This is a genomic window from Agrobacterium sp. 22-223-1 (assembly GCF_053522385.1).
Window position 1 is genome coordinate 57672 of the sequence record NZ_JBNWCN010000002.1, and the last position, 57671, is coordinate 115342.

51 protein-coding genes and 1 tRNA gene (2 of these 52 cut by a window edge) are annotated in these 57671 nt (G+C 59.4%); 26 read left to right on the forward strand and 26 right to left on the reverse strand.

Annotated elements, in window-relative coordinates; genetic code table 11:
- A protein-coding gene (locus tag ACQZ60_RS12415) for an ABC transporter ATP-binding protein (protein WP_448735352.1) crosses the window boundary here: on the forward strand, window positions 1–508 show its 3' portion. 194 nt of this gene lie to the left of the window's left edge; only the last 508 of its 702 coding nucleotides appear in the window; the start codon falls outside the window, past its left edge; its stop codon occupies window positions 506–508.
- A gap of 51 nt (window positions 509–559) precedes the next feature.
- Here ACQZ60_RS12415 and ACQZ60_RS12420 read toward each other — a convergent pair whose 3' ends face one another.
- Window positions 560–1177: a TetR/AcrR family transcriptional regulator gene (locus ACQZ60_RS12420; protein ID WP_080854077.1), complete on the reverse strand. Its 618-nt coding sequence runs from the start codon at window positions 1175–1177 to the stop codon at window positions 560–562.
- Between the two features lie 198 nt (window positions 1178–1375).
- Here ACQZ60_RS12420 and ACQZ60_RS12425 point away from each other — a divergent pair, with 198 nt between their 5' ends.
- The 13 genes from ACQZ60_RS12425 to glpK all read left to right on the forward strand — a co-directional run bounded on the left by ACQZ60_RS12425 (window position 1376) and on the right by glpK (window position 16380).
- A complete protein-coding gene (locus tag ACQZ60_RS12425) occupies window positions 1376–2569 on the forward strand; it encodes an ABC transporter substrate-binding protein (RefSeq protein ID WP_448735353.1) in 1194 nt (397 codons plus the stop codon).
- A 152-nt stretch (window positions 2570–2721) separates the two neighbouring features.
- Window positions 2722–4119 carry an aminomethyl transferase family protein gene (locus ACQZ60_RS12430; protein WP_448735354.1) on the forward strand — a complete coding sequence of 466 codons (1398 nt, stop codon included), beginning with the start codon at window positions 2722–2724 and terminating at the stop codon, window positions 4117–4119.
- A gap of 177 nt (window positions 4120–4296) precedes the next feature.
- On the forward strand, window positions 4297–5223 hold the full coding sequence (locus ACQZ60_RS12435) for a methylenetetrahydrofolate reductase (protein WP_448735355.1): 927 nt from the start codon (window positions 4297–4299) through the stop codon (window positions 5221–5223).
- Between the two features lie 55 nt (window positions 5224–5278).
- The gene (gene purU / locus ACQZ60_RS12440) at window positions 5279–6163 is read left to right on the forward strand and encodes a formyltetrahydrofolate deformylase (RefSeq protein ID WP_142779693.1); all 885 of its coding nucleotides are present in this window, start codon (window positions 5279–5281) and stop codon (window positions 6161–6163) included.
- A 166-nt stretch (window positions 6164–6329) separates the two neighbouring features.
- The gene (locus ACQZ60_RS12445; RefSeq protein WP_020812079.1) at window positions 6330–7103 is read left to right on the forward strand and encodes a DeoR/GlpR family DNA-binding transcription regulator; all 774 of its coding nucleotides are present in this window, start codon (window positions 6330–6332) and stop codon (window positions 7101–7103) included.
- 108 nt (window positions 7104–7211) lie between these two features.
- Window positions 7212–8735, forward strand: a complete 1524-nt coding sequence (locus tag ACQZ60_RS12450; protein WP_035261101.1) for a glycerol-3-phosphate dehydrogenase — start codon at window positions 7212–7214, stop codon at window positions 8733–8735.
- A 36-nt stretch (window positions 8736–8771) separates the two neighbouring features.
- On the forward strand, window positions 8772–9842 hold the full coding sequence (locus tag ACQZ60_RS12455; RefSeq protein ID WP_035261099.1) for an ABC transporter ATP-binding protein: 1071 nt from the start codon (window positions 8772–8774) through the stop codon (window positions 9840–9842).
- 12 nt (window positions 9843–9854) lie between these two features.
- A complete protein-coding gene (locus ACQZ60_RS12460; RefSeq protein WP_035261097.1) occupies window positions 9855–10925 on the forward strand; it encodes an ABC transporter ATP-binding protein in 1071 nt (356 codons plus the stop codon).
- Window positions 10926–10927: 2 nt separating this feature from the next.
- Window positions 10928–11794, forward strand: coding sequence for a carbohydrate ABC transporter permease (locus ACQZ60_RS12465; RefSeq protein WP_035261095.1), 867 nt, complete (start codon window positions 10928–10930; stop codon window positions 11792–11794).
- Window positions 11795–11797: 3 nt separating this feature from the next.
- Complete coding sequence (locus ACQZ60_RS12470; protein ID WP_035261093.1) at window positions 11798–12718, forward strand: carbohydrate ABC transporter permease; 921 nt, start codon at window positions 11798–11800, stop codon at window positions 12716–12718.
- 2 nt (window positions 12719–12720) lie between these two features.
- Window positions 12721–13014: a DUF2160 domain-containing protein gene (locus ACQZ60_RS12475; protein ID WP_003519736.1), complete on the forward strand. Its 294-nt coding sequence runs from the start codon at window positions 12721–12723 to the stop codon at window positions 13012–13014.
- 75 nt (window positions 13015–13089) lie between these two features.
- Complete coding sequence (locus tag ACQZ60_RS12480) at window positions 13090–14811, forward strand: ABC transporter substrate-binding protein (protein ID WP_003519735.1); 1722 nt, start codon at window positions 13090–13092, stop codon at window positions 14809–14811.
- A gap of 69 nt (window positions 14812–14880) precedes the next feature.
- On the forward strand, window positions 14881–16380 hold the full coding sequence (gene glpK / locus ACQZ60_RS12485; protein ID WP_031233556.1) for a glycerol kinase GlpK: 1500 nt from the start codon (window positions 14881–14883) through the stop codon (window positions 16378–16380).
- Window positions 16381–16385: 5 nt separating this feature from the next.
- Here glpK and ACQZ60_RS12490 read toward each other — a convergent pair whose 3' ends face one another.
- Window positions 16386–17246: a LysR family transcriptional regulator gene (locus ACQZ60_RS12490; protein WP_003519733.1), complete on the reverse strand. Its 861-nt coding sequence runs from the start codon at window positions 17244–17246 to the stop codon at window positions 16386–16388.
- Window positions 17247–17344: 98 nt separating this feature from the next.
- On the opposite strand from ACQZ60_RS12490, the gene ACQZ60_RS12495 reads away from it, so the two are divergent.
- A complete protein-coding gene (locus tag ACQZ60_RS12495; protein WP_031233554.1) occupies window positions 17345–18364 on the forward strand; it encodes a bile acid:sodium symporter family protein in 1020 nt (339 codons plus the stop codon).
- Between the two features lie 73 nt (window positions 18365–18437).
- On the opposite strand, the gene ACQZ60_RS12500 is transcribed toward ACQZ60_RS12495, so the two are convergent.
- The 6 genes from ACQZ60_RS12500 to ACQZ60_RS12525 all read right to left on the reverse strand — a co-directional run bounded on the left by ACQZ60_RS12500 (window position 18438) and on the right by ACQZ60_RS12525 (window position 25250).
- Window positions 18438–19544 carry an autoinducer 2 ABC transporter substrate-binding protein gene (locus tag ACQZ60_RS12500; RefSeq protein WP_020809284.1) on the reverse strand — a complete coding sequence of 369 codons (1107 nt, stop codon included), beginning with the start codon at window positions 19542–19544 and terminating at the stop codon, window positions 18438–18440.
- A 61-nt stretch (window positions 19545–19605) separates the two neighbouring features.
- A complete protein-coding gene (locus ACQZ60_RS12505; protein ID WP_020809283.1) occupies window positions 19606–20550 on the reverse strand; it encodes an ABC transporter permease in 945 nt (314 codons plus the stop codon).
- Between the two features lie 5 nt (window positions 20551–20555).
- Window positions 20556–21560 (reverse strand): ABC transporter permease, encoded by a 1005-nt coding sequence (locus tag ACQZ60_RS12510; protein ID WP_448735356.1) that lies wholly within the window; start codon window positions 21558–21560, stop codon window positions 20556–20558.
- Window positions 21557–23068 (reverse strand): sugar ABC transporter ATP-binding protein, encoded by a 1512-nt coding sequence (locus ACQZ60_RS12515; protein ID WP_448735357.1) that lies wholly within the window; start codon window positions 23066–23068, stop codon window positions 21557–21559. Before ACQZ60_RS12515 ends, ACQZ60_RS12510 begins: the two co-directional genes overlap by 4 nt.
- Window positions 23065–24474 carry an FGGY-family carbohydrate kinase gene (locus ACQZ60_RS12520; RefSeq protein WP_448735358.1) on the reverse strand — a complete coding sequence of 470 codons (1410 nt, stop codon included), beginning with the start codon at window positions 24472–24474 and terminating at the stop codon, window positions 23065–23067. Before ACQZ60_RS12520 ends, ACQZ60_RS12515 begins: the two co-directional genes overlap by 4 nt.
- Window positions 24471–25250, reverse strand: a complete 780-nt coding sequence (locus ACQZ60_RS12525) for a DeoR/GlpR family DNA-binding transcription regulator (RefSeq protein ID WP_448735359.1) — start codon at window positions 25248–25250, stop codon at window positions 24471–24473. The genes ACQZ60_RS12520 and ACQZ60_RS12525 overlap by 4 nt, the downstream gene beginning before the upstream one ends.
- Before the next feature lie 187 nt (window positions 25251–25437).
- On the opposite strand from ACQZ60_RS12525, the gene ACQZ60_RS12530 reads away from it, so the two are divergent.
- Genes ACQZ60_RS12530 through ACQZ60_RS12540 form a run of 3 tightly spaced genes read left to right on the forward strand, consistent with a single transcriptional unit; the run spans window position 25438 to window position 28624 of the window.
- The gene (locus ACQZ60_RS12530; protein ID WP_448735360.1) at window positions 25438–26511 is read left to right on the forward strand and encodes a class II aldolase/adducin family protein; all 1074 of its coding nucleotides are present in this window, start codon (window positions 25438–25440) and stop codon (window positions 26509–26511) included.
- Window positions 26508–27785 carry an FGGY-family carbohydrate kinase gene (locus ACQZ60_RS12535; RefSeq protein WP_448735361.1) on the forward strand — a complete coding sequence of 426 codons (1278 nt, stop codon included), beginning with the start codon at window positions 26508–26510 and terminating at the stop codon, window positions 27783–27785. The genes ACQZ60_RS12530 and ACQZ60_RS12535 overlap by 4 nt, the downstream gene beginning before the upstream one ends.
- Window positions 27782–28624, forward strand: coding sequence for a TIGR01459 family HAD-type hydrolase (locus tag ACQZ60_RS12540; RefSeq protein ID WP_020809276.1), 843 nt, complete (start codon window positions 27782–27784; stop codon window positions 28622–28624). The genes ACQZ60_RS12535 and ACQZ60_RS12540 overlap by 4 nt, the downstream gene beginning before the upstream one ends.
- 72 nt (window positions 28625–28696) lie before the next feature.
- Here ACQZ60_RS12540 and hspL read toward each other — a convergent pair whose 3' ends face one another.
- Window positions 28697–29179, reverse strand: coding sequence for a heat shock protein HspL (hspL, locus tag ACQZ60_RS12545; protein WP_003519731.1), 483 nt, complete (start codon window positions 29177–29179; stop codon window positions 28697–28699).
- A 380-nt stretch (window positions 29180–29559) separates the two neighbouring features.
- Here hspL and ACQZ60_RS12550 point away from each other — a divergent pair, with 380 nt between their 5' ends.
- Window positions 29560–30513: an alpha/beta fold hydrolase gene (locus ACQZ60_RS12550; protein ID WP_448735362.1), complete on the forward strand. Its 954-nt coding sequence runs from the start codon at window positions 29560–29562 to the stop codon at window positions 30511–30513.
- Window positions 30514–30523: 10 nt separating this feature from the next.
- Here the strand turns inward: ACQZ60_RS12550 and hisN are convergent, their stop codons facing one another.
- Window positions 30524–31300 (reverse strand): histidinol-phosphatase, encoded by a 777-nt coding sequence (gene hisN / locus ACQZ60_RS12555; RefSeq protein WP_035265005.1) that lies wholly within the window; start codon window positions 31298–31300, stop codon window positions 30524–30526.
- A gap of 318 nt (window positions 31301–31618) precedes the next feature.
- Window positions 31619–32503: an N-formylglutamate amidohydrolase gene (locus ACQZ60_RS12560; protein WP_003519728.1), complete on the reverse strand. Its 885-nt coding sequence runs from the start codon at window positions 32501–32503 to the stop codon at window positions 31619–31621.
- 182 nt (window positions 32504–32685) lie between these two features.
- Here ACQZ60_RS12560 and cpdR point away from each other — a divergent pair, with 182 nt between their 5' ends.
- The 6 genes from cpdR (at window position 32686) to ACQZ60_RS12590 (ending at window position 38947) form a co-directional block, all read left to right on the forward strand.
- Window positions 32686–33048 carry a cell cycle two-component system response regulator CpdR gene (gene cpdR, locus ACQZ60_RS12565; protein ID WP_003497910.1) on the forward strand — a complete coding sequence of 121 codons (363 nt, stop codon included), beginning with the start codon at window positions 32686–32688 and terminating at the stop codon, window positions 33046–33048.
- Between the two features lie 81 nt (window positions 33049–33129).
- Window positions 33130–33204: transfer RNA gene (locus ACQZ60_RS12570), tRNA-Val, on the forward strand.
- A 434-nt stretch (window positions 33205–33638) separates the two neighbouring features.
- A complete protein-coding gene (locus ACQZ60_RS12575) occupies window positions 33639–35234 on the forward strand; it encodes a peptide ABC transporter substrate-binding protein (RefSeq protein ID WP_035265002.1) in 1596 nt (531 codons plus the stop codon).
- Between the two features lie 54 nt (window positions 35235–35288).
- Window positions 35289–36212, forward strand: a complete 924-nt coding sequence (gene oppB / locus ACQZ60_RS12580; RefSeq protein ID WP_035265000.1) for an oligopeptide ABC transporter permease OppB — start codon at window positions 35289–35291, stop codon at window positions 36210–36212.
- Window positions 36205–37335, forward strand: a complete 1131-nt coding sequence (locus ACQZ60_RS12585) for an ABC transporter permease (RefSeq protein ID WP_035264997.1) — start codon at window positions 36205–36207, stop codon at window positions 37333–37335. Before oppB ends, ACQZ60_RS12585 begins: the two co-directional genes overlap by 8 nt.
- Before the next feature lies 1 nt (window position 37336).
- Entirely contained in the window at window positions 37337–38947 is a 1611-nt protein-coding gene (locus tag ACQZ60_RS12590) for an ABC transporter ATP-binding protein (protein WP_035264994.1), read from the forward strand.
- Window positions 38948–39022: 75 nt separating this feature from the next.
- Here ACQZ60_RS12590 and ACQZ60_RS12595 read toward each other — a convergent pair whose 3' ends face one another.
- From ACQZ60_RS12595 to ACQZ60_RS12630, 8 genes are read right to left on the reverse strand one after another with little or no spacing between them, the layout of a single operon-like run.
- A complete protein-coding gene (locus tag ACQZ60_RS12595; RefSeq protein WP_035264992.1) occupies window positions 39023–39910 on the reverse strand; it encodes a ribokinase in 888 nt (295 codons plus the stop codon).
- Window positions 39911–39922: 12 nt separating this feature from the next.
- Window positions 39923–41728, reverse strand: a complete 1806-nt coding sequence (locus ACQZ60_RS12600; RefSeq protein WP_196378601.1) for an ABC transporter ATP-binding protein — start codon at window positions 41726–41728, stop codon at window positions 39923–39925.
- A 4-nt stretch (window positions 41729–41732) separates the two neighbouring features.
- On the reverse strand, window positions 41733–42671 hold the full coding sequence (locus ACQZ60_RS12605; RefSeq protein WP_035264986.1) for an ABC transporter permease: 939 nt from the start codon (window positions 42669–42671) through the stop codon (window positions 41733–41735).
- Window positions 42671–43645 (reverse strand): ABC transporter permease, encoded by a 975-nt coding sequence (locus ACQZ60_RS12610; protein WP_003519720.1) that lies wholly within the window; start codon window positions 43643–43645, stop codon window positions 42671–42673. The genes ACQZ60_RS12605 and ACQZ60_RS12610 overlap by 1 nt, the downstream gene beginning before the upstream one ends.
- A complete protein-coding gene (locus ACQZ60_RS12615) occupies window positions 43642–44622 on the reverse strand; it encodes a nucleoside hydrolase (RefSeq protein ID WP_035264982.1) in 981 nt (326 codons plus the stop codon). Before ACQZ60_RS12615 ends, ACQZ60_RS12610 begins: the two co-directional genes overlap by 4 nt.
- Window positions 44619–45578 (reverse strand): nucleoside hydrolase, encoded by a 960-nt coding sequence (locus tag ACQZ60_RS12620; protein WP_035264980.1) that lies wholly within the window; start codon window positions 45576–45578, stop codon window positions 44619–44621. Before ACQZ60_RS12620 ends, ACQZ60_RS12615 begins: the two co-directional genes overlap by 4 nt.
- A gap of 33 nt (window positions 45579–45611) precedes the next feature.
- Entirely contained in the window at window positions 45612–46493 is an 882-nt protein-coding gene (locus tag ACQZ60_RS12625; RefSeq protein WP_035264977.1) for a dihydrodipicolinate synthase family protein, read from the reverse strand.
- 23 nt (window positions 46494–46516) lie between these two features.
- On the reverse strand, window positions 46517–48067 hold the full coding sequence (locus ACQZ60_RS12630) for an ABC transporter substrate-binding protein (protein ID WP_035264974.1): 1551 nt from the start codon (window positions 48065–48067) through the stop codon (window positions 46517–46519).
- A gap of 129 nt (window positions 48068–48196) precedes the next feature.
- Here ACQZ60_RS12630 and ACQZ60_RS12635 point away from each other — a divergent pair, with 129 nt between their 5' ends.
- The gene (locus ACQZ60_RS12635; RefSeq protein WP_035265027.1) at window positions 48197–49117 is read left to right on the forward strand and encodes a LysR family transcriptional regulator; all 921 of its coding nucleotides are present in this window, start codon (window positions 48197–48199) and stop codon (window positions 49115–49117) included.
- 81 nt (window positions 49118–49198) lie between these two features.
- On the opposite strand, the gene ACQZ60_RS12640 is transcribed toward ACQZ60_RS12635, so the two are convergent.
- From ACQZ60_RS12640 to ACQZ60_RS12670, 7 genes are all read right to left on the reverse strand, one after another.
- Entirely contained in the window at window positions 49199–50803 is a 1605-nt protein-coding gene (locus ACQZ60_RS12640) for a SecDF P1 head subdomain-containing protein (RefSeq protein ID WP_448735363.1), read from the reverse strand.
- A gap of 66 nt (window positions 50804–50869) precedes the next feature.
- Window positions 50870–51913 carry an ABC transporter ATP-binding protein gene (locus tag ACQZ60_RS12645; protein ID WP_448735364.1) on the reverse strand — a complete coding sequence of 348 codons (1044 nt, stop codon included), beginning with the start codon at window positions 51911–51913 and terminating at the stop codon, window positions 50870–50872.
- Between the two features lie 15 nt (window positions 51914–51928).
- On the reverse strand, window positions 51929–52771 hold the full coding sequence (locus tag ACQZ60_RS12650; RefSeq protein ID WP_448735365.1) for a carbohydrate ABC transporter permease: 843 nt from the start codon (window positions 52769–52771) through the stop codon (window positions 51929–51931).
- Window positions 52761–53687 (reverse strand): carbohydrate ABC transporter permease, encoded by a 927-nt coding sequence (locus ACQZ60_RS12655; protein ID WP_448735366.1) that lies wholly within the window; start codon window positions 53685–53687, stop codon window positions 52761–52763. The genes ACQZ60_RS12650 and ACQZ60_RS12655 overlap by 11 nt, the downstream gene beginning before the upstream one ends.
- 48 nt (window positions 53688–53735) lie before the next feature.
- Window positions 53736–54995 (reverse strand): ABC transporter substrate-binding protein, encoded by a 1260-nt coding sequence (locus tag ACQZ60_RS12660; protein ID WP_448735367.1) that lies wholly within the window; start codon window positions 54993–54995, stop codon window positions 53736–53738.
- Between the two features lie 28 nt (window positions 54996–55023).
- A complete protein-coding gene (locus tag ACQZ60_RS12665; RefSeq protein ID WP_448735368.1) occupies window positions 55024–56634 on the reverse strand; it encodes an FAD-dependent oxidoreductase in 1611 nt (536 codons plus the stop codon).
- Between the two features lie 16 nt (window positions 56635–56650).
- Window positions 56651–57671, reverse strand: partial view of a LacI family DNA-binding transcriptional regulator gene (locus ACQZ60_RS12670; RefSeq protein ID WP_448735369.1) — the 3' portion only. It continues 23 nt past the right edge of the window; only the last 1021 of its 1044 coding nucleotides appear in the window; its start codon lies off the right edge, out of view; the stop codon is at window positions 56651–56653.

A 57671-nucleotide genomic window follows, 5' to 3' on the forward strand; every position in this document is an offset into this window, starting at 1 on the left:
CGATGGCCTTTCGACCGCCCGCGTCGCCCGGACGGGGTTGGGTCTGGTGCCGGAGGGGCGGCAGGTTTTTCCAAACCTCACCGTGCATGAAAATCTGAAGGTGGCGGCCGCCAACCGCCGGGCGGAGCCGCAATGCTGGACGGTGGAGCGCTTATACGAGCTTTTTCCGGGGCTTTCCGAGAGAAACGGCTCCTATGCCAATCTTCTTTCCGGAGGAGAGCAGCAGATGCTGGCAATCGGCCGGGCGCTGATGACCAATCCACGGCTGCTTATTCTCGATGAGGCGACGGAGGGACTGGCACCCGTCGTGCGCGACCAGATATGGCACTGCATCGCCCGCCTGCGGGAGTTGGGGCAATCCATCGTCGTCATCGACAAACACATCAAGCGGCTGCTTGGCGTCGCCGACAGGTTCTATGTGGTGGAAAAGGGTCGTGTCGTCTGGACGGGCGCACCGGAGAAGCTGCGTGCCGAGGAAGAAACGGTCAAGCAATATCTGAGCGTCTGATCCGTTTCGGCGTTCGCTTCCGGCCATCTCAATGCGAATGGTCCATAATTATCACTTGAGCGCCGCCGCCGTCTTGCGCCGCGCGGCGCGGTCCGCACACCAGGCATCCAGCAATGGCGCATAGGCCGCATCGCCGCTTTTCCAGATTTTATTGACGGCCATTCCCCGGATGAGATTGAGCGTCAAAGCGAGTTCCTCTTCCGCTTCGGACGGTGTGTAACCGGTCGCCACGAATGTCTCGATCCATGTCGCTTTCATGGCGCCGTGAAAATTTTCGAGAACCGGGCGCAGGCGCTCCATCAACACCTCGTCGGTCCGCGCGGTGATGACAACCTCAAGCGCGGCGACGAACGGCCAGTCGAAATAGATCGACAGGCAATCCTTCACATATTCCCGAAGAGGCTCCGGCGAGTTGCGCGCCGAAAGCGCCCGCTGGCGACCGAGCTGTGCGGCAAGCTCGTAAGTATGACCGGTCGCGGCCACGACCAGATCGATCTTGGCGGGATAATGATGCACCCGCGCGCCGCTCGAGACGCCAGCCCGCTCATCGACCAGCGCTGTCGTCAGCCGTGCATTGCCCTGTTCGAAGAGCAGGTCGATCGTCGCCTGCAGGATTTTCTCCTTCGTTTCGGCGCTTCTTTCAGCCTGGGTGCGTCGCTTTTTCTGCATTGCCTGATGCCACTATCCTGTTGTGCCCCTGCGGGGCTCTTGTATTCGCCATCTTCGCACTGTGCTCCGTCGCAAATTCCGGAGCTATTCCCGTATTCAATAGACGAAACTTTCCATAGCAGAGAATCTTTTTGTTGAAAACATACCGATTAAGCGGTATGTAAATTAGGCCGGAGAGGAGCCGGCACGGAGGGGAAAATGACAATCAAATATCTCGCGGCCGTTGCCGCCCTATTCAGCCTCACAGAGCCATTATCCGCGGAGCAGCCGATCAGGATCGGCCTCGTTACCACGCTGACGACGCCGGCTGCCGTCATCGGGCGGGATGTCGAAGATGTGATCCGGCTGTCGGTCGATCATGCGGGCGGCAAGATCGCCGGCAGGCCCATCGCGCTTGTGGTCGAGGACGATGCCCTGAAGCCCGATGTCGGCCGCCAGAAGACCGAGAAGCTCGTGCGCCAGGACAAGGTCGATTTCATCACCGGCTATATCTGGTCGAATGTTCTGCTTGCCTCGCGCAAAAGCGCGCTCGATTCCGGCACGATCGTCATCAGCACGAATGCGGCGCCGTCCGACATGGCTGGAAAGCTGTGCAATCCGAATTTTTACAGCATGCGCGGGCAGGGCGATGTGATGTCCATGGCGCTCGGCGAAGAGCTCAACAAGCGCGGTGTCAACACGATCTATACCATGGCGCCGAATTACGCCGCCGGGCAGGATGTCGTCAAAGGTCTGCTGAATACCTTCAAGGGCAAGGTCGTCGGCCAGGATTTCACCAAATGGGGTGACGATCCGCAGCTCGATTTCTCCGCCGAGTTCAGCAAGGTGGCCGCGAGCGGCGCGGAAGCGCTCTTTGCTTTCTATCCCGGTCGTTCCGCCGCCTTCATGACCCAGTTCGAGCAATCCGGCCTCAAGGGCAAGGTGAAGCTCTATACCGTCTATACGCTCGACCAGATCGCCCTGCCGGCGCTTCAGAAAGGCAATGCGACGGGTGCGCTCGGTTCCGTGTTGACGGATTATTGGTATCCCGATCTCGATACGCCCGAAAACCGGCGTTTCGTCGCCGACTTCCGGCAGAAATACGGACGGGATCCCTCGAATTATGCAGCCGCCGCCTATGACGCCATCCAGCTTATCAAATCCGCCGTGGAAACCGCCAAGGGAGACCTTGAGAACAAGGCCGCCCTTCGCACCGCGCTGGAAGCGGCGGATTTCAAGTCCGTTCGCGGCAAGCTGACTTTTGGCAAGAACCATATGCCGCTCGATAATTATTACGCCCTTGAGGTGGAAGCGGGGCCGGAAGGCAAATGGCGCATGGGTTCGCCGCGGATCGCAATGGAGCGGGGCGAGGACCCTTACGTTTCCGCCTGCGACATGCCCGCCGTGAAGTAATCGCCGGCATTCCAGCATGACTGAAACCGCCCCGGCCGTGGAACCGGTCCGGGTCGGAGCGGCGGAGCCTACGCAATTTTCCCGCCTGCGTCAGAACCGCCTGCACTTGCGCGGCAACCCTATCAAGCATCATGAACAGGAAGGCTGATACCATGAAAAATCTGCAAGAACTGATCGATTCGAAACAGAACCTGGTCGACTATTTCTACAATGATACGATTTCCCAGTATCACAAATCGCGGACCAGCCTTTTTGCGACGCTGATTGCGCCGGAATATAGCAACTGGCGCGAAGAACAGAGGGCCTGGCGTGAAAGCGCCGTTCTCTTCAACCAATCGCATCATATGCCGGTTCTTTATGTGAAAGGCCCGGATGCGCAAAAGCTTCTGAGCGACCTTTCCCCCTGCTCGTTCGCCAATCTTTCCACCGGTCGCGCCAAGCAATATATCGCCTGCACGCCGCGCGGCCACCATATCGGCGATTGCATCCTGAACTATTACGGCGAGGATGCGGGTTTCGAACTCATCAGCGGCATGCCGGTTCTGAACTGGGTTCGCTACAATGGCGAGACCGGCGGGTATAATGTCGAATTCCGTTTCGATCCGACCACACCCTACAGCCCGGACGGCAAACGCACGAAATATCGTTTCCAGATCGAAGGGCCGAACGCCCGCGATATTCTTGAAGAAATCTGCGAAGGCGGTTGGCCGGAAATCAAGTTCTTCCATACGGCCTATGTCACCATTGCCGGATGCAGGGTGCATGTGCTGCGCCATGGCATGGCGGGCCATGCCGGCGCGGAAATATCCGGCGCTTTTGCGGAGATGGATATCGTCCGCGACGCTATCCTCAAGGCGGGCGAAAAATACGGCCTGCTTCAAGCCGGCACCCGAACCTATTACAGCACGCCGCTCGAGGATGGCTGGATACCCTATCCGCTGCCCGGCATCTATTCTGGCGAGGAACTGCGTTCCTACCGCGAATGGCTTCCGGCCGACAGCTGGGAAGCGAATATGCAGCTCGGCGGCAGCCTCTACACCAGCAATATCGAGGATTATTACTGGACGCCCTGGGCGCTCGGTTATGAGCGGCTGGTGAAATTCGACCACGATTTTATCGGCCGGGAGGCGCTGGAAGCGCAGCTCAAGCAGCCGCGCCGGGTCAAGCGCGCGCTGCAATGGAACAAGGAAGATGTTCTCAAGATATTCGCCTCTCAGCTGGGGGATGGCCCGATCTACAAGGCGATCGATATGCCGACCGCCTATTTCGGCTGGCCGCAGGCCGATGAAGTCCGTGCGAAAGATGGCAGGCTGATCGGCATGTCGCAATATTGCGGTTACAACATCAATGAGCGCGACATGATCTCGCTTTGCGGCATAGACGAGGCCTATGCGGATGTCGGCACCGAGGTCGTGCTGACATGGGGCGAGGTGAACGGCGGTTCGCGCAAGCCGCATGTCGAACGCCACGCGCAAACGACGATCAGGGCGAGGGTTTCGTCCATTCCATACTCCAAGGCGGCGCAGGAAAAGCTGCGTGCGGTGATCTAGCCCCGGGCAGTTCCGCCCGCGCCTGTGTGGACCTTGAAATCGTGACCTCTTTCGTTGCGGCGTGCCCGATGAAAGAGGTCGCTGGGTATCAAAATATTTCAATAATTCATGGAGTTCGGTATGTGCTGGCAGGTCCGGCAAGCCTGCCGCATTCTCTTCAGACCTACCGGAGGACACATGGTGGCACTACTGGACCTGTTGAAAGGCAGACGCGGGGAGAAATCTTCCGATACGGTCCATCTGAAGGATATCGTTTCCGGATATTCCATTGAAGTGATGCCGAGAACGGCGGCAAAGATCGATGATTTCAAGGCTTTGCTGCCGGCCGGTACGCGGGTTTACATCGCCCATATAGAGGGAACGCCGATCGATGACATGGTGGCGACGGCAAGGCGTCTTCGCGAGGACGGCTTTCCGGTCATGCCGCATTTTCCATCCCGCCTGATTGCGGATGTGGCGACGCTGGAAGAATGGATCACGCGCTATAAAAATGAGGCCGGTGTGGAGGAGGCCCTGCTTCTCGGCGGCGGTGTTACCACGCCGGCGGGAGATTTCGACAGCTCCATCCAGCTTCTCGAGACCGGCCTGTTCGACCGTCACGGTTTCAGGCGGCTGCATGTCGCCGGGCATCCGGAGGGCAATGGAGCGATTGACAGGGACGGTTCCACCCGCATCGTCGATAAAGCCTTGGCCCTCAAACAGCGCTATTGCGAGCGCACGGATGCGGACATGGCCATCGTGACACAATTCGCCTTCGCCGCCCGCCCCGTGGTCGCCTGGGCGGAGCGCATAGCCGCAGCCGGTATTGGCTTGCCGATCCATGTCGGCATTGCCGGCCCGACCAAATTGCAGACGTTGATCAGATTTGCGATTGCCTGCGGCGTTGGCCCATCGCTTGCCGTGCTGCAAAGGCGCGCACTCGACCTCAGCCAGCTTCTGAAGCCTTACGAACCGGCGGAAGTCCTGACGGATATAGCAGATTATAAGGCGGCCCATCCACAAAGCCGCATTGCGCAGATACACGTCTTTCCGCTCGGCGGTATCGCTGCCGGTGCCGACTGGATGAACGGCCAGTTGAGCGAGGAGGCGCGTGTCGCGACCTGATCTGCAGAGATTCCTCACACAATCCAATGAACCTGCTTCAACAACGGAAAAACGAATGACATCCTATGTTCTGACCGTAGCCTGCAAATCGACCCGTGGCATTGTGGCTGCGATTTCCGGTTATCTGGCGGAAAAAGGCTGCAACATCGTCGACAGTTCGCAGTTCGACGATCTCGAGACCGGCAAGTTCTTCATGCGCGTCTCCTTCATCTCCGAGGAAGGCGCCACCCTTGAGGCCATCACCGACGGCTTCAGGCCGGTGGCGGAAAAATTCGGCATGGAGGCGGATATCTATCCGGACGGCCAGCGCATGAAGACGCTGTTGATGGTCTCCCGTTTCGGCCATTGCCTCAACGATCTGCTCTATCGCTGGAAGATCGGCGCATTGCCGATCGACATCGTCGGCGTCGTCTCCAACCATTTCGATTACCAGAAGGTTGTCGTCAACCACGACATTCCCTTCCACCACATCAGGGTGACGAAGGAGAATAAGCCCAAAGCCGAAGCCCAGCTGATGGACCTGATCGAGACCAGCGGCACGGAACTCGTGGTACTGGCGCGCTACATGCAGGTTCTGTCCGACGACATGTGCCGGAAGATGTCTGGCAAAATCATCAACATCCACCACTCCTTCCTGCCCTCCTTCAAGGGCGCCAACCCCTACAAGCAGGCCTATGAGCGCGGCGTGAAGCTGATCGGCGCGACGGCCCATTACGTTACCGCCGATCTCGACGAGGGCCCGATCATCGAGCAGGACACGGTGCGTATCACCCACGCCCAGAGCGCCGACGATTATGTCTCGCTCGGCCGCGATGTGGAAAGCCAGGTGCTGGCCCGCGCCATCCACGCCCATATCCACCACCGCACCTTCATCAACGGCAACCGCACCGTCGTCTTCCCGCCAAGCCCGGGAAGTTATGCTTCAGAGCGGATGGGATAAACGCTGAACGCAGTGCGCGTGGACAGGGTGCGACGACAAGCGCGCTATCTTTCGCCGGCCGGTTCGCACCGGCCGCTGCGGGCCATGGCTGAAAACCGTCCCTTGACATTGGTTTTTCGTTCGCTCTTCAATAAAACGAAAAAATTGAAAGAGGAGGGAGGGTGAAATGCTGCTCACACCGCGTCAGGATGAAATCGTTGCGCTGGCGAAAGCGAACGGGCGGGTGCTGGTCGACGAGCTGGCGGCGCGGTTCTCAGTCACTCCCCAGACGATCCGCAAGGATCTAAACGATCTCTGCGATACGCGGGTTCTGACCCGCATCCACGGCGGCGCGCTTTTTCCAAGCGGCAACGAAAACGTCAAATACGAGGCGCGTCGGGCGATAGCCTCTTCCGAAAAGCAGGCGATAGGCGCCGCCGCTGCCGCCCTCATCCCCAACAACTCGTCACTCTTCATCAATATCGGCACGACGACCGAAGCCGTGGGTGAAGCGCTGGCGGATCATCACGAGTTGATGGTCATCACCAACAACATCAATGTTGCCAACAGGTTGAGGGTTTTCCCCGGTATCGAGGTGGTGATTGCCGGCGGTGTCGTGCGCGGTTCCGATGGCGGTATCGTCGGCGAGGCGGCGGTGGATTTCATCCGCCAGTTCAAGGTTGATTTCGCGGTCATCGGCGTTTCGGCCATCGATGAGGATGGCGCTTTGCTGGATTTCGACTTTCGTGAGGTCAAGGTCGCGCAGGCAATCATCTCCAATGCGCGCCATGTCATTCTGGTGTCGGATTCGCTCAAATTCGAGCGCACGGCTCCGGTTCGTATCGGCCATCTTTCCCAGGTGCATACTTTCATCACCGATCATTGTCCGGTGGATTCGATCCGCTCCATCTGTGCCGATCATGACGTCCGGTTGATCGAAACCGAGATGGTCGAGTCCTGACCGGGACAGCCCATGAATTTCGTTTGACATTCGTTTTGTCTTCGAATTAGATGTCCGTGCTTTCAGTATGTCGATGAGGAGAGCGTCGATGAAAGCGCGGGAGGATCCATGTCTGACGAGGCAATCCACGATATTTTCGTGATCGGCGGCGGTATCAATGGCTGCGGCATCGCGCGTGACGCCGTCGGCAGGGGCTATTCCGTCGTGCTTGCGGAAATGAACGATTTCGCCTCCGGCACCTCATCCGCCGCCACCAAGCTTATCCATGGCGGTTTGCGTTATCTCGAACATTACGAGTTTCGTCTGGTGCGCGAAGCGCTGATGGAACGTGAGGTGCTGTGGGCCATGGCGCCGCACATCATCTGGCCCATGCGCTTCGTATTGCCGTTCCAGAAGGGTGGCGTGCGCCCGGCCTGGCTCGTGCGTCTCGGGCTATTTCTCTACGATCATCTCGGCGGCCGCAAGCTTCTGCCCGCGACCCGCTCGCTCGATCTGCGGCGCGATCCCGCCGGGAAACCTTTGAAACCGATTTTTGCCCGCGCCTTCGAATATTCGGATGGCTGGGTGGACGATGCCCGTCTGGTGGTGCTGAATGCCCGCGACGCCGCCAATCGCGGCGCGCTCATCCTCAACCGCACGCAGGTGGTTTCGGCCCGGCGCGAAGGCGCCTTCTGGCGGGTCGAAACGAAAAATGCGACCGGAGAGACCAAGACCTACCGGGCGCGCATGCTGGTGAATGCCGCTGGTCCCTGGGTGGACAAGGTGCTGTCCTCGGCATTCGGCAAAAACAATGTCCATAATGTCCGCCTGGTGCAGGGCAGCCACATTATCGTGCGCAAAAAATTTTCCGATCCGCGTGCGTATTTTTTCCAGAATCCGGACGGGCGGATCATCTTCGCCATTCCCTACGAACAAGACTTTACGCTGATCGGCACGACGGATCGCGACTATACCGCCGACCCCCGGGCTGTTAAGATCAGCGACGAGGAGATCAGCTATCTTTGCAATGCGGCGAGCGAATATTTCGCTGAACCGGTAGAGCCGGCGGATATCGTCTGGACCTATTCCGGCGTGCGCCCGCTGTTCGATGACGGGGCTTCGAAAGCGCAGGAAGCGACCCGCGATTATGTGCTGAAAACCGAAGGGGCGGAAGGCGAAGCGCCGCTTCTCAATATTTTCGGCGGCAAGCTCACCACTTATCGGCGGCTTGCCGAACATGCTCTTGAAAAAATCGGCGATGCGCTGGGTGAAAAGGGTGCGCCATGGACGGCGGGCTCGCATTTGCCGGGTGGAAATTTCGGCGCCGAGGCCTACACCGCGGAAGTTTCGGCGCTGCGGTCGCGTTACCCCTTTCTTGAAGAGCGTCATGCGGAGCGGCTTGTGCGCTGCTACGGAACGGATGCGGCGGTACTGATCGGCAATGCCACAGAGGCGGCGGCGCTCGGGCGGTATTTCGGCGGTACGCTCTACGAGGCTGAGGTTCGCTGGCTGATGGCGCGGGAATGGGCGCTGACGGCCGAGGATATTCTGTGGCGCCGCACCAAGCAGGGGCTCTTTTTTACCCCGGAAGAGGTGCGTGGGCTGGAGGATTATGTCGAAGACATTGCAGGTGGGCGCTTAAGGGCAATCTGACGATCCGGATAAAAGCGGAGGAGGCTTTGGATCACCATGCTTGAATTGCGAAACGTCTCGAAGATGGTTGGCGGTGAATATCATATTCACCCGACCGATCTGACGTTGCAGCGCGGAAGCCTGAACGTCCTGCTTGGACCGACACTTTCGGGCAAGACGACGCTGATGCGGCTGATGGCGGGGCTGGACAAGCCGAGCGCCGGCTCGATCTTTTTTAACGGCGAAGATGTGACGGGATGGCCGGTGCAGAAGCGCAACGTCGCCATGGTCTATCAGCAGTTCATCAACTATCCGGCGCTCAGCGTTTACGAAAACATCGCCTCGCCCATGCGCGTTGCCGGCAAGGATCAGGCGACCATCGACAGGGAAGTGAGGAAAGCCGCCGAACTTCTGAAGCTGACGCCCTATCTCGACCGCACGCCGCTCAATCTTTCCGGCGGTCAGCAGCAGCGAACGGCACTTGCCCGCGCCATCGTCAAGAACGCCAATCTGGTGCTGCTCGATGAGCCTCTGGCCAATCTCGATTACAAGCTGCGCGAAGAGTTGCGCGAGGAACTGCCGCGCATTTTCTCCGAATCCGGCGCCATCTTCGTTTATGCCACCACCGAACCTTCCGAGGCGCTGCTTTTGGGCGGCAATACCGCAACGCTCAACGAGGGCAGGGTAACGCAGTTCAGCCGCACCATCGAGGTTTACCGGCGTCCGGTGGATATCGTCACCGCGGAAATTTTTGCAGACCCGCCGCTCAACACCATCGAGGTCGTCAAGGCGGGCGCTGCATTCACCCGTGCCGACCGGGCGGTGATTGCAGTGCCGGCGCATCTTGCCGCCGTGCCGGATGGACCTTTGACCATCGCTTTCCAGCCGCATCATCTTTTCCCGCAGGCAAAGGGCGAGGCCCGCCAGTCGATCCGGGCGCGGACGCTGATTTCGGAAATCGCCGGATCGGAAAGCTTCGTGCATGTGGAATTTTCGGGCCGGCGCTGGGTCATGCTCGCGCATGGCATTCACGACATCGAGCCGGACAGGGACATAGAGCTGTTTCTCGATACAAAACACCTGATGGCCTTTGACGCGAATGGCCGCGCCATCGGCGAAGCGGCTTGAGGGAGATCGGTCATGGCACGCATCACGCTCGATCACATCCGACACGCCTATAACGCAAAGGCGCAGGCTGCCGGCGACTATGCACTGAAGGAAGTCCATCATGAATGGGAGGACGGCGGCGCCTATGCGCTGCTCGGCCCTTCCGGCTGCGGCAAGACCACGCTGCTCAACATCATTTCCGGGCTGCTGCGCCCCTCCGAAGGCCGCATCGCCTTTGATGGAACCGACGTGACGGATTTCGCCACGGAAGACCGCAATATTGCGCAGGTATTCCAGTTCCCGGTCGTCTACGACACGATGACGGTCTACGACAATCTGGCCTTTCCGCTGCGCAACCGGCATGTGCCGGAGGCCGAGGTCGACCGTCGGGTGCGGGAAATCCTCGAAATGACCGATCTTTCCGGCATGGCCAAACGCCATGCGCGTGGTCTGACGGCGGATCAGAAACAGAAGATTTCGCTGGCGCGCGGGCTGGTGCGGTCCGATGTCAACGCCATCCTCTTCGACGAGCCGCTGACGGTGATCGACCCGCATATGAAATGGGTGCTGCGCTCGCAGCTAAAGCGGCTGCACCGGCAGTCCGGTTTCACCATGGTTTATGTCACCCATGACCAGACCGAAGCGCTGACCTTCGCCGACAAGGTTGTGGTCATGTATGACGGGCAGATCGTCCAGATCGGCACGCCGGCTGAGCTTTTCGAACGGCCGGGACATACCTTCGTCGGTTATTTCATCGGCTCGCCGGGCATGAATGTGCTTCCCGCCAAGATAGACGGCGCGACCGCCGTGGTCGGCGGCCTTGGTGTGCCGCTGGCCGGTGTACCAAAGGTCGATGGAGCGCAACGCATCGAGATCGGCATCCGCCCGGAATTCGTCCGGCTGGAGCGGGGCGGCATGCCCATCACTGTCGACAAGGTCGAGGATATCGGCCGGCAGAAGATTGTGCGCGCCCGGTTCGCCGGCCAGAAACTCGCGATCGTCGTTGCCGAAGACGAGGAAATCCCGGCGGAAGCGGGTGTTCGCTTCGATCCGGCCGCCATCGGCGTCTTCGCCGACTCGTGGCGTGTAAAGATGGGGGCCTGACCATGGAAAAGAGCTGGAACAACAAGGCGTGGTTCATGGTGCTGCCGGTTTTGGTGCTGGTCGCCTTTTCCGCCGTCATTCCGCTGATGACCGTCGTGAATTATTCGGTGCAGGATACGTTCGGCAATAACCAGTTCTTCTGGGCGGGAACGCAATGGTTCGAGGAGATTCTGGCCTCGGACCGTTTCTGGGATGCGCTGGGGCGCAACCTGCTGTTTTCCGGCATCATCCTGGCGATAGAAATTCCGCTCGGCATCTTCATCGCGCTCAAAATGCCGAAATCCGGTATCGGCGTGCCGGTCTGCCTCGTCACCATGGCGCTGCCGCTGCTGGTGCCGTGGAATGTCGTCGGCACCATCTGGCAGGTTTTCGGCCGCAGCGATATCGGCCTGCTCGGTTATTACGCCAATCAGCTTGGGCTCGATTACAACTATGTCAACGATCCGGTCGATGCGTGGATCACGGTCGTCATCATGGATGTCTGGCACTGGACGAGCCTTGTCGTGCTTCTGTGCTATGCCAGCCTCGTTTCCATTCCGGATGCCTATTATCAGGCAGCCAGGATCGATGGCGCGTCGCGTTTTGCGGTGTTCCGTTACATCCAGCTGCCGAAGATGAAGCGGGTGCTGCTGATCGCTTTCCTGCTGCGCTTCATGGACAGTTTCATGATCTATACCGAGCCTTTCGTCGTCACCGGCGGCGGTCCGGGCAATTCCACCACCTTCCTGTCCATCGATCTCGTGAAGATGGCGCTCGGCCAGTTCGACCTCGGGCCGGCGGCGGCCATGTCGCTGATCTACTTCCTCATCATCCTGCTGCTGTCCTGGGTGTTCTACACCGTCATGACCAGCCACGACGCGGAGACTTGAGACATGAGCGCCTCGAATGTCACCACAAGCGTGGAGCGCAACGGCATCGGCAGTTCGCCGGTGAGAGCCACTGCGACGGGACGATCCGGCCTTGCCGTCAATGCGCGGCGTCGCCACCATGGGCCGTCGCGTTTTTCCTGGCTGGTGCCGACGATCTATATCCTGCTGCTGCTTGTTCCGATCTACTGGCTCGTCAATATGAGCTTCAAGACGAACACGGAAATCGTGTCGTCCATGACGCTTTATCCGCATCAGCCGACATTACAGAACTACCGGACGATCTTCACCGATTCATCCTGGTATTCGGGCTATATCAATTCGATCATCTATGTCGTCATGAACATGGTGATCTCGGTCGCAGTGGCGCTGCCGGCGGCCTACGCCTTCTCGCGCTATCGTTTTCTGGGCGACAAGCACCTGTTCTTCTGGCTTTTGACCAACCGCATGGCGCCGCCGGCCGTTTTCGCGCTGCCCTTCTTCCAGCTTTATTCGGCTTTCGGGCTGATTGACACGCATATCGCTGTGGCGCTGGCGCATTGCCTGTTCAACGTGCCGCTGGCGGTGTGGATTCTCGAAGGTTTCATGTCCGGCGTGCCGAAGGAAATCGACGAGACCGCCTATATTGACGGCTATTCCTTCCCGAAATTCTTCGTGAAGATTTTCATGCCGCTCATCGCTTCCGGCATCGGTGTCGCCTGCTTCTTCAGCTTCATGTTCTCGTGGGTCGAGCTTCTGATCGCCCGCACGCTGACGACGACGGACGCCAAGCCGATTGCCGCGACCATGACGCGCACCGTCTCTGCCGCCGGCATGGACTGGGGCCTGCTTGCCGCCGCCGGCGTGCTGACACTGATCCCCGGCGCGCTGGTGATCTGGTTCGTGCGCAATTACATCGCCAAGGGCTTTGCGCTCGGGAGGGTTTGACCATGACGAAGATGCCCGATTTTACCTGGATGGCGTGGACTTGGCAGACGGCGGCCTTTTTCGGCGCGATTGCGCTGCTGCTCGTCGGCATGTGGTTCTGGGAATATCTCTCGCCCGGCGGCAATCCCCGCTTCGGCCTCTTGCGCTTCGAGACCACGCGCGGAGACAGGCTGTTCATCTCGCTGCTCGGCAGCGCCTTCATTCATCTCGCATGGCTCGGGCTGGTCGGCCCGAACCTGTGGTGGGCTCTCGCTCTATCCTTGGTTTACGCCATCGGCGTTTTCCGTTTTGTCTAGAGCAGGAAAACGGTGCGGCGGAGGAAAACCGCACCCGCAGACTTCATGCAATCGCAAACCCCTGGGAGGACTGATATGCGACGGCATCTGATGACGACGACGGCGGCCATGCTGCTGGCAATGACGGGTTCCGCTTTCGCCGGAATGGAGGAAGCAAAGCAGTTTCTGGACAAGGAAATCGGCGATCTCTCGTCGCTTTCGCGTGGCGATCAGGAAAAGGAGCTGCAATGGTTTGTCGATGCCGCGAAACCTTTCGCGGGCATGGAAATCAAGGTCGTTTCCGAATCTCTGACGACCCATGAATATGAATCCAAGGTTCTGGCTCCGGCCTTCACCGCCATTACCGGCATCAAGGTCACGCACGACCTGATCCAGGAAGGTGACGTCGTCGAAAAAATCCAGACCCAGATGCAGACAGGCCAGAACCTTTATGACGGCTGGGTCAACGACAGCGACCTTATCGGCACGCATTGGCGCTACCAGCAGGTGCGCAACCTGACCGACTTCATGGCCAATGAGGGCAAGGACGTCACCAATCCCGGCCTCGACCTCAAGGACTTCATCGGCAGCGCCTTTACGACGGCGCCGGACAAGAAGCTCTACCAGCTTCCCGACCAGCAATTCGCGAACCTCTACTGGTTCCGTTACGACTGGTTCAACAACGAAAAGAACAAGGCCGATTTCAAGGCCAAATATGGTTATGACCTCGGCGTGCCGGTCAACTGGTCGGCCTATGAGGATATTGCCGAATTCTTCACCGGCCGCGATGTCGACGGCAAGAAGGTCTTCGGCCATATGGATTACGGCAAGAAGGATCCGTCGCTCGGCTGGCGCTTCACCGATGCCTGGCTCTCCATGGCCGGCAACGGTGACAAGGGCCTGCCGAACGGTCTGCCGGTCGATGAATGGGGCATCAAGGTCAACGACAAGTCGCAGCCGGTCGGCTCCTGCGTGGCGCGCGGCGGCGATACCAACGGTCCGGCTTCGGTCTATTCCATCGAGAAATATCTCGAATGGCTGAAGAAATATGCGCCGCCGGAAGCGCAGGGCATGACCTTCTCCGAATCCGGTCCAGTGCCGGCGCAGGGCAATATCGCCCAGCAGATCTTCTGGTACACGGCGTTTACCGCCGATATGGCCAAGCCCGGCCTGCCTGTCGTGAACGAGGACGGTTCGCCGAAATGGCGCGTCGCACCTTCGCCGCACGGCGTCTACTGGAAGGACGGCATGAAGCTCGGTTATCAGGATGTGGGTTCGTGGACGCTGATGAAATCCACCCCCGACGACCGCGCCAAAGCCGCCTGGCTCTACGCGCAGTTCGTGACCTCCAAGACCGTGGATGTGAAGAAGAGCCATGTGGGCCTGACCTTCATTCGCGACACCACCATCCACCATAAGAGCTTCACGGACCGGGCGTCCAAACTCGGCGGTCTCATCGAGTTCTATCGTTCGCCGGCCCGCGTGCAGTGGTCGCCGACCGGCACCAACGTTCCGGATTATCCGAAGCTGGCGCAGCTGTGGTGGCAGGCGATCGGCGATGCTTCGTCGGGTGCGAAAACCGCGCAAGCCGCGATGGACTCTCTCTGCGCCGAGCAGGAAAAGGTCATGAGCCGTCTGGAACGCGCCGGCGTGCAGGGCGATATCGGCCCGAAACTGGCGGAAGAGCACGATATCGAATACTGGAACAAGGATGCCGTTTCGAAGGGTAATCTGGCGCCGCAGCTGAAGATTGCCAACGAAAAGGAAAAGCCGGTCACCGTCAATTACGACGAACTGGTCAAAAGCTGGCAGAAGTAATGTCTGCGTAAAATCTGAAACCGGGGCGGCTTGCCGCCCCGGTCATTGCGTCTGAAAGGGAGTGGCATGATGGGCGGTTATATTCTGGCGATCGATCAGGGAACGACATCGACACGGTCGATGGTCTTTGATCGCGACATGCGGGTCATCGGTGTCGGACAGCGAGAATTTCCGCAACATTTCCCGGCCTCCGGCTGGGTCGAACACGATGCCGAGGATATCTGGAAAAGCGTGCTCGAAACCATCCGGCTGGCGCTTGCCGATGCCGGCATCGCCGCCTCCGATATCGAGGCGATCGGCATTACCAACCAGCGCGAAACGACGGTGCTGTGGGACCGGAACACGGGCGAGGCCGTGCATCGGGCCGTGGTCTGGCAGGATCGCCGCGCTGCGCCCGTCTGCGAGGATCTGAAAAGAAGGGGGCTGGAGCCGCTTTTTTCGAAAAAGACCGGTCTGCTGCTCGATCCCTATTTTTCCGGCACGAAGCTGAAATGGCTGCTCGATAGTGTCAGCGGCCTTCGCGAAAAAGCCGTGAAGGGCGAAATCTGCTTCGGTACCGTCGATAGTTTCCTGATCTATCGACTCACCGGCGGCCGCCGTCATGTAACCGACGCCACCAATGCCTCGCGAACGCTGATCTACAATATCGAGGAAAATACATGGGACGATGAACTCCTGTCGATCCTCGACATTCCCCGCGCCATGCTGCCGGAGGTGCTGGATTGCGCCGCCGATTTCGGCGTGACCGATAAATCGCTGCTGGGCGCGGAAATTCCGATCCTCGGTGTAGCCGGCGATCAGCAGGCAGCCGTGATCGGCAATGCCTGCTTCGAGCCGGGCATGATGAAATCCACCTACGGCACGGGCTGCTTTGCGCTGCTCAATACCGGCACGGATCGCGTCGCCTCCACCAACCGGCTGCTGACGACCATCGCTTACCGTCTCGACGGCGTCACCACCTATGCGTTGGAAGGCTCGATCTTCATTGCCGGTGCCGCCGTGCAATGGCTGCGCGATGAGCTTGGTTTCATCTCGGTCGCTTCCGAGGTCAGCGCGCTTGCGGAAAAGGCTGACGCCAATCAGCGTGTCTATCTGGTTCCGGCCTTCACCGGCCTTGGCGCACCCTATTGGGACGCGGAAGCGCGTGGCGCGATTTTCGGGCTGACGCGTGGTACCGGTCCGGCGGAATTCGCCCGCGCGGCGCTGGAAAGCGTCGCCTATCAGACCTTCGACCTGCTGGACGCCATGCGCAAGGACTGGGCGGGTGACAATGGCAAGACGGTGTTGAGGGTCGATGGCGGCATGGTCGCTTCCGATTGGACCATGCAACGGCTGGCGGATATTCTTGCGGCACCGGTCGACCGGCCGGTCTTCCTGGAAACGACCATTCTCGGGGCGGCCTGGCTTGCCGCCTCCCGCGCCGGCATCTGGCCGGACCGCAAGGCCTTTGCTGAACATTGGCGGCGTGACCGCCGTTTCAGCCCCGCAATGGAAGAGGCCGAACGGAAAGACGCCATTGCCGGCTGGCGTGACAGTGTCGGCCGCTGCCTGTCGCGACGGGAGAATTGAACAGGCTATACGAAACTGCCGGGTGCGATGCTCTTGCTGGAAACAAGATCGGAAAGGGCGCGCACCAGCTTCGCATCCGCACCCTTGCTCGGTTGAAGCACGAATTCCACGTCCTCCAGCGGCGGTAGCACGCCTGCGGCAATCTCCTTCAGGCCTGCCGGCGCCATGCTGCGCGGCTGCACCAAAATTCCCATGCCGGCTCTTGCTGCGGCGGTCAGCCCACTGAGACTGCCGCAGGTGCAGACGATCCGCCAGGCGAGGCCGGCCCGGTCGAGCGCCTCCTGCGCCGCCTTCCGGGTGATGCTCGGCGGCGGAAAGGCAATCAGCGGCAGGGCATCCGGCTGGTTCAGCATCCGCTCCGGGTCGCGCGCCAGCCACACGAGCGGTTCGCGGTAGAGAAAGTGCCCGAGCTTGTCGCCGAGACGGCGTTTGGCGAGCACCACATCCAGTTCGCCATTGTCCTGCATCTGGTAAAGCACGCCGCTCAGCGAAACCGTCAGTTCCAGATCTACGAGGGGATAAAGGCGAATGAACTCTTCCAGAATGGCGGTCAGCCGGCTGGCGACGAAATCCTCCGAAACGCCAAGCCTCAACCGCCCGCGCAGACGGTTCTCGCTGAACAGCGACGACACCTTGCTGTCGATTTCCAGCATGTTGCGGGCATAACCCAGCAGCGCCTCACCTTCACCCGTCAGTTTTACCTGATGGGTGCTGCGCGCGATCAGCCGGCGCCCAAGTGCGGCCTCAAGCCTTTGAATATGCTGGCTGACAGTGGACTGGCCAATCCCCAGCCGTTCGGCCGCCAGCGTGAAGCTGCCGGTCTGCTGAAGCATCACGAAGCTCGCAAGATGTTGAAGGTTCAGCATTATCCCGAATCGCGATAACTGTTAATCTTTGCATCGGAATTCATGATGAGCGATAGTAGCGCGCGTTTCAAGCAAAACCGATGCCGGAAAGATCTCCCATGACCCGCTTCCTACCTGATCGCTTCACCATGATGCTGGTAGCCACCGTGATTTTGGCCTCCATTTTGCCGATCAGCGGTGAGCCGGCGGAGTATTTCGGGCTGGCGACAAAACTCGCGATCGCGTTGTTGTTTTTCCTCCACGGCGCGCGGCTTTCCCGGGATGTGGTGATTGCCGGTATCCTGCACTGGCGCCTGCATCTGGCGATCCTTCTCGTCACCTTCGGCCTGTTCCCGCTGCTCGGCGTGGCAATCGGCTTCATTCCCGAGAATATTCTGCCTGCGCCGCTTTATATGGGCGTGTTGTTCCTCTGCGTCCTGCCATCCACCGTGCAGTCGTCCATTGCCTTCACCTCCATGGCGGGCGGAAACGTGCCGGCTGCGATCTGTTCGGCCTCGGCTTCGAACATTTTCGGCATGTTCCTGACCCCGCTGCTGGTCGGCCTGCTGTTTACGGTGGGCGGCCATGGCGGTGGATTTTCGCTGGATGCGTTCCTGCAAATCTTCCTGCAGCTGCTTCTGCCATTCATCGTCGGTCAGGTGCTGCAGCCGTGGATCGGCGACTGGATCAGGGCGCGCAAGAAATTGCTGGCTCCGGTCGATCGCGGCTCCATCCTGATGGTCGTTTATCTGGCTTTTTCCGATGCGGTTATCGAAGGCATCTGGCACACATTTTCGCTCAGGGATATCGGCGTGGTCATCGTCATCAATATCCTGCTGCTGGCGCTTGTCCTGTGCGTGACGATGTTCGGCAGCCGTTTGCTGGGTTTCGACAAGGCCGATGAAATCACCATCACTTTTTGCGGCTCGAAAAAGAGCCTCGCCAGCGGCGTGCCCATGGCGGGCGCCATCTTCGCCGGCCAGAGTATCGGCGCAATCGTCCTGCCAATCATGCTTTTCCACCAGATTCAGCTGATGGTCTGCGCGGTTCTGGCCCAGCGTTACGCGCGCAAGGCCCATGAAAAAGCGGCGATGCCGGAACCGGTTGCCACGGAAGGCGCGGCTGCTTCCAGCCGCTGAAACGCGGGCAAGGATAGGTCTGTTACGCAAAAAGGGGGTAGGGCGCCGGAATTGCCCTCCCCCCTTTTCATGATCAGAAATCGAAGTTGTTGATGGTGTCCTTCGTGAAGACGGTAGGAGCACCGAGCAGGATTTCCGAGCCGTTGATCACCTTGAGGTCACCAAGCTTGCCAGCCTTGACCGAGGTGGCGCCAGGCTGAAGTGTGCCGTCGGCCACTGCCCGCAACACATGCATGGCGGCGTAGCCGAGATCGACCGGGTTCCACAGAACCACCGATTTGACGCAACCGGCAGCAACATAGGGCTTCATGGCGTTGGGCGTCGCGAGGCCCACGACCGCGATCTTGCCGCATTTGCCGGCCTGGGTGACGGCGTCGGCTGCGGCAGGGGTGGCGACGGAGGTCATGCCGACGATGCCTTTCAGGTCATCGCCATATTTGTTGATCAGCGTGTTGGCCTGGTTGAAGGAAAGGATGTTGTCTTCCTGTGCTTCGACCGTCTCCAGCCATTCCATCTTCGGATGGCATTTCGCCTGATAGGCCGCCATCTCGGCGATCCAGCGCGCCTGGTTCGGCGTGGTGAAGGTGGATGTGACGATTGCGAACTTGCCGTCCTCCCCGGCTTCGGCGGCAAGCGCGTCGATTGTCGCCTTCGCGATGCCGTTGAACTCCGCCTGGTTGACGAACCATTGGCGCGAATCCGGCTGGGAATTCGCGTCGTAGCCGACGACGTTGATACCGGCGGCAAGCGCCTTCTTCAGAACCGGGGCGATTGCGACCGGGTCGTTGGCGGCGTAAAGAATGCCGTCCACGCCGGAGGTGATATAGTTGTCGATCAGCGTGATCTGGTCATCGATATTGGCCTTGCTCGGCCCGTCGGTCTTGGCTTTGACATTGCCGAGTTCAGCGGCGGCATCCGCAATGCCTTTGGTGGTCGCGGCGAAATAGCCGATGCCGACCAGCTTCGGTACATCAACAACCGTTATCGGCTTGCCCTTGCGGTCCGGGGCATTGGTTGGCGAACCGCCGTCATATGCCTTCGCCTCGATTTTTGCAGGCGTGGCATCGCAGGCCAGCGGGTTGGTCGGCAGGTCGTCGCCGCCGGTCCAGGTCGGGGCTGCATAAGCCGCGCTCGTCGAAAACGAGAGCGTCAGCAGGGCGGGTAACAGATATTTGCGCATGTCTTTCCTCCTCCAAATCGTCCAAACAGCTTCGAGCGGCAATGCGGGACGAGACATCGAACTATCGAGAGCCGCTTTTCTCGAAGAGATTGCTCGCAAGAATTGCCAGGATGAGCACGATGCCGATCAGCATGATCGTGCCGTCACCGGTAACGCCAGCGAGTGAAAGCCCGTTTTTCAGCGCCTGAATGACGCAAAGGCCGAGGATTGTTCCGACGATCGTGCCGCGGCCTCCGAATATGGATGTGCCGCCGAGAACCACCGCCGTAATGGCGTCGAGTTCGATGCCCGTCCCCATGTCGGAGCGCGTTGTGGAAACGCGGGAGACGAAGATCACGGCGGCAAGTGCGGCCGCAAGACCCGAGGCGGTATAAACGGCGAGTTTGGTCTTCTCGACGGGGAGGCCGGAGAACCGTGCTCCGGTCTCGTTTGCGCCGATCGCATAGGTGCTGCGTCCCCAGGTCGTATAGGCAAGAATGACGGCGGCGATGACAGCTGCGGCAAAAAAGAGCCAGAGCTGGGTAGGAATGCCGAGCACCGCGCCCTGGCCGAACATGAAGAACCATTCCGGATAACCGCGAACGGAGCGCGCCTGGCTGATGCCTTCGGCGAGGCCGCGATAGAGCGCCAGCGTTCCGAGCGTGGCGATTAGCGGCGGAACATTGAAACGGGTGATGATAAGCCCGTTGACGAAGCCCGCGAAGGTGCCTGCGGCCACAGCCGCCGCCATTGCCAGCGGCAAAGGCATACCGAGTTTCTGCCAGAACACGCCGAGCAGAATGGCTGTGAGACCGAGGATCGAGCCGACGGACAGATCTATACCGCCGGTGGCGATCACGAAGGTCATCGCGAGCGCGATCAGGCCGATTTCCGTCATCAGGCGGCCCTGATTGAGAAGGTTGGAAACAGTGAGAAACTTGTCCGACTGGAACGACAACACGGCAAGGATGATGACTAGCAGGATGGCCAGGAAAGTTTCGTGCCGGATGAGCGACTTGGGAATCATGGTTTTCAAATGCTCCTGCGACGGCGGCGCAGCATATCGGCAAGCACCGTGATGAGGATCAGCAGACCGATGACCGCCCGCAGCCAGTAGGCGGAGACATTAACGAAGATCAGGGCCGAGCCGATGGTGGCGAAGAGGATTGTCGCGAGAGTCGAGCCGATGACCGTGCCGGTGCCGCCAAGAATTGACACCCCGCCGATGACCGCGGCCGTGATGATCGTAAGCTCCAGATTGGGCGGAACCGTCGATTGGATGACCTGCAGCTGGGTTGCGAACAGGATGGCGGCAAGGCCTGCAAAAAAGCCGTGGATCGCAAAGACCTGAACGATGCGCCGCTCAGCCGGAATGCCGCTGGCGACGGCGGCTTCCGGATTGCCGCCAAGCGCGTAAAGTGAACGTCCGAAGGCCGAGTTGCGCATCCAGAGGGCCGCGAGCACGGTGAGGACGACCATGGCGATCAAAGGTATCGGAACGCCGAGCAGCTTCTGTTGCGCAAGCAGAAAGGCCGGCGGCAGATTGGATATCCAGGCCCCGCCGGTGACGCTGATGAGGCCGCCGCGCAGGATCGAAAGCGCGCCCAGCGTCACCACGATCGACGGGATGCGTGCATAAGCGACGAGCAGGCCGATGACGGTGTTGATGGCGATGCCGACGAGAAGGGGGACGGTCCAGGCGACCCACACCGGATAGCCGGAGGTCGCCAATGTTCCGGCAACCGTTGCGAGCACGCCGATCAAGGCCCCGACGGAGACGTCGATATTGCCGGTTATGATCACCATCGCCATGCCGATTGCCGCTACGGCGATATAGGCATTTCCGGAAAGGATGGTGTTGAGATTGTTTACGGCGATGAAACGCGGGTTCACGACGGTCACGCAAACAAACAGCGTGACGATTGCCGCGAGGACAAAGAGCTCCTGTCCGTAATCCGAAAGAAACCGCCGATAGGCGCTTTGGCCGATTCGTGCGCCCGTTATGCTTTTGGCCGGTGCATTGCCGAGGGGACTCATAACGTTTTTTCCTCTCTGCGATGTGCCGTCATCGCGGCGCCCACACGCTCGGGCGTGGCCTCGCTGCGCTCAAGAATTTCGGTGACCCGGCCTTCGGCCATGACCATTACCCGGTCGCTCATGCCGAGAACCTCGGGCAGCTCGCTGGAAATCATGATGATGGCGACGCCCTCGCGGGCAAGCTCGCCCATGATCGCGTGGATTTCCGATTTGGCGCCGACATCGACGCCGCGTGTCGGCTCATCGAGGATCAGCACCCGGGGTTTGATTTCCAGCCATTTGGCTATGACCACCTTTTGCTGGTTGCCGCCGGAAAGCTGGCCAATGGGCTGGTCGGCGTCGCGGCAGCGCACGCCGAAACGTTTGATCGCTTCGGTCGCCCGGCTCATTTCAGCGGCGGCGCGAATGAAAATGCCGTTCGATATCCTGTCGAGCGTGGCCATGGTAACGTTCTTGCGGATCGCCATCGATTTGATGAGACCCTGCGACCCGCGATCTTCAGGCACATAGGCGATGCCGAGATTGCGCGCCTGCGACGGAGAGGTCATCGTAACCGTCTTTCCATCAAGGCGGATTTCACCGGATATGGCTGGCGTCATGCCGAAAAGCGTGAGCGCAAGTTCGGTGCGTCCGCTGCCGACAAGTCCTGCAATGCCGAGAATCTCGCCCTGCCGCACGGCAAAGGAGATTTCCCTGACGCGCTTGCCGTGGTTGAGGCTCGTGACCTCGAGGACAGGCTGGCCTATCGGCACATCCACCTTTGGGAAAAGCTTCTCGATAGGGCGGCCCACCATCAGGGATACCAGAGTGGCCTCATCGACGTCGTTAATGGTTTTGGTTGCGACATAGGCGCCATCCCGCAAGACGGTGACGCGGTCGCAGACGGCGAAAATTTCCGGCATGCGATGGCTGACATAGAGGATGCCGACTCCACGGGCGCGCAATTGCCGGACGATATCGAGCAGGCGCTGCACATCCGATTCAACCAGCGAGGCGGTTGGCTCGTCCATGATCAGCACCTTGGCGTCCTTGGACAACGCCTTGGCAATCTCCACGCACTGGCGCTGGGCGACCGATAGATTGGCAACCTTTTCATCGACATCGAGATCATGCGCATCGAGCGTTTCGAGAAGGCTGCGGCTGCCTGAGCGGACTGCCGCCCAGTCGATGACGCCGCCGGCCCTGCGCGGATAATTGCCCAGAAAGATGTTTTCCGCGACGGTCAGCTCCGGAAACAGCAGAAGCTCCTGATACACCGTTGCGATACCGGCGGCATTGGCGTCGCGGGTGGAAGAAAAGTTCACCGCTTCGCCATTCACGGTGATCGTGCCTTCGTCCTGCGTATAGAGGCCGGAAAGAATCTTGATCAGCGTCGACTTGCCCGCGCCATTTTCACCCATCAGGGCATGCACTTCACCGGGATGGATATCCAGGTTCACACCTTTCAATGCCTTGACGCCGCCGAACGATTTGCGGAGGCCAGTGAGCTGAACAATCGGCTGCATCATGCCGGCCTCCTGTAGTCGCTGTTTCTCGCCGCTGTTTCTTCCGTCATCGCATCCACTTGCCGTCGCCATGCATGTCTGTAGGCATCGAGGTCGGGAATGGCCGCCGGTTGCGCCACCGCGCAGTCGTTTATGAAAGGGTTGATGCCGAGCGCGTCGAAAACGAGCATCGCCGCGCCGAAGGCGCTTCCTTCTGGATTGGCGCTGGTATGGATCGTCTGGCCAGGGCGCAGCGCTGCGAGAATGGAGGCGTAAAGCCCAGTCTTCACCAGGCCGCCATCGATGATGATGGCGTTTTGCGAGCCAATGAGTTCGAGCGAGAGATCCGTCATCAATGCGACGTAAAGCAGGGCGGCCGCGGCACGTTCCTCTCCGGCGATGGCCGGGCCCGTGAAATGTCCGATGTGGCGCTGCAACGGGCCGCCTGCGGCAAAGGAGGGCAGGGCGAAACAACGTCTGGCGATGACCGAGGCAATGGCCTCGGCGGTAACGGGCCTGGTCCAGCCACCGCTCGCCATGTCGTATTCCCGGCCGCCCATGAAGCGGATGGTCGCGACCGGCTGGTGGTCGATGGTGACGTTGGCGAGCATGTCACGCCCGGAATCGAGACGTTCGAGCGGACTTGCCGGATTGAGGACAATCACCCAGGTGCCGGTCGAAATGAGTGTGAAATCGGAAAAGCCGAGCGAGCGGTAGAAATAAAGTGCGGCATTGCTGTCATGGACGCCATTATGGACGTCGATATCGACGGTCCACCCGTCCTCGAGAGTTACGCTATGTTTGCCGATCACACTGCCTGCCGGTGCGAATGCCGGCATCTTTTCGCGCCAACCCATGCGGTCGACAAGGCTGCTGTAGTCGTCTTCGAGCGGTGCCCAGAGATGGGAATGGCAACCGAGATAGGAGACTTCGGAAACCTTGCGGCCGGAAAACTTCCAGCTCCAGAATTGCGGATAAGCAAGAATGGCGTCGGCCTGCTCGAGAAGCGCCGGGTCGCGTTCGTTCAGCCAGAGAAGATGACGGCCGTAATTGAAGCCGAGCGGCAGCGGCGGCGAGAAGGTTTCATGAAAATCCGGCACCAGGGCATCGATGCGGGCGGCGACATCGGCGGGCGGTTCCTGTTCATAGTCCAGAATGGGATGAACGAGTGCATCGCCGGCGGTCAGTGCAAAGGTACAGCCATGCCCCGAGAAGATGACCCGGTCGACGCCGTGGGCTGAAACCACGCGCGCCAGTTCATTCTTCATCCATGTAAAAAGGGCCTCGTCATCGAGAATGTTGATGTCACCATTTCGCCGCCAGACGGGCCTTGTGCGCGCCTCGTCGACAAGCTTGCCTTCAGGCGAGAGGACAAAGAGTTTCGAATTGGTCTTGCCGAGATCGAAGACGGCGATGGGGGACGGGTTCAATTCTCCCCTCCCATGGTCGCGATGTTGATGGTGACGCCTGCCTCTTCCAGCATCTTCGCGTTGGCATCGGTGAGGCCATCATCCGTGATGATCGTGCCGACACGGGAGAGCGGCAGGGCGACGTTGCGGGGCTGGATGGAAAATTTCCGGCTATCGGCCAAAAGCACGATTTCATCGGCGCAGGCCGCGAGTTCGCCGATGACCTTCACGAGCAGCGGATGGGATTCGAGCAGCCCCTTGCTGCTGATACCCTGCGTGCCGACGAAGAACCGCGATGCGAAGAACCCCGGCGAACCGGCGGCCGTATCGTGGATAATGCCGGGTTCGCGATAAAGCGCGCCGCCGGAGAGCGAAAGCTGGCAGGTGCCGTGTTCGCCAAGATGCGCGGCAAGCGGCATCGAGTTGGTCCACAGGCGCACATTGCGCCGTGCAAGCAATGTGCCGAGCTGATAGCAGGTGGAGCCGGCATGCACGATGATGGCGTCTCCATCGCGCACCATATCCGCTGCCTTTGCGGCAATCGCCCGCTTGGCTTCGACGGCGATGTCACGGTTCTCGTCATAGGGGCGCGCGGAAAGACGCGCGCTGTCTCCGGCATCGCTGGCGGAAATACCGCCATAGACTTTTCTGGCGAGACCAAGCTCATGCAGCTTGTCGATGTCGCGGCGAATGGTGGCGGGCGAAGCTTTCAGGCGCTGCTGAAGGTCGCGGACGGATGCAAATGGCGTCTCGCGCAAAAGCTCGATGATGGCCTTGTGGCGCTCTGTATCATTCATGGCTGCTCCTCCGGCATCTCCCTTGCCGATGAAGAAGAATGATCATAATGGCTGATATTAGTCAACATAGTTGATGAAAATTCTCATTGTTGACGTAATTGCGTCATTTATTTATGGTTATTGGAGAAAGTTCACTCAATCATTTCTCAAATGCGCAGGCTGGTTGAGGTAGTTGGAGGATGGCGGCATGGTTTCAGATATTCCGGCGGAAGATTTTGCCGCGTTTCTCGCTCTTTCGAAGGCGATCGGCAGCGACATCCTGAAAACGCAGGGAGCCGGCGGCAATATCTCCTTCAAGCGTGATGGCGTGATGTGGGTGAAAGCTTCCGGCACCTGGCTTGCCCATGCCGGAGAGCGCGACATCATGGTGCCGGTGAAGGTCGCGCCGCTGGTGCAGGCGCTTCGCTCGGGTGATCCCGGTGCCGAAAAGGCGACGGATTTTGTCGTTGCGGAACGGAATAGCTCGGGCCTTCGCCCGTCCATCGAGACGAGTTTTCACGCGGTGCTGCCGCAGGCGGTTGTCGCCCATTATCACTGCGTCGACACGATCGCACTTTCCGTGCTTGCGGATCGCGAACGGCTTATCGCAGCGCGGATGGCTGCAGTGCCGGATCTTGCCTGCGTGACCATCCCCTATCGCCGTCCGGGCACACCGCTGGCGCATGAGATCGACCGTGTCGCCGGCAGCAGGCCGGATGTGCTGATCCTGTTTAACCATGGCATCATCATCACCGGAGAGACGGTGGAGGAGGTGCGGGAGCGCATCGAAAGGGTCAGCGCCGCGCTGCGCATGGAAGAGCGCCGGGTAACGCCAGCCGATCCGGTGGGGCTTAAAACATTGGCGGTGGGGTCGGATTTCCACGCGGCGCGGGATGCCGGGAGCCACAAGACGGCGCTCGGTGCAGCGAGCGTGGCTGTTGCAACCCACGGTTCGCTCTATCCAGACCACGTCATCTTCCTGGGCACGGAAATCGGCGTTCTTGCCGATAGCGAGACTGCCGTAACCTATGCCGATGAACGTCGTTCACGGGGTCTCGGCGTTCCCAAGATGCTGCTCGTGCCGGGCCGGGGAGTGCTGCTGGCCAACGAACTGACGGATGGCGGTCGCGTGATGGCGCGGTGTCTGGCCGAGGTGGTTTCCCGAATCCCGGCGGATGCGCCGGTTGTCTATCTCGATGAGGCGCAGGAGTATGAACTTACCCACTGGGAGGCCGAGCAGTACCGTCAGGCGCTCGACCGCAAGGCGAGCCGGCAGGCATGACAGGCGCGCCGTTACCAGCCGCGGCTCTGGGGATCGATCTTGGCACGTCGGGGGTGCGGGTGGCGGCGCTCGCCGCCGATGGAACGCCTTTGGACATGGCGGCCTTCCCTTTTCCTGATGCGGTGGCGGCCCGCTCGCCGGTCGTCTGGTGGCACGGTGTGAAGGTCTGTCTCACCGAACTCGCTTCGCGCCTTTCCCTCGCCGCCGTGGAGGGGATCGCGGTCGATGGTACCTCGGGTACGGTGCTTGCCATCGACGCTGAGGGTGCGGTTGTCGGTAATGTCCTGATGTATAACGACGCCTGCCTCGATGCCGCGATTATCGACAACATCGCGCGGCATGCGCCGGCCAACAGTCCGGCGCGCGGCGCGACGTCGGCGCTCGCTTGCGCCATTCACCTGTCACGCCAGCCCGGCGTGAGGGCGATTGTGCATCAGGCCGACTGGATTCTCATGCAGCTTGGCCTCGATGTGCCCTTGAGCGACGAGAACAATGCGCTCAAGACCGGTTACGATCTTGCTTCCGAGACCTGGCCTCAATGGCTGGAAAACTGCGGCATGGACATCGAGCTTCTGCCGAAGGTCCGGCGTGCGGGCGCTGTCCTGTCGGAGGTCGGTACGGCCGGACGGTTCCTCGGTTTGCCTTCCGGGTGCCGTTACCATGCAGGTACGACGGATGGCTGCGCCTCTTTCCTCGCCACCGGCGCCGCTGCCATCGGCGACGGTGTTACGGCACTCGGCTCCACTCTGGTCGTCAAACTTGCCTCCGCCCGGCCCCTCGATGCGGCGGACTACGGCATCTATTCGCATCGCGTTCTCGATTTCTGGCTTGCCGGCGGGGCCTCCAATTCCGGCGGAGCCGTCATAAGCAGCTTTTTCGATAGCGGGCAGCTGAAGGCCATGACGCCTTATCTCCGGCCGGATGAGCCGACGGGTCTCGATTATTATCCGCTCATCAAGCCTGGCGAGCGCTTCCCCATCAATGATGCGGCCCATCCGCCCAAAATGGAGCCGCGCCCGGCCGACGATCTCGTTTTCTTTCAGGCAATTCTGGAAGGCATCACAGCCATCGAGAAATCGGGTTACGACCGGCTGGCCGCGCTCGGCGGCCCTCTTGTACGATCCGTGCGTTCGGTCGGAGGCGGCGTGGCAAACCCGGCCTGGACCTGCATGCGGGAAAAGGCGCTGGGCGTACCGTTTCTCCCTACCCGTTCGGCGGAGGCGGCCGTCGGCACCGCCTCGCTCGTTCTTGCCGGAAAGGCCCGCTGGTCATGAATATCGCGCCCCATACGAACCTTGCCGCTCTTGCGGCCCGTTACGATGTTTTCCTCATCGACCAGTTCGGCGTATTGCGGGATGACGAGCATGCCTATCCGGGTGCCAATGATGCGCTGCTTTATTTGAAGAAGCTGGGAAAGACCGTCGTCATTCTTTCGAACTCCGGCCGCAGCGGCGATTATAATGCGGAGCGGCTGGTCAAACTCGGCTTTGATCGCGCGGGTTTCGATCATTTCCTGACATCCGGGGATGTCGCCCATGATATCCTTGCCCGGAAAACGGCTGGCGGAACCGAACGCACACGCTGCCTGACCATCTCCAGCGGCGGCGACCGCAATCTTGCCGACCGTCTTGGCTTTGAAAGTGTCAATGATGCAAGGATTGCGGATATCGTGATCGTTTCGGGAAGCGAAGCGGAGAAGGTTCCGCTCTCCATCTACCGCTTGATGCTGGAACCGGCCGCACAGCGCGGTGTGCCATGCTATTGCACCAATCCCGACCGCCACAAGCTGACGACCGGCGGGCGCGTCGCGCCGGGTGCGGGTAGCATCGCGCTTGCCTATCAGGAGCTCGGCGGCCCCGTTCGCTGGTTCGGCAAGCCTTACTCTGCCATATATGAGCACGCGCAGTCGCTTTTGAGCAACCCGGCTTCAGACCGCATCATCTGTATCGGTGACAGTCTCGAACATGACATAGCGGGAGCCTTCCGCGCCAGCCTTGCTTCCTGTCTCGTCAGAACCGGCATTCTTGCGAAAAATTCCGATGCCGAACTGGCTGAAATTGCTGATGGATATGGCGTCCGCCCCGATTTCCTGATGGACCGGTTCAAGATCTGAGCAAAAAAGCAAAGCCCGCAGCAGGGAAAATCCATGCTGCGGGCCGTGATCCGGTATTTTTCCGGGTGGCCTTTAGTTGACCTGAGCCGGCGAAATCTGGGCTTCGATGGTCTTCGGCGCATCGGCGCTGTCGGACGAGATCGCAATGCGGCGCGGCTTCATGGCTTCCGGAATATTGCGGACGAGATCGATGTGGAGCAGGCCGTTCTTCAGGGAAGCGGTCTGGACCTCGACATGGTCGGCAAGCTGGAAGCGGCGTTCGAAAGCGCGCGTGGCGATACCGCGATAGAGAAACTCGCCTTCCGTGGATTTCTCATCCGCGGATTTCTCGGCTTTCACGGTCAGCGCATTGGCGCGGGATTCGATGCTGAGTTCGTTCTCATCGAAACCGGCAACGGCCATGGTGATGCGATAGGTGTTTTCGCCGGTCCGCTCGATATTGTAGGGCGGATAGGACTGGGCCTGCTCGGGCTGGCCGAGGCCGTCAAGCATCGAGAAAAGACGGTCGAAGCCGACGGTGGAACGATAGAGAGGGGAAAAATCAACGTGACGCATGGTGTCCTCCTTAAGAAGCGACTGTTTGCGGTTAAGCCCGGCGTCCCGTTCTGGCGACGGCCGGACATGTGGCACGATCCCGTTCTGGCGACCGCATGAATGAGATGGGAATGGCCTGCGGCTGCGTCAAGGGGGGCGTGAAAAGGCGAAAGCAACATGAACCATGGCTGAACGTCAGGTTCCGGCATCGTTCAGTTTGAGAGCCATAAAACATCGGTCATCGGAGACATTCTCCGTGGACAGAAGCAATAACGTCCCTTCTTCTTCTGTCTTATTCGCCGGAACCGCGACTGCTTTAACCGACGGTTCCGGCAATTTTTTCTTTGACCTTCCCGCGCCGCCGACCTATCCCGAAAAGGCAGAAAAGCCGGAAAAGACCGATGATCGAAGCCACATTGCGCGAGAGCGAAGACAACCCGGTTCCCGGCAACCATACCGTCGGATATTTTACCGGCGATCGCGGCAAACAGCTTCGCTATGCGATCTTTCGCGCCAGCCGCCAGGTGGCTCGCGGAACCGTGGTTCTGCTGCATGGCAGGAACGAATGTATCGAGAAATATTTCGAAACGGTTCGCGATCTTACCGCCATGGGTTTCTGGGTTGCGACCTTCGATACGCGCGGGCAGGGCGGTTCCGAAAGATTGCTGAAAAAACCGGGTGCCGGGCATGTGCGGCGGTTCTCAGACTACCAGCGTGATATCAGCCTTTTTCTCGAACAGGTGGTGTTGCCGGATACGCGGCTGCCATTCTTCATGATCGCGCACTCCACCGGCGCGCTTGCAGCGCTTGCCGCCGCACCCGGCCTGTCGAACCGGATCGACCGTCTGGCGCTTTGTTCGCCCTTCATCGAGCTGGACAGCCAGCAATCCGTCCCATCATCCGTCATTCGGGCGGTGGCGACGGCTCTAAGTCTCGTTGGCCTTGGACGGGTTCAGCTCGGCAAGGATCAGCGGGAGCGGGATTTCGACGGCAATCCGCTCACCTCGGACGCCAGACGTTTTACAAGAAATCTCTCGCTGCACAGGCAGTTTCCGGAACTTTTCATCGGTGCGCCGACGGCGCGCTGGGTCTATGAGGCGCTGAAGACCATGGGGCGGGTGGTCCGTCAGGACCATCTGACGAATATCACCATTCCGACCCTTATTCTGGCGCCGATGCTGGATACCATCACGCCCTATAAGGCGCAGGAAGAACTCTCACGCAATTTCCGGGCAGCGCAGCTTCTTCCGATCACCGGTGCGCGCCACGAATTGCTGCATGAGCGCGATGTTTTCCGCAAACAGGCGCTGGCGGCCATCGACGCCTTTTTTCGCGCCGGAGTGATGGCCGCTTAAGCGGGCTGCCTCAGAGTTTTGAGAGAATGGCGAGCGCCTGTTCGTGCACCGCCTTTGAGCCGGCTGCGAGAATGCGGCCGCCATTTTCCGGACGCCCGCCATCCCAGGTCGTCATGATGCCGCCGGCCTGTTCGATGACCGGGATCAACGCGCCGACATCATAGGGCTTCAGGCCGGATTCGATCACCAGATCGACGTGGCCGGCCGCAAGCAGGCAATAGGCGTAACAATCCACGCCGTAGCGGAAAAGGCGGACCTGATCCTGCACTTTTTCGTACAGGGTCTTTTCCTCCGCGGTGAAGATGTGGGGGCTCGTGGTGAACAGCACGGCGTCTGACAGCGAAGCACAGTCGCGCGTGCGGATTTTCCGCTCGCCATCCGGCCCGAAATACCACGCCGCCTCGCCATCGGCGAAATAACGCTCTTTGGTGAAGGGCTGTTCCATGATGCCCATGGTGGCGCGGCCGGCCGACTGGAAGCCGATCAGCGTGCCCCAGACCGGCACGCCGGAAATGAAGGCGCGGGTGCCATCGATCGGGTCGATGACCCAGATATGCTCGCGGTCGAGACCGATATTGCCGTGTTCTTCGCCCAGAATGCCATGCTGCGGAAAACGGGCCTCGATCAGGGCGCGAATGGCTGTTTCCGCTGCCTGATCGCCTTCCGTCACCGGATCGTAGCCGCCATCCTGTTTGTTGGCGACGGCAATGCCCGTGCGGAAGCGGGGAAGCGTTTCGGCGCTGGCGGCATCGGCAAGTTTGAAGAAGAAATCCCGGTCGGGCAGCATGCGAACCTCATTGCCTGAATATTGGGTCTGAATTCTATGGGGCAATGCATAGACCGGAATCGCATCCGCCGTCCACTCATACGAATGACGGCGCCGGTGTTTCCATATTTTCAGCATAAGCCTAAAAAATATGCATAAAATAAAATGATTGACAATTGTGCAATTACTGCGTAGCGTGATCCTACAGTCTTTGACTGTAAATACCCTCCTTGGGTGTTTCCTCCCTAGACTTGACCGCGCCAAGGCGCGGTTTTTTTTGTCCGGCGGGCCGCCAGACGATCCGGGATAAAAGATCGAAATAGCGGATAATTCGAGCTGCTATTCGGCAGCGAGCGACGTTTCTATCGCGTATTCGGAAACGAAGGCGCCGAGCTGTCGCATGAAGATTTCAAGCGACGCCTGAATGGCGGGAAAATCGGCTTTTTTCAAAAGCGTCTTTTCGTCCACGTAAAGCGCCCGGTTGACCTCGATCTGCAGCGCATGGAGAGAGCGGATGGGTCGGCCATAATGTTCGGTGATGAAGCCGCCGGCATAGGGTTTGTTGCAGACCGCGACGAAACCCAGTTCCTCAAGGAAATGCAGCGCGGCGCGGGAGACTTCCTGGGATGCGCTGGTGCCGTAGCGATCGCCGATGATCACATCCGGTCTGAGATTCGAGCCGGCAACGCGGATATTGCCCGGCATGGAATGGCAGTCGATCAGCACCGCCATTCCGAAATTGGCGTGGGTGCGAGACAGCAGGCGGCGCAGGCAGGCATGATAGGGCTTGTAGATCGTCTCGATCCGCGAAAGCGCCTCGTCGACCGGCAGGCGGTGGGCATAGATATCCATATTCTCGGCGACGATGCGCGGCACCGTTCCCAGACCGCCGGCGACCCGCATGGAGCCGATATTGGCATAAGGCGGAAGCGTGCCTTCGAACATGCGGGGATCGAGCTCGTAGGGCTCGCGATTGACGTCCAGATAGGCGCGCGGGAAATTCGCTTTGAGAAGCGGCGCGCCGATCTCCGGTGCTGCCGCGAACAACTCGTCGACGAAGTGATCTTCGGAGCGGCGGATCTCGTGCGAATCGAGCCTTGCCGATTCCAGGAAGGAAATCGGGTAGCAGCGGCCGCTATGGGGCGAATTATAGACGAATGGCAGGGTTTGAACGGCAGGTTCCGTTACTTCGAACAGCTCATATTCACCCGTTATCCAGTCCATTCAGGGTCATTTACCATGTCGCAAAACTATCAGGATGTTCATGTTGCCAGTTACGGCGCGGCAAGTCCATACTATCGCCCAATCAGCGCTATACCGATTCACGCGTTCACAGGATATTTACCGTGAAAATCCTATAATCGGGCTAGGGTATTCCAAACATTGAGTAGTTACGGTCACTTATGATGAATCAGAAAATTCTTCTCGCTGAAGACGACAACGATATGCGCCGCTTCCTCGTCAAGGCGCTGGAAAAAGCCGGTTACAAGGTTTCTTCCTTCGACAATGGCGCCAGCGCCTATGACCGGCTTCGCGAAGAGCCCTTTTCGCTTCTGCTGACCGATATCGTCATGCCGGAAATGGACGGCATCGAGCTTGCGCGGCGCGCGACCGAACTCGACCCGGACCTGAAAGTCATGTTCATTACCGGCTTTGCAGCCGTTGCGCTGAATGCCGATTCGAAGGCTCCGAAGGACGCCAAGGTGCTTTCCAAGCCGTTCCATCTGCGCGATCTGGTGGATGAGGTCAACAAACTCCTTGTGGCGTAAGGCCTCTCAAAAAACCTTCACAAAACCGAAAAAAAGCAGTTGACGCATGAACCGGTTTTGTGGTCTATCCGCCGCCACGGAGGGCGTGTAGCTCAGCGGGAGAGCACTACGTTGACATCGTAGGGGTCACAGGTTCAATCCCTGTCACGCCCACCATCCGAATTCTTAAGTATCAAGGCCTTGCGAGAGATCGCAGGGCCTTTTTACATAGTGGCGCCCAGCGAGTGACGCTTGCGTCTGCATTACCGTCTTCGACGCCACGCGGTTCGGAGATAAGGTTCGTATCGCGCAGGTATTACCCCCGGGTTCCGATTTCTGCTCTGGGGTATTCAGGTCAGTCGTCGACAGTCCGGACATTGAAAGAGCATCGATGAGGTTACGGCGCTTTCCAATAAGGCGTTCGAACCGGCTGTAGGTCATCAACACATGGGGTGGCTTATCGCGATCTGTAGCGATCACAGGTCCCACTTGGGCGGTTTTCTTTGTCTGCCGAGGTCACGGCTTCCCATCAACTCACAATTTATTGTTGTTGCGCTTCGGAGCAATATCGCCTTGTTTGTAGACTCAAAATCTTCACGGGGAGAGAAACGATGTCCATAAAAACAACAACTCGCGCCACTCTGCTGGTAGGATCGCTTCTGATTGGGGCGAGTTCTGCACTTGCAGAAACAGTTCTACACCGCGGCAATGCCGGGGAACCGCAGACGCTCGATCAGGCACAGACCTCCATCAACATCGAAGCCTTTATCCTGAAAGACCTTTATGAAGGTCTCACCATTTACGATGCCGCCGGCAAGATCGTTCCCGGTACGGCGGAAAGCTGGACACTGTCTGAGGATGGTACCGTCTACACGTTCAAACTGCGTGCGGATGCGAAGTGGTCGGATGGCACGCCGGTAACGGCCGGAGATTTTGTGTTCTCCTACCAGCGCGTCGAAGATCCGAAGACCGCCGCAAAATATGCAAATATTCTTTACCCGATCAAGAACGCCGAAAAGATCAACAAGGGCGATGTTCCGGTTGACCAGCTTGGCGTCAAGGCGGTGGATGACAAGACCCTTGAGATCACACTCGAGCGCCCGACACCTTTCTTCCTTGAACTCCTTTCTCACCAGGCGGCTCTGCCAATCTCCAAGGCAAGCTACGAAAAGAATGGCACCGACTTCGTAAAGCCCGGCGTCATGGTCTCGAACGGTGCCTATAAACTCCAAGCGCATGTTCCCAATGACAGCCTGACGGTCGTCAAGAACACCAGTTTCTGGGATGCATCCAACACCAAGATCGACAAGGTCATCTTCTACCCGATCGACGATCAGGCCGCATCCGTTCGTCGTTTCGAAGCAAAGGAAATGGACCTCGCCTACAACTTTTCCGCAGATCAGATCGACCGTCTGCGCAAGGCCTATGGCGAACAGGTTCACGTTTCGCCGACGCTTGCGACCTATTACTACACCTTCGATACCCGCGAAGCGCCTTATAACGACGTCCGTGTCCGTCAGGCGCTCTCCATGGCGGTGGACCGCGATTTCCTCGCCAAGGAAATCTATAGCGGTTCTCAGATTCCGGCCTATTCCATGGTTCCTCCGGGCATGGATTCCTACAAAGAGCCGGCAAAGGCCGACTTTGCCACGCTGTCTCAGCTTGATCGTGAAGACGAAGCCCTCAAGCTCATGAAGGACGCTGGTTACGGTGAGGGCGGCAAGCCGCTTTCCATCGAAATCCGTTACAACACCAACCCGAACCATGAACGCGTCGCGACGGCTATCGCTGATATGTGGAAGAACACCTTCGGCGCGAAGGTGTCGCTGGTGAACCTCGACGTCGCCTCGCACTATGGCTACCTTCAGGAAGGCGGCAAATTCAACGTGGCGCGTGCCGGTTGGGTTGCCGACTATGCGGATGCCGAAAACTTCCTGGCGCTTTCGGTATCTTCCAACAAGACCTTCAACTATTCCAAGTTCAACAACGCCGAATACGACGCGCTGATGCAGAAGTCCTACGACGAGAAGGATCCTGCCGCTCGCTCCAAGCTGCTGCATGAGGCAGAAACCATCCTCATGAAGGAACAGCCGGTTGTTCCGCTTCTGACGCAGGCCGATCTCTGGCTGGTTTCCAACCGCGTCAAGGGTTGGGTCGACAATGCTGCCAACGCACACCTCAGCCGCTTCCTGAGCGTTTCCGAATAAGCAGCGTCGGCACGGTGGCTCACACCACCGTGCCATGCCGGAGCCCGAAAAAGCATGATCTCGTTTATCCTGCGCCGTTTGGCGAGTGCGGTGCCGACTTTGTTTATCGTCGTCACGATTTCGTTTTTCCTGATGCGTTTCGCACCGGGTGGTCCGTTCAATCTTGAACGTCCCCTGCCGCCGCAGACGATGGAAAACCTGATGAGAACCTATCATCTGGATGAACCATTGTGGCGCCAGTATCTCATCTATCTCGGCAATGCCGTCACCGGCGATTTTGGTCCGAGCTACGTCTACAAGGACAATACCGTCGCGCAATTGATCGGCAAAGGTCTGCCTTATTCGCTGGAACTTGGCAGCTATGCTCTTTTGCTGGCGCTGGTCGGCGGCGTTCTTGCCGGGACGCTGGCTGCGCTGAGGCAGAATAGTGCCTTCGATTTCTCGATCATGTCGATTTCGACGGTTGGCGTTACCGTACCGAACTTCGTTGTCGCACCGGTTCTCACGCTTGTCTTTGCCGTCATACTCGGGCTTCTGCCCGCCGGCAGCTGGGGCGACGGATCGCTGCGATATCTCATCCTTCCGATGATCGCGCTCGCTTTACCACAGCTTGCGGTCATCGCGCGCCTGACACGCGGTGCGATGATCGAGGCTTTGCGGATGGACCACATTCGCACCGCCAAGGCTTATGGCCTTCCGGCGCGCAACGTGGTGGTATTCCACGCCATGCGTGCGGCGATGCTTCCGGTCGTTTCCTATCTGGCTCCCTGCGCCGCAGCACTGTTGACGGGTTCGGCAGTCATCGAGACGATCTTCACTATTCCGGGTGTCGGCCGCTACTTCGTTCTTGGTGCGATCAATCGTGACTATACATTGGTGATGGGAACCGTCGTTCTCGTCGCCATTTTTGTCATCCTGTTCAATCTCGTGGTCGATATTCTCTACGGCCTGCTCGATCCGAGGGTCAGACATGACTGATATCCCCGGCAATATTGCCCCTCAAACATTGGTAAAAAGCCGAAGCCTGTTCCAGCTGGCAGCCCTGCGTTTCAGACGAAACAAGGCCGCCATGGCAGGTTCCGTCATGCTGCTGCTGATCACGCTTTTCTCGTTCATCGGTCCGCATTTCCTCACACATACCTACGATCAGGTGTTTTCGTCCTATGTCTCCGTCCCGCCGAGCCTTGAGCCGCGCCCGGATGTGAACAACCTTCAGGGCGTGATGGAGGGTGTTGCCAGCCGGGCGCGCGTGGAGCTGAAGGAATTCTCCGTCGAAGGGCAGACCTTCACGGCAACCGTCACCTCCAGCAGCCCGATTGACCCGCGCACGACACGCTATTTCGACCGCGCCAACGAATTCGAAAACACAAAGGTCGTCGCCACCGAAGATGAGGGTCGAACGCTGAAGCTGGAAGGCGACGTCAACCGCGAGTACTTCTTCTTCGGCACGGATTCGAACGGTCGCGACATGCTGGCGCGCGTGATGCTGGGTGGGCAAATCTCAATCGCCGTCGGCGTTCTCGCCAGCCTCGTTTCGCTCGGAATCGGCGTGCTTTACGGCGCAACTGCGGGGTATATCGGCGGGCGTGTCGATAATGTCATGATGCGTTTCGTCGAAATCCTCTATTCGCTGCCTTTTGTCTTTCTGGTGGTCGTTCTGGTGGTCTTTTTCGGCCGCAGCTTCATCCTGATCTTTCTGGTCATCGGTGCGGTGGAATGGCTGGATATGGCGCGTATCGTCCGCGGTCAGACGCTTGCCCTGAAACGGCGGGAATTTGTGGGCGCCGCACAGGCCTTGGGTTTGAGCGACTGGCAGATCATCCGCCGTCACATCATCCCGAATACGATCGGGCCCGTCGTCGTGTTCGTCACGGTCGTCGTACCCAAAGTCATTCTTCTGGAAAGCTTCCTCTCTTTCCTCGGTCTTGGCGTGCAGGCGCCGCTTACGAGCTGGGGTGCGCTGATTTCCGAAGGCGCCAACAATATCCAATCGGCCCCGTGGCTCCTGATATTTCCGGCGATCTTCTTCGTACTGACCCTGTTTTCGCTCAATTTTGTGGGTGACGGGTTGCGTGATGCACTCGATCCCAAGGATCGTTGACATGAATACGACATCTGAAACCATCCTCACCGTCCGTAATCTCAAGGTCGATTTCACGACGCCGGACGGCACGGTGAAAGCCGTCAAGGGCATCGATCTTGACGTCAAGCAGGGCGAAACGCTTGCCGTCGTCGGAGAATCCGGTTCCGGCAAAAGCCAGACCATGATGGGAATCATGGGGTTGCTGGCATCCAACGGCGTTATTGAAGGCTCGGCAAAATATCGCGGACGAGAGCTGATCGGTCTGCCGGTCGGCGAGCTGAACAATATCCGGGGCGCGAAAATCACCATGATTTTCCAGGAGCCGATGACCTCGCTCGATCCTCTCTACAGGATCGGCGCGCAAATCGCCGAACCGATCCTTCACCACAGGGGTGGCAGCAAAAAAGAGGCGCGCGCCCGCGTTCTCGAACTGCTGAAGCTCGTGGGAATTCCCGATCCGGAGCGGCGTATAGACAGCTATCCCCACGAACTTTCCGGTGGCCAGCGCCAGCGCGTCATGATCGCCATGGCTCTCGCGAATGAACCGGATATTCTGATTGCGGATGAGCCGACCACTGCGCTGGACGTGACGATCCAGGCGCAAATCCTCGACCTTCTGAAGTCGTTGCAACAACGTTTCGGCATGGCCATCGTCCTGATCACGCATGATCTTGGCGTGGTCCGCCATTTTGCCAATCGTGTGGCTGTCATGCGCCGTGGGGAGATTGTCGAGTCCGGTAAGACGGAAGATATCTTCGATCGCCCGCAGGCGGATTACACCAGGATGCTTCTCGATGCCGAACCCAGCGGGCACAAGCCGGCCATTAGTGCAGAGGCGCCGGTCGTCCTCTCCGGCCAGGGCGTGACGATCGATTATACAATTCCTGGTGGCTTCTTGTCGAAGTCTCGCAGGTTCCGAGCCGTCGATGGCGTCAATGTCAACCTTCACCAGGGACAGACCATAGGCATCGTCGGTGAATCCGGGTCAGGCAAGTCCACGCTCGGTCGTGCGCTTCTGCGTCTAATTGTGGCAGATGGCCGTATTTTCTTCGGCGGGAGGGAAATTACCGGACTTGATCGGAAGGCAATGCGGCCATTGCGGCGGCGTCTGCAGCTCGTGTTCCAGGACCCCTATGGCTCGCTTTCGCCAAGACAGACGGTCGGAGAGATCATCACGGAAGGCCTGTTTGTGCATGAGCAACGACTGAACCGAGCGGAACGGGACAAGCGGGCAATAGAAGCACTGAAAGAAGTCGGTCTCGATCCCGCCGCTCGCAACCGTTACCCTCACGAGTTCTCGGGCGGACAACGTCAGCGTATCGCAATCGCCCGCGCGATCATCCTCAAACCGGATGTCGTCATTCTCGACGAACCGACATCCGCGCTGGACCGATCCGTTCAGGGACAAGTTATCGATCTACTGCGTGATTTGCAGAAGACGCATGGCCTTTCTTACATCTTCATCAGCCACGACCTTTCTGTCATCAAGGCGATTTCGGATTACGTCATCGTCATGAGAAACGGGAAGATTGTGGAGGAAGGGGAAACGGAAGCCATATTCAACAATCCGACGGCTGAATATACCGAAACACTCATCAAATCTGCTTTTTCAGTGGAAGCGGCACCATAGATTATAGCACGGCCGTGGCAGGCCTTCTCTGGCCCTGAACCACTTAAAAAAGAGCGGCAACGTTATGCAGCCAGGTTAGTTGCACCTATTTTCGACGGAATCCGTAACTCGCCGCTCGGGAATACTGCTCTGACTGCCTTTTTGCGAGCATGTCAGCGCTGCAGCGATGGACGCCCGCCGCATCGCCGCCTTCAGCGGCAAGCCGCAGTCCAATCCTGCGGCAAGCACGCCGACGAAACAATCGCCGGCTGCCGTTGTGTCCTGTACGTCGACGGGCATGGCTGCGATACGAACATGTTCGCCAAACGCGCAGGCTTCCGCCCCATCCCCGCCGAGTGTGCGCAGAACGCCGGTGCCAAGACGCACAGACAAGGCCTCTGCCGATGCATCGCAACCGAGCCAACCCGCCAAAGCCTCGGCTTCGTCTTCATTGACGACAATCAGATCGCATAAAGACAGAACTTCTTCCGACAAAGGAAATGCCGGTGCGAGGTTGAGGATCGAGATGGCCTTTGAGGCATGCGTGCGGCGGATGAGCTTTTCCACTTCGGCCAAATCGTTTTCCATTTGCATGAGCACGACATTGGCCCGCTGCAACAGATCCTCCTCCACGCAATTCGAAGAAACCGCGAGGTTGGCGCCAGCCGCCACCACAATCATATTTCGACCCTTGGCGTCGATATGGATCGAGGCATTGCCGGTCGGTTCGCCGAGAGAGGCGACGCGGCTGATATCCGTTGCCGTCTTCAGGTTCTGCAAGCCGATCTCGGCCAGACCATCCTGCCCGACTGCACCCACCATCACCACCTCGGCTCCGTCGCGGGCCGCTGCAAGCGCCTGATTGGCGCCTTTGCCGCCGGCTTCCGTGCGGAAACGTTTGGCAAGCAGCGTCTGGCCCGGCTGCGGCATGTCCTCGACCTCATAGACGAAGTCGACATTGATTGAGCCGAAGGTGATGATCATGACGCGGTCTCCTTAAGCGATCTGAACGAAGTGACCTTCGCCGGCTTCCTCGTAGGTCCGCTTCGGCGGCACATAATCGGCAGCGCGGAACGGGCTTTTGATCTCGTCATTGGAGATACGGCGTGTCTGTCGGCGCGAGGGATCGGCAATCGGGACCGCCGCCATCAGCCGCTTGGTATATTCATGCTGCGGGTTTTCGAAGACGGCCTGACGCGGGCCAATTTCGACGATCTCTCCGAGATACATCACGGCGACGCGGTGGCTGATGCGCTCGACAACCGCCATGTCATGGCTGATGAAGAGATAGCCGAGGCCGTATTTTTCCTGCAGGTCCAGCATCAGATTGATGACCTGCGCCTTGACCGAGACATCGAGCGCGGACACCGACTCGTCGGCAATCAGGAGCTTCGGCTCCAGCGCCAGGGCGCGGGCGATACAGACGCGTTGACGCTGGCCACCGGAAAATTCGTGCGGGAAGCGATCCGCCATCGAAGCGGAAAGGCCGACACGTTCCAGAAGGTCACCAACGCGCTGACGCGCTTGCGAAGCTGGCGCCAGACCATGGGTGATGATCGGCTCGGCGATCGCCTGGCCGACGCGGATGCGCGGATTGAGGCTTTCGAACGGGTCCTGGAAGATCATCTGCGCTTCGCGGCGGATATCGGCAAGGTCGCTCTTGCCGGCCGTGAGTACATTCTTGCCGCCAATCTGCACTTCACCGGATACCGCATCGGTAAGCCGAATGATCGAGCGGCCGGTGGTAGATTTGCCGCAACCGGATTCGCCGACCAGCGACAGGGTTTCTCCCTGACGCAATTCCAGCGATACGCCTTCGACCGCGTGGATGCAGCCGATGGTCTTGCGCAGGAAACCTTTCCTGATCGGAAAGCGCGTAATCAGGTTGTCGACCTTGAGGATCGGTGGGTGATTGCGCTTGACCGTATCCTCGGTCGGCTTGACCGGTTGGATTTCCCCGGTTGCCATGTCCACCTGCGGAAACCGCAACGGACGATCCTTGCCGGTCATCGAGCCAAGCTGCGGTACTGCCGACAACAGCGCGCGGGTATAGGGATGTTTGGCGCCGGCAAAGAGATCATGCGTCGTGCCGGTCTCAACCTGTTCGCCACGATACATCACCACCGTACGGTCGGATATTTCCGCAACAACGCCCATGTCATGGGTGATGAAGAGAACGGACATGCCTTCCTCTTCCTGCAGTGTCTTGATGAGTTCGAGGATCTGCGCCTGGATGGTCACATCGAGCGCCGTCGTCGGTTCGTCGGCGATCAGCAGCTTGGGATCACAGGCAAGCGCAATCGCGATAACGACACGCTGGCGCATGCCGCCCGAAAAATTCATCGGGTATTCGTTAAGCCGCGACTTTGCCGAAGGAATGCGGACCTTTTCCAGAAGCCGCACGGCTTCCGCCTGCGCTTCGGTTTCCGTCATGCCGCGATGCTGGCGCAGGACCTCGGTGATCTGCGCACCGATCTTCAGCACCGGATTGAGCGAGGTCATCGGCTCCTGAAAGATCATGCCAATGCGATTGCCGCGGATTTTCTGCATGTCTTCAAGCGGGATCGACAGAAGATCCTTGCCCTCGAACTCGATCTTTCCGGCCACGCGCGAATTGCCCGGCGACAGAAGCCGCATGATCGACATCGCCGTGACGCTCTTGCCCGAACCGGATTCACCGACAACGGCAACGGTTTCCTTCGGCGCGATATCGAAGCTGACATCATGCACGACATTGCGCCACTCACCACCGACGCGGAAGGCCGTGTTGAGATTGGAAATCGAAAGAATTGGATTGGTCATGATCTTAGCCCTCACGACGCGGATTGAGGATGTCGCGCAGGGAATCGCCGATCAGGTTAATCGCGACAATGAGCAACAGAAGGGCGATGCCCGGGAATAGGCTGATCCAGTAGTCACCGGAAAGCAGGTATTCGAAGCCGTTCGAGATCAGCAGACCAAGGGACGGTTCCGTCACCGGCAGGCCGATGCCGAGGAAGGAAAGCGTTGCTTCCAGCATGATGGCATAAGCGACGCGCATGGTGGCGACGACGATCAGCGGCGGCAGGCAGTTCGGCAGGATGTGCCGGAACAGGATGTTGCGGTCCGGCAGCGCCATCGAGCGGGCGGCATCGACATAGGCGCGTTTGCGCTCGACCAGCGCCGAACCGCGGATCGTGCGGGCATAATAAGCCCATTGCGTCACCACCAGCGCCAGAATAATCTTGTCGACGCCCTGGCCGAGAATGGCGAGGAAAATCAGCGCAATCAGGATCGCGGGGAAGCTGAGCTGGATATCGACGATACGCATCAGCACCGAGTCCAGCCGACCGCCGACATAGGCGCTGGTGAGGCCGATCGATGCGCCGATGACGAGCGCGATTGCCGCACTGGAGAGGCCGACGAGGATACTGGTGCGCAGGCCATAGAGAATGGCGCTGAACAGGTCGCGGCCCTGCGTGTCGGTGCCGATCAGATAGGTCATGCCCGACATGCTTTCCGAACCCGGTGGCAGGCGACCGTCGAGAATGTCGAGCTGAGCCAGATCATACGGATTTTGCGGTGCGATGACCGGTGCGAAGATGGCCGCCACGATAAAGATCGTCACCAGTATGATGCCGACGAGCGCGAGCTTGTCGTGCAGCAGCGCATGGACAACCTCCCGTGCGGGGGAACGCGAGGTGGATTTCGCGCCGCTGTTTGCGGCGGCATGAACCGAAACGGTCGAGCTGTTGTTGTCGGTCATCACGAATTCCCCTCAAGGCGAACGCGGGGGTCGACGATGGAGTACAGAATGTCGACCAGAAGATTGATGATGCTGAACATCACCACGGTGATCATCAGGTAGGCGAGGATGACGGGACGGTCGAGAACGCCGATAGCGTCGATGATCAGCTTGCCCATGCCCGGCCAGGCAAAGATCGTTTCCGTGACGACAGCGAAAGCGATCAGCGAGCCGAGTTCCAGACCGATGACGGTGATCAACGGGATCAGCGTGTTCTTCAGCACATGCACGGTGACGATACGGCGTTCCGGCAGACCCTTGGCGCGGGCGAAACGAACGAAATCGAGCTGCATGGTTTCCATCACGCCGGCGCGTGTAAGACGGATGACCAGCGAAATCTTGAACAGCGCCAGATTGAAGGCCGGCAGCAGCAGATGCGTCAAGCCATCGAACGTGAAGAGGCTGAGCGGCACGCCAAGGACGTTGACAGTCTCGCCGCGACCCGATGCGGGCAACCAGCCTAAATAGACGCTGAACAGCATGATCATGACGAGCCCGATCCAGAATGTCGGCAGACTGAAACCGAGGATGGAGAAGGTCATGATCGACTTGGAAATAAAGCCCTTCGGCTTGAGGCCGGCATAAACGCCGAGGGGAATGCCGATAACAAGCGCCATGAACAGGGCGACGAATGCAAGTTCCAGCGTTGCCGGCATGCGGTTCAAAATCAGGGTCAGCGCCGGCTGGTTGAACACAAAGGAATTGCCGAGATCGCCGGAAAGCGCTCGCGTGAGGAACAGCCAGTATTGTTCCCAAACCGACTTGTCGAGGCCGAAGGACTGGATGACCTGCAGGCGTTCCGCCGGTGTCGCAGTCGGGCTCAGCAGAACGTCAACCGGATTGCCGACGAGATAGAGGCCGACAAAGACCAGAACCGACATGACAAAAAGCGTGAGCACGGTTTGTAGCGACCGGCTTAGAAGATATCCGCTCATGAGCTTGAGCCTCCCAGGGTTTTTCTGCCGAGCGCTGCACCGCCATGGCGGGCGATGCGCTCGATCAGCAATTCGATGAAACCGGCCTCGTCGACATCGGTGACGACGGTGGTGTTCGCCGCCCGGTCCATCTTCTTGTAGAAATCGGCATAGGTGTAACCCATCGTGAGGCCGGTGACCTCAACGCCGACAAAAGCCTCGCGGCTGGTGAACAATTCGGGTCGGATCAGCCACGCTATCGTCGTCGCATCGTGGATCGGTCCGCCCGGTCGACCGAAGCGTTTGACATCGCTGCGGTCGAAGGTCGAGAAAAGATTGAAAAGGGCATCGCCCGCTTCGCCGCCGGCACGGAACCGTTCAAAATGTTTGGCCGTAAACAGCGCCTGGAAGGTCATGTCGAGCGGCATCAGCACAATCGGAACGCCGGACTGGAAGACGATTTCGGCGGCATGCGGATCGGCATAGACGTTGAATTCGGCCCATGGCGTGCGATGGCCAAGTGCGGTGAAAGCGCCCCCCATCGAAACGATCCGGCGGATGCCGCGGGCAACGTCCGGATGCTGGATCAACGCCAGCGCCACATTCGTCATCGGCCCGATAGCGCAGATGGTGACCGGCTCGCCTGCCGCTGCCGCCGCCCGCGCCGTGCGGACGATGAACCGCACCGCGTTTTCTTCCGCCGCAACGATATCGCCGGCCTTGACCAGCGTATCGTCGAAAGCGCCGATGCGGGCATATTTCCCATAGACCTGTTCGCGCACCAGCGGACCGCTGGCACCGGCATAAACCGGCACATCACGCCGTCCGCTCAGGCCGACAAGTTTGCAGGCATTGGTGACCGTATCGCGAAGCGGCACATTGCCGGCGACAATGGACAGTCCCAGAACCTCGATTTCCGGCGAGGCAAGCGCCATCAGAATGGCGGCGGCATCGTCCACGCCCGGATCCGCATCGATGATGACCTTGTGGGGTTTCATGCGACGACCTTTTCGGCATAACACGACAGGCGCTCTAGGAAGAAAGCGATCACGCCTTCCGCATCGACCTTGGTGACGATGTCGGCATTTGGCTCCAAGCCGCTCTTGCCGTACCAGTCGGCAATCGTCTGGCCCATGCAAAGCTCGCTTTCATACTCGACGAAAACACGTGCCCTCTGGGTTTCGAACAGATGTGGCGCAAGAATATAGGCCATGACCAGGGGATCGTGCAGCGGGCCGCCTCGCGAACCATAACGGCGCACATCGTTGCGATCCCAAAACGCCATCAACTCGGCCAATGTTTCGGAAATACGGCCGCTGACACGCGAAAACTCGGCGACATGCTCCGGCTTCAACATGACCTGATGCGTGGCATCCAGCGACAGGGCAACAAGCGGAATGCCGCTCGAAAACACCACATGTGCGGCATGCGGGTCAGCCAGAACGTTGAATTCCGAGGTCATGGTACGGTTGCCCGGTTCGCGATAAGCGCCGCCCATCATGACGATACGTTCGATGCCTTCGGCAATCTGTGGCTTCATGCGCAAGGCAACCGCGACATTGGTCAGCGGTCCCAGGCAGCAGAGCGTGATACGCTCGCCCTGTTCGGCGGCCTTGCCCAGCGCGTCGATCAGGAAATCGACGGCGGACGTCTCTTCCGCCTTCTTCACCGGTTCCGGCAATACGGTGTTGCCGAGACCGGTCTTGCCATGAAACTGGCCATGGATCGGCTCACGCAGCATCGGTCGGAAGCAGCCGGCATAGACCGGGATGTCGGCACGATTGCCGAGTTCGCAGACCTGCAGCGCATTGCGCACCGTGCGCTCCAGCGGCTGGTTGCCACAGACGGGTGTAATGCCCAGAATCTTAAGTTCCGGCGACACGAATGCGGTCAGCAGGGCAATCGTGTCATCGATACCGGGATCACAATCGACGATGATCGAAATCGGCTTCATTCTCAATGCCTTCAATGTGTGGGATCAGAAAACTCAGAGCGCGCCGACATCGCGCAGCACACTGGCGATTTCCGCTCGCGCGGCCTCGCCGAGCGGCATTTGCGGATGCATCGGCGCACCGACGGCAAAACCCTGCAGATCGAGCGCCGTCTTGATGCAGGCGGCGATCGAATATTTCGCGAAAATCTCGTTGACCTTCCACATCGGCCGCTGAAGGTCCATTGCACGCGTCCAGTCACCGGCCTTGGCCGCCTCATAGAGCGCAATGCTCTGCTTGGGCACGATGCAGGCCGGACCGGCCATCCAGCCCACGCCGCCAATCATCATCACGCAGACAGGGATGTGCGCGGAGGCTGCAAATACCTCCATCCGGCCGCGGGTCCGCTCAATGATGGAAAGCAGGCGCCCCGTATTGGTCGACGCGTCCTTGATGTAGCGGATATTATCGATCCGGCTCAGTCGCTCGATAATCGGCAACGAAAGATCGGAACGCTGGAATTGCGGATTGATATAGAGCACCACCGGACGACCTTTGGCCGCCCTGGCGATCGCAGTGAAATAGGCTTCCACACCCTCGTCGCTGACCGGGAAGTAAGCTTCGAGGATCGCCAGAATGCCATCCGCACCGGCCGCGACCATATATTCCGTCTGGGCAACGGCGTCGGCAGTGGAAGTCGACGCCACGCCGGCGACAACGGGAACCCGACCGCGATTGGCCGAGATCACGGTATCGACGACGCGGCGTCTTTGCTCCTGGGAGAGATAGGCAAATTCACCCGTGCTGCCGAGCGGCGTCAGACCATGCACGCCCGCGTCGATCAGGTGGTCCACCAGATCCGTCAGCACACCTGGCATCACCTCGCCGGCGCTATCGACCGGGGAAACGAGATAGGGAAATACACCGCTGAAAGACATGGTGGACCGCTCCTTTTCTTCGATCAGTTCGGCTTCACGTAATAGGGAAGCGTGTAACCGTCGGAACGACCCGCATAGTTGATATCGCTCTTCACCGCCCAGGTGTTGGCGAGATAGAAAACCGGAATGACACCGAGATCCGTCATCGCGATTTCCGTGGCCTTCTTCAGAAGTTCCTCACGCTTGGCGTCGTCGAGCGTCGAGCGGGCTTCGTTCAGGGCCTTGTCGAATTCCGGGTTGGAATAACGACCGCGATTGCCCTGACCCGCCTTTTCGCCGTAGGTCTCGAGGATCGGCCCAAGAACGCCCGAAGCCTCACCGGTTTCGACGGCGGCGCCGCCCATGATGAACGAAAACTCGAGGTTCGAGGCACGGGTGAAATAGACGCTGCCCGGCAGGGTGGCGACTTCGGTCTTCACGCCGACGCGGCTGAAGAACTGGCCGATGGCCTGCGCAACCTTGCTATCGTTCGGATAGCGGTCATTCGATGCATGGAAGGTCAGCTGGAAACCGTCGGGATAACCGGCCTTCGCCAACAGTTCCTTGGCCTTTGTCGGGTCATAGGCGTCGACCTTGATGGCGGGATCATAACCGAAATAACCTTCCGGCACGACCTGGCCGGCCGGCACGCCCTGCCCGTCCATGATGCGGTCGACCAGCGCTTCGCGGTTGATCGACAGGGACAGCGCGCGGCGCACTTCCGGTTTCAGGAGCGGGTTCTTGCCATCCGGACCCTTGGCGAAAGGCGATTCTTCGCGGGCTTGGTCCATGTGCAGATACATGATGCGGTTGCCGGCAATGTTGACGACCTTCAGCTTGTCGGATGCCTCAAGCCGTCGGGTATCGGCCGTCGGGATGCTTTCGATCATGTCGACATCGCCCGAAAGCATGGCGGCAACGCGCGCGCTCGGGTTCTTGAAGACCCGGAAGGTCACCTTGTCCCAGGCAGCTTTTTCGCCCCAATAGGCATCATTGCGCGCAACAACGACATTGTCGTCCGGCGACCAGGAAACGAACTTGAACGGGCCGGTGCCGATAACGCCCTTGCCGGTGTTCATTTCGCCCGTCGTAACCTTTTCCATTTCGGCCGGAAGCATCGCGATACGACTGAGATTGTTGAGCAGAAGCGGCGTTGGGCCGGCAGTCCTGATACGGACCGTCAGCGGATCGACGGCTTCGACCTCGGTTATAGCCTTCACGTAAGCGGCAAAAGAGCTTGGGCTGTTGGTCGAGGCAAGTGGAATGCGCTTGATGCTGGCGACCACGTCTTCAGCGGTGAAATCGCTGCCGTCGTGGAATTTCACGCCTTCGCGCAGCTTGAATTCCCAGGTCTTGTCATCGACGATTTTCCAGGAAACAGCGAGCGCCGGCTGTATCTGCTGCTTGTCGTCCTGATTGACGAGGCCATCGAAAATGTTGCGCGCCATCGCACTGTTCGGGCCGACGACATAAAATTGCGGGTCCATGGACGTCGTGGAGGCGGAAAGACCAACGGTCAGATCCCGGGCCTCGCTCGCGAACGGCATGGCGAAAACAGACGCTGCCAATGCGGCTGCGAAAACAGAAAACTTCATAACGGGGACTCCTCCAGGTTGTCCGGCCCGCGCTCCCTGCGGGTAAAAGACGAATTAACGTTTTACCTGGCAAAAGAAAAATTGCATTTTGTACTTAAGCCATGCCGCAATGTTATGGAAGGAAACCAGGTGAGACTGAAACCAAGGCAGGTCGAAGCGTTTCGAGCCGTGATGATGACCGGTGGCATTACCGCCGCGGCCGAAGCCATGAACGTCACCCAGCCGGCCGTCAGTCGCCTTATCCGCGATCTCGAAGAGATCGTTCAAATGCGGCTGTTTGAACGCGTGGGCGCCAGATTGGTGCCAACCGCCGAAGCCACACAGTTTTATCGGGAGGTCGAGCGGCTTTATCTCGGCCTCGACCAGATTGCCCAGGCCGCCGACGACATACGCGCGCACAAGAACACCGTTCTGCGCATTGGCAGCGTAACATCGCTGGTTCGCCCCTACCTGCATCGGGCGATTGTTGAAACCATTGGCGACCGGCTGGATATTCCGCTGGTGATCGACGTCGAAAACAGCCGGCATATATGGGATATGGTCGACCAGAACCGCTACGATCTCGGGCTGGTGTTCGGCTCTCCCAGAATGGCGGACAAGAACGCCACGCCTCTGCACAGTTCCTATGCCGTTGCCGCAATGACGGCAGATCATCGACTGGCATCCCGCCGGGTCGTCACGCCAAATGACCTTCTCGATGAACGAGTGCTCATTCCCGGCCGCAATTCTCCGCTCAGGCTGGCACTCGACCGCGCCTTCTCAATCGAAGATCACCAACCGATAAGCACGATGGAAACGTCAATGCTGAACTGCTGCCACTTTGCATCGGCGGGCATGGGCGTTGGCATCGTGGATCATACCAGCCTGCGCTCTGCCGGTGCCGAAGTGGTGGCGATACCATTCGAACCGAAGATCGAAGTGTCCTACTACGCGATACGGCCAATCGGTGCGCAGAGAATTGCCGTTCTTGATGAGTTGATTGAGCGCATCCGCCAAATGATGAGCGCCGCAGGAGACCTCGGTTCGTATCTAACATTACGAGAGTCTTGAGGAGATACGGATCGTTCCCGGTTATTGTCTTGCTCGCGTCCTTTGGCGACCAGCAGCGATCGCCATTTCCCTTTTGCAGGATTATGGCACCAACCGCACAATGATCGTGGCCTCCGAAGACGACAATTTCCGTTCGACGGCCAGAGCTTGCGCTGAATCAAGGCCACTGATGGTGACGTTGCCGCCCATAATCGGCTCTCTCACGACCGGTTCGAAGATGACGTCTCCATCAACCAGCAACTGGGTCTTCTGCCCGAGAGCCGCGCGTGTGAAATCCTCGAAGGCCTTGGCGCTTTCCGGTGTCAAGGTAATTTCCACCGCAGGTCCGGCAGCGGGATTGATCGAGGTTTTCACCTTTGCGACCTTGAGCGAAATCGGTGCAATGTCCCCGCCGCTGTCGGCAGAGGTTTTGCCACCCTCATTCTGGTTGGGAGAGGAAGCGGTATCGGCGTCGGCCTTCGGGCGGTACTGGTCCAGATCGATCGAAGCCTGCGTATTGTTTTTGGGTAGCGGCTCAACGCGTTGGCCAGACAGGGTCTCGGCGGTCCAGGCATGCGGCGCGGGCAGGACCGGTGGCTGATCCTCTCGCCAGATATGCACACTCACGGTGACCTTCATGCCGCCAACACTTGCGACCGTGTTTTCCAGCACTTCGATTGTCGAGCCGTCGCGTGTTGAATTCACATAGGTCACAGTCCGCGACTTGCCGGCGCTTCTGGCCTGCGCCAGTTGCGCATCGGTCAGTTGTTTCGCCCGGTCTGCGAAGCTTGCGATCATGCCATCGATCGAAGATTGCTGGGATTGCAGCAGGGCAGCCGGATCGTAGGTGACCGTCGCGCTGAATGTGGCTGTTTGCCGGGCCTTGTCGGCGGCTTCGAGTTTCCAGACGGTGCTTGTCGGAACGAGCACCCCCTTCAGTTCTTCGCTTCCCGCAACCGTCCATTCCTGCCCGATATCTGTCGTGAAAGCTTCGGAGGACTGCCCGAGCGCAAGGATCATGCTTTCCGGCGCAAGCACGTTGATAACGACAAGAGGATTACCTTTAACGGTCTGGAGCATGCGGGAGGCCGTGTTATCCGACGAGGATGTGGACAGGAGCATTTCCATATTGGCAATGATCTGATCGGCGCCGACAAGCGCCGTCGGAGCACCGCTCGGATCCGCGTCGAATTCCAGCTCCTCGACACCATAAGCGGCGAGCGAATTGCGGAACATGGCGTTCATCGCATAGGAATCCGCAGCACCCGTCGCATCCGGGGGAATGTCTGCGGAAAGTCTCCATTTCATCCGCATCCCCTCATCGTTCCGCGACAGGACCGTTGCCGATTGACGGAAATCACCCCGCATGACAACGGATGATGCTTCCGGCCTGTCGAACCAAAGCGACATATCGGTCTCGGTCGTCTTTTGAACCCGATAATGAAGCTCAGTCCCGACGGCAGGCTCGTAAGGTGGAACGGTCACGCTCTCCACCGCCTGCGCCGGGCTGGCTGCCATCGTTGCCTGGAATATCAGCCCGGCGGCGAGAAAGAGGGAAGGGACCAGACCGATATTACGGCGCGTTGCGTTCGTGCGAATTTGCGTCTCCCTCCGATTACGGCTTTCCAACACCTGACACGTCGATTTCATACTGTCTATCCCAGGTTCAACGCCAAACGCCTCCCGCAAGCAGTGATTTTTAATCATTGAATCCCGTCTTGCGCTGCGATTCCGCGATCATTGCATTCAGGCGATGTCATGGCGCGCGGTCCGCTAATTGAGCCGTTGACTGGTTCTGGCATCGAACAGGTGGATCGATGCCAGATCCGGCTGAACCTGGATGGTTGCGCCCGGCTGCGCTTGGACGCGCTTGCGGAAGACACCGATGACCTGGTGATCGCCGATCATCATCGTGACCTGCGTTTCCGACCCCATCGGCTCCACCAATAAAACGGTTGCTGTGAGGCCATGGTTGACCAGTTCGAAATGTTCCGGGCGGATGCCGTAGATCGCTTCGCCTGTGGCAGGGCCGGGCGGGAGGGGCAGGACGACGCCGTCAGCCTCGAAGCCAGCGGCGGTAAGCCGTCCCTTGATGAAATTCATCGCCGGCGAACCGATGAAGCCGGCGACGAAGGGATTGGCGGGTCGGTCATAAAGCTCGAGCGGCGCTCCGCATTGCTCGACCCGTCCGGCATTCATCACCACGATCTTGTCAGCCATGGTCATGGCCTCCACCTGGTCATGCGTGACATAAACGGTCGTGACCCCCAGACGCTGGTGCAACGCCTTGATTTCACCGCGCATCACCACACGCAGCTTGGCATCGAGATTGCTGAGCGGTTCGTCGAACAGAAAAACCTGAGGATTGCGGACGATTGCGCGGCCCATGGCGACACGCTGCCGTTGCCCGCCGGAAAGCTGGCGGGGGAACCGCTCGAGCAATGGCGTCAGCCCCAATATATCCGCTGCCCAGTTCACCCGCTCAGCGATCTCGGCCTTGCTGCCGCCGCGATGCTCGAGCGAAAATGCCATATTCCTGGCCACGCTCATATGCGGATAAAGCGCGTAGTTCTGGAAGACCATGGCGATGTCACGGTCTTTCGGTTCGATCTCGTTGACGACACGGCTGCTGATCGAGATATCGCCGCTGGTAACGGTTTCAAGGCCCGCGATCATCCGCAGCAGGGTGGATTTGCCGCAGCCCGAAGGGCCGACGAGGACAACGAATTCGCCATCGGCAATATCGATATCGACACCATGGATGGTGGCGAGTGCGCCATAGCTTTTCTTGACGGATCTAAGGGTAACGGGTGCCATGGGTCAGCCTTTCGATTAGCCTTTGAGCCCGGTATGGGCGAGGCCTTCGACGAATTGTTTCTGCGCAACGATGAAGACGATGAGTACGGGAATGGCGGTCATCGTTGCGGCGGCAAGCTGGATGTTCCACATCGGTCCGCCATAGGCGTCGGTAAATTGTGTCAGTGCCTGGGGCAGAGTGAACCTGTCGGGGGTGGAAAGAAAGACGATGGGTTCGAGATAGAGGTTCCAGCTGCCGAGAAATGTGAAGATTGCAACGGCGGCCAGCGCCGGACGGGCAAGCGGCAGCGCGATGGTCCAGAATATCTTCAACCGGCCGAGGCCATCGACCCGTGCGGCTTCTTCCAGTTCCACGGGTAAGGAGATGAAGAACTGGCGCATGATGAAGGTGGCGAAGACCGCCGGCGCGCCGAAGATCGGCACCAGGATCAGCGGCCAGTGCGTGTTGATCATGCCCCATTTGAGAAACATCCGGAACAGCGGAACCAGCGTCACTTCGGATGGGATGAGCAACCCCACCAGCACCACCATGAAGATGGCGTTGGCGAAGGGGAACCTGATGCGTGCAAAGGCATATCCGGCCATAGACGCCACTGCCATGGTGCCGATGGTGACGATTGCGGCGATATAGGCGGAGTTCCAGTATTGCAGCGCGAAGGGCTGTATTCTGAAAACGTCGGAATAGGAGGAAAAATCGAAGGCGCGCGGCCAGATATCTGGCGGAAAGGCAAATATCTGGCTGACGGGTTTGACCGACGACGTCACCATCCACCAGGTCGGAAAGACAAAAGGGACAAGCAGCACGCAGAGTATGAAATAGATCAGCGCCTGCGCGCGTGGGCTGAGTTCAGTTTTCATAGAATACGAACTTTCTGCGCAGGTGCCATTGGATGAAGGTGAGAGCGCCGACAATGACCAGCAGGATGATGGAAAGTGTCGAACCGTAACCGAAGAGATAGAACTGGAAGGCCTGCTGATAGAGGTAATAGACAAGAACCGTCGTGGAAAAACCCGGCCCGCCCTGAGTGAGGATCATGATTTGCGCAAAGACCTGCAACGCGCCGACGATGGTGACGATGGAGGCGAGCAGGATCGTCGGGCTGATCATCGGCAGGGTGATGCGATAGAACTGCTTGAAGCGCGGCACACCGTCGACGCGCGCGGCTTCGAACAGTTCCCGCGGCACGCCCTGCAGTGCTGCGAGAAACAGGATCATGTTGAGACCGAGATTCTTGAGCGCCTGCACGACGATGACCGAGATCATCGCTGTCGTGGGGTGGCGCAGCCAGTTGGGACCCTCAACGCCGATCGTTTGCAGGAGGCCGTTGATGCCGCCATTGTTTTGCAGCAGGAAACTCCAGACGATTGTCCAGGCGACCAGCGACACCACGACAGGAGAAAAGAAAAGCGTGCGGAACAGTGTCATGAAGGCGAGTTTCTGGTTCAACAGCAACGCAAGCCCCAGCGCCAGGCTCATATTGAGCAGGGCAAGCCCGGCGGAGAACACGGCGGTCACGGCCATCACCTCGCCTATGACCGGATCGCTGAGCAGCTTCTGGTAGTTGGCGACGCCGGTGAACCGGAACGATCCCGCCAGCACGTTCCACTCATGCAGCGAATACCAGAAGACCAGCACCAGCGGCACGAGCACGAAAACAACGATACCGATGAGTTGCGGCGCTATGAACAGATAACCGGTGGCGGCGTCACGCCGCGCCATTGTCCAGAAGCCGCGCCGGGCCTCTGTTTGCGCCGTCTGGAGGGCAAGCGTCATGGCTCTTCTTCCTTCTGCCTTTCGCATCCACCGGATGACTGCGAAGCGTCAATTGGCCGCCAGCAATGGGTCAAGACGGCTGCAAAGCGCTTGCAGGACAGCCGCGACATCGGCATCGGGTCGCCAGAGACCGTCGAGGCCAGCGCGAACAGTCTGTTGCAGCCGGGCAAAATTGAGAACCTGCTGCGTCGATTGACCGGTGGCGACGCCGCGAATGACCACGGCCTCTATCTGCTCGCGCGACAGCAATGGATTGGCGGCCGCGAGCACATCGGCGGTGAGCAGACTTTGCCGTGCCGGCGGGAAAAAGCGCGCGAGCTTGGCTACATTAGGCTTGGAGGAGAAAAACGCCAGGAATTCCGCCGCAAGCTTCGGGTTTTTGCCGCTGGCCATGACGCCAATGCCTGCGCGACCTGTAACGGCATAGTCGCCGGCAGGCCCCGTGGGCAACGGCACGAGATCCCAGTCGAAGGCCTTGTCGCCTTTCGGCAGCAGCGATGCGCGGCTGATCTGGGTGGTCGTCATCGCCGCATCCCCGGCAAAGAAATCGGCAGAAACGCCAGGTCCCGGCATGGCTTTCTTCACGAAGATCGCATCATGGATGAAGCGCATGGCGTCAACCATCTCCGGGCTGGCAAAAGCGCAGGACTTGGTATCCTTCGACCAGGGATAGGCATTCCAGCCGGTATAGACTTCGGCAAGATTCTCCCACGCCTTGTATTCAAAATCACGAATGATCAATCCCTGTTTGCCGGTCGTCGCGACTTTTGCGGCCGTCGCAATGGCATTGTCCCAGTTCCATTCGCCGGCAGCGATCATCTCGGCGGGCGTCTTTGCGCCTGCCGCCCGGATCATGTCGTTGTTGACGAAGACGCCGAAGGGCGATGTCGAGAACGGATAGAGATATTGTACCCCTTCATACGACCAGGCGGTGAGCGTTGCCGGGGGGAAGTCGCCCATGTCGTAACCTTCGGTATTGGCAAAGGTTTCGGTGAGGGGATAAAGCGCCCCTGCCGCCATGAAGTCGGGCGCGGTCGTGTCGAACAGCCAGGCCAGATCGGGGGGATTGCCGCCGGCGATCTGGGTGGTCAGAGTGGTCGCATAGCCTTCGTAGGCAAGCGAATCGTAGGTGATCTTGACGCCGGGATGGCTCGCCTCGAACTCATCGGCGATCTCGTTGAACAGGGCCAGATGAGCTTCGTTGGCGCTCCAGATGGCCATCCGCAATTCCTGCGACAAAGCCGGCGAAACCAGCCCGGATGTGACCAGAAAACCGGCCACTGCAATTTTCACTATACTGCTGCGCATAATAATCCTCCCAGATTATACGTATTAGCTAATAGCCGCGAATATCAGGCCAATGGCGCTCCACCCCTTGGCGTTCAATATGGGTATGGAACTCCGCCAGCCGCTTTTCATCGGCATGCACGCCATGCGGGGTCTCGCCCTTGTCGAGACAATAGGCGGCCAGCATGCCGGCCACTTCGCCGATGTTCCACTCGACCGGATGCAGCCTGTAACAACCATTGGTGATATGCGTGGTGCCGATATTCTTGGAAGCGGCCAGCAGGTTCGTTTTATGGCGGGGAATAAGAGCACCCAACGGAATTTCGAATGGGCAGGCGCCGACATCGATATAATTATTGCCGCCCGTCGAGGGGTGCAGGTCGATGCGGTACATGCCGATACCGATGCTGTCCGGGTAATGCACCGCGCCGCGATCGCCGCGCACCGCAAGCGACAGATCCTGCTCGACCACCGTGGTCAGGGCGCGAATGCGACGGCTTTCGCGTATATAGGGCGCCATAGCCAGGCCATGCTCCGTGCCGGTAATGTCGCCGCGCAGGCGCAGGCCCGGAAAGCCCTGGCCACCATCCGGGCGGGGCGCCTCGGTCTGCATCCAGTAGAACATGGAATAGGACAGGCTTGCCGCATCGGCCAGCCGCTCGGCATATTGTTCGGGGGTAACGTCGATGATCGGTGCCTCGAAATAATCGATCATCGGCCAGTTCACGAGGCAGATATCGCTGGCATAGGCGCCGGGCCGAAATGTATGGCGGGCAGCAATACGGCGGAATATCCAAAGGCTCATATCGCCGGCGCTGTGACGCTGGTCGGCAACGTCGCGTGTTGCGTTGTCGACCGGGTTGGGATCGAAGAACCGGCGGCTGCGCTCCAGTGTGCGGGGATTGGGCGAGTCCCAGCTCAACAACGGGCCACCCCAGAATTCGGGGGCAACCTGACGCCAGTGGTCGTACCGGGCGGGTTTGTCGATGACATGATTGCCGTCAACCTGATCGACGGCGAAGCAGATCGAGACGGCCTGCTGATTGTGGGGTTGCGCTTCGGCCGGCGCGCTCGGCTCGCCGGTTTCGGATTGGGCCTCGAAACCCGTGACATAATCGGTTGCGGTCAGCGGTAGCAGATCGCCCAATTCGGTGGCGTCGATAATGTAGCGGGCCGAGCAGGAGATGAGATCGCCCGTATTGCAATGGCGCAGCGTCACGGTCCGCACGGTGTCGCCGTCGACGTCTGCGGCGATAGGCTCATAGGCCTTGAGGATGGTCAGCTTGCCGCCGGCCGCGTAAGGGGCAAGCATTGCCTCCATCACCGCCAGCGAAACGCGTGGTTCGTGGCAGAGGCGAGATACATTGCCGTCACCGGGGTTGAGCGTCAGATCCGCCCGGGCGGCGTCCGTCAGCGGATAGTGGTCGCGGTAATATTGCCGCACGCCCGTGCGCAGGGCGCGATAGCTGGCCGTGATCCCGAACTGCTCGACCCAGCTGTGCTCGTCGGGCGGCACGGCCTGGCTTGTCAGCTGGCCGCCAATCCAGTCGAACGCTTCTGTCAGGATAACGCTGCGGCCGTTTCGCAGGGCCCCAAGCGCCGCGGCCACGCCGCCAAGTCCGCCGCCAACCACAAGAATATCTGCATTGTATTCTCTCACGTCAGGTTCTCTTTCCTTAAGTTGGGCCTTGATTTGGGGAGCCGAGCGTTTCGCCCGCCACGATGTCGCAACCCAGCAGTATCTGCCGTACGGGGCCGGGGGGGCTGGTGAGGGTTTCGACCAGCATGGAGGTCGCCTGCCGGCCCATCTCTTCGCGGGGGATGGCATAGGAGGTGAAGACGCGTTGCGACCGGAGCGTATACGTGCGTGTGCCGCTGCCCAGCACCACGATGGAAAGATCGCCGGGGACGCTCACCCCCTGGGCGCGGGCCTGATTGTCGAAGACCACCGCTTCGGCCACTTCGGCAAAAAAAACGACGCTCGCTCCGCTGGCGCGAACGGCGGCCAGCTGTTCGCCCGGATCGCCATTTTCGCTTTCGTGGGAATAGACCAGCTCCGCTGCGCCCTCGATTGCGGCCAGAAAACCACGCCAGCGGTCGCTGATGGATTCCGCCGGACCCGTCGCGCCGATAAAGGCGAAGCGGCGATGGCCGGCGGCAAGCGCCTCTCGGACAAGAGCATGCGTGGCTGTCACGTAATCCGCGCCAACATAACGCACCGGCCCGCCGGCGTCGTCACGACGTCCGACTGCAACATAGGGATAGTCACCGGCGACCAGTTGGGCCAGCTCATCGCGGTCGAACTGACTGCCCAGAATGAGGCATCCGTCAGCAAGTCGAAGCCGCCCCGTTTCCCCGAAGATACGCTTGCGGCCGTTATCGTCGCGCGCCGCAGCCGTCATCAGCAGAAGGTCGTAGCCCAACCTCTCCGCTTCCTCCTCTATCCCCATCAGAAAAGGCGTGTAGAAATCCGCCTGCGCAATCGGGAAAGCCGGCTGATAGGTAAAAACACCCAGAATCCGATTGGCGCCCTTGACCATGCTGCGCGCGATGGGGTCCGCCACATAACCCGTGTCCCGAATGGCCTTCAGCACACGCTCTCGCGTTTCAGGCGGGATACGGCCCTCAGCGGATTTCGCCTCGTTGAGCACGAGCGAAACCGTCGCCTGGCTGACCCCCGCGAAGATCGCAATGTCC

What these genes read in the sequence shown, in the direction of transcription:
- ACQZ60_RS12420 (WP_080854077.1), bottom strand. Translation starts at nt 1,177, where the DNA reads ATGCAGAAAAAGCGACGCACCCAGGCTGAAAGAAGCGCCGAAACGAAG.
- ACQZ60_RS12425 (WP_448735353.1), top strand. Translation starts at nt 1,376, where the DNA reads ATGACAATCAAATATCTCGCGGCCGTTGCCGCCCTATTCAGCCTCACA.
- ACQZ60_RS12430 (WP_448735354.1), top strand. Translation starts at nt 2,722, where the DNA reads ATGAAAAATCTGCAAGAACTGATCGATTCGAAACAGAACCTGGTCGAC.
- ACQZ60_RS12435 (WP_448735355.1), top strand. Translation starts at nt 4,297, where the DNA reads ATGGTGGCACTACTGGACCTGTTGAAAGGCAGACGCGGGGAGAAATCT.
- purU (WP_142779693.1), top strand. Translation starts at nt 5,279, where the DNA reads ATGACATCCTATGTTCTGACCGTAGCCTGCAAATCGACCCGTGGCATT.
- ACQZ60_RS12445 (WP_020812079.1), top strand. Translation starts at nt 6,330, where the DNA reads ATGCTGCTCACACCGCGTCAGGATGAAATCGTTGCGCTGGCGAAAGCG.
- ACQZ60_RS12450 (WP_035261101.1), top strand. Translation starts at nt 7,212, where the DNA reads ATGTCTGACGAGGCAATCCACGATATTTTCGTGATCGGCGGCGGTATC.
- ACQZ60_RS12455 (WP_035261099.1), top strand. Translation starts at nt 8,772, where the DNA reads ATGCTTGAATTGCGAAACGTCTCGAAGATGGTTGGCGGTGAATATCAT.
- ACQZ60_RS12460 (WP_035261097.1), top strand. Translation starts at nt 9,855, where the DNA reads ATGGCACGCATCACGCTCGATCACATCCGACACGCCTATAACGCAAAG.
- ACQZ60_RS12465 (WP_035261095.1), top strand. Translation starts at nt 10,928, where the DNA reads ATGGAAAAGAGCTGGAACAACAAGGCGTGGTTCATGGTGCTGCCGGTT.
- ACQZ60_RS12470 (WP_035261093.1), top strand. Translation starts at nt 11,798, where the DNA reads ATGAGCGCCTCGAATGTCACCACAAGCGTGGAGCGCAACGGCATCGGC.
- ACQZ60_RS12475 (WP_003519736.1), top strand. Translation starts at nt 12,721, where the DNA reads ATGACGAAGATGCCCGATTTTACCTGGATGGCGTGGACTTGGCAGACG.
- ACQZ60_RS12480 (WP_003519735.1), top strand. Translation starts at nt 13,090, where the DNA reads ATGCGACGGCATCTGATGACGACGACGGCGGCCATGCTGCTGGCAATG.
- glpK (WP_031233556.1), top strand. Translation starts at nt 14,881, where the DNA reads ATGGGCGGTTATATTCTGGCGATCGATCAGGGAACGACATCGACACGG.
- ACQZ60_RS12490 (WP_003519733.1), bottom strand. Translation starts at nt 17,246, where the DNA reads ATGCTGAACCTTCAACATCTTGCGAGCTTCGTGATGCTTCAGCAGACC.
- ACQZ60_RS12495 (WP_031233554.1), top strand. Translation starts at nt 17,345, where the DNA reads ATGACCCGCTTCCTACCTGATCGCTTCACCATGATGCTGGTAGCCACC.
- ACQZ60_RS12500 (WP_020809284.1), bottom strand. Translation starts at nt 19,544, where the DNA reads ATGCGCAAATATCTGTTACCCGCCCTGCTGACGCTCTCGTTTTCGACG.
- ACQZ60_RS12505 (WP_020809283.1), bottom strand. Translation starts at nt 20,550, where the DNA reads ATGATTCCCAAGTCGCTCATCCGGCACGAAACTTTCCTGGCCATCCTG.
- ACQZ60_RS12510 (WP_448735356.1), bottom strand. Translation starts at nt 21,560, where the DNA reads ATGAGTCCCCTCGGCAATGCACCGGCCAAAAGCATAACGGGCGCACGA.
- ACQZ60_RS12515 (WP_448735357.1), bottom strand. Translation starts at nt 23,068, where the DNA reads ATGATGCAGCCGATTGTTCAGCTCACTGGCCTCCGCAAATCGTTCGGC.
- ACQZ60_RS12525 (WP_448735359.1), bottom strand. Translation starts at nt 25,250, where the DNA reads ATGAATGATACAGAGCGCCACAAGGCCATCATCGAGCTTTTGCGCGAG.
- ACQZ60_RS12530 (WP_448735360.1), top strand. Translation starts at nt 25,438, where the DNA reads ATGGTTTCAGATATTCCGGCGGAAGATTTTGCCGCGTTTCTCGCTCTT.
- ACQZ60_RS12535 (WP_448735361.1), top strand. Translation starts at nt 26,508, where the DNA reads ATGACAGGCGCGCCGTTACCAGCCGCGGCTCTGGGGATCGATCTTGGC.
- ACQZ60_RS12540 (WP_020809276.1), top strand. Translation starts at nt 27,782, where the DNA reads ATGAATATCGCGCCCCATACGAACCTTGCCGCTCTTGCGGCCCGTTAC.
- hspL (WP_003519731.1), bottom strand. Translation starts at nt 29,179, where the DNA reads ATGCGTCACGTTGATTTTTCCCCTCTCTATCGTTCCACCGTCGGCTTC.
- ACQZ60_RS12550 (WP_448735362.1), top strand. Translation starts at nt 29,560, where the DNA reads ATGATCGAAGCCACATTGCGCGAGAGCGAAGACAACCCGGTTCCCGGC.
- hisN (WP_035265005.1), bottom strand. Translation starts at nt 31,300, where the DNA reads ATGCTGCCCGACCGGGATTTCTTCTTCAAACTTGCCGATGCCGCCAGC.
- ACQZ60_RS12560 (WP_003519728.1), bottom strand. Translation starts at nt 32,503, where the DNA reads ATGGACTGGATAACGGGTGAATATGAGCTGTTCGAAGTAACGGAACCT.
- cpdR (WP_003497910.1), top strand. Translation starts at nt 32,686, where the DNA reads ATGAATCAGAAAATTCTTCTCGCTGAAGACGACAACGATATGCGCCGC.
- ACQZ60_RS12575 (WP_035265002.1), top strand. Translation starts at nt 33,639, where the DNA reads ATGTCCATAAAAACAACAACTCGCGCCACTCTGCTGGTAGGATCGCTT.
- oppB (WP_035265000.1), top strand. Translation starts at nt 35,289, where the DNA reads ATGATCTCGTTTATCCTGCGCCGTTTGGCGAGTGCGGTGCCGACTTTG.
- ACQZ60_RS12585 (WP_035264997.1), top strand. Translation starts at nt 36,205, where the DNA reads ATGACTGATATCCCCGGCAATATTGCCCCTCAAACATTGGTAAAAAGC.
- ACQZ60_RS12590 (WP_035264994.1), top strand. Translation starts at nt 37,337, where the DNA reads ATGAATACGACATCTGAAACCATCCTCACCGTCCGTAATCTCAAGGTC.
- ACQZ60_RS12595 (WP_035264992.1), bottom strand. Translation starts at nt 39,910, where the DNA reads ATGATCATCACCTTCGGCTCAATCAATGTCGACTTCGTCTATGAGGTC.
- ACQZ60_RS12600 (WP_196378601.1), bottom strand. Translation starts at nt 41,728, where the DNA reads ATGACCAATCCAATTCTTTCGATTTCCAATCTCAACACGGCCTTCCGC.
- ACQZ60_RS12605 (WP_035264986.1), bottom strand. Translation starts at nt 42,671, where the DNA reads ATGACCGACAACAACAGCTCGACCGTTTCGGTTCATGCCGCCGCAAAC.
- ACQZ60_RS12610 (WP_003519720.1), bottom strand. Translation starts at nt 43,645, where the DNA reads ATGAGCGGATATCTTCTAAGCCGGTCGCTACAAACCGTGCTCACGCTT.
- ACQZ60_RS12615 (WP_035264982.1), bottom strand. Translation starts at nt 44,622, where the DNA reads ATGAAACCCCACAAGGTCATCATCGATGCGGATCCGGGCGTGGACGAT.
- ACQZ60_RS12620 (WP_035264980.1), bottom strand. Translation starts at nt 45,578, where the DNA reads ATGAAGCCGATTTCGATCATCGTCGATTGTGATCCCGGTATCGATGAC.
- ACQZ60_RS12625 (WP_035264977.1), bottom strand. Translation starts at nt 46,493, where the DNA reads ATGTCTTTCAGCGGTGTATTTCCCTATCTCGTTTCCCCGGTCGATAGC.
- ACQZ60_RS12630 (WP_035264974.1), bottom strand. Translation starts at nt 48,067, where the DNA reads ATGAAGTTTTCTGTTTTCGCAGCCGCATTGGCAGCGTCTGTTTTCGCC.
- ACQZ60_RS12640 (WP_448735363.1), bottom strand. Translation starts at nt 50,803, where the DNA reads ATGATTAAAAATCACTGCTTGCGGGAGGCGTTTGGCGTTGAACCTGGG.
- ACQZ60_RS12645 (WP_448735364.1), bottom strand. Translation starts at nt 51,913, where the DNA reads ATGGCACCCGTTACCCTTAGATCCGTCAAGAAAAGCTATGGCGCACTC.
- ACQZ60_RS12650 (WP_448735365.1), bottom strand. Translation starts at nt 52,771, where the DNA reads ATGAAAACTGAACTCAGCCCACGCGCGCAGGCGCTGATCTATTTCATA.
- ACQZ60_RS12655 (WP_448735366.1), bottom strand. Translation starts at nt 53,687, where the DNA reads ATGACGCTTGCCCTCCAGACGGCGCAAACAGAGGCCCGGCGCGGCTTC.
- ACQZ60_RS12660 (WP_448735367.1), bottom strand. Translation starts at nt 54,995, where the DNA reads ATGCGCAGCAGTATAGTGAAAATTGCAGTGGCCGGTTTTCTGGTCACA.